This is a genomic window from Bacillus sp. FSL R5-0603 (assembly GCF_038050295.1).
In the GTDB taxonomy this organism is placed as follows: Bacteria; Bacillota; Bacilli; order Bacillales; family Bacillaceae; genus Bacillus; species Bacillus subtilis.
Window position 1 is genome coordinate 2,854,464 of record NZ_JBBOYP010000001.1, and the last position, 57,671, is coordinate 2,912,134.

The window sequence follows — 57,671 nt, forward strand, 5'->3', positions numbered from 1 at the left end:
AATAGCCTCCTGATGCTGCCATCGAACCCATTGACACGTAAATCGGTTTTTTCGTTTCTTTCTTGATTTCTTCCAGTTTCTTATGTATTTCAGCACTTTCATACACTCCGCCGCCCGGAGAATTCACCTTCAGAACGATACCTTTGACCGTCTTGTCATCTTTTGCGCGCTCAAGGTTTTTTAAGAACGTTCTGTGGTTATATCCGTCTGCACCAAGCAGACTGCTTGAGTCCCCATTATCCTGAATGGTGCCGCTGACCTCTAATACGGCAATTTTGCTTGAGAGGCTGCCGTTTTCCAGCGTCTTTTCCTGCGATTCATCCGTCAGTGATGTGAGATCCGTTTGAGCGCCTTTGACGCTTTCAAAGAAACTCATAGAGATGCTGACGATAATAGACACGCCGAAAATCCCCAGAGCAATCACTAATGCAACCCATCTTTTTGCATTCATTTTTTCTCCTCCTTTTTCCTAAACTCTCTCATTATACGATTCAATATGAAAAATGTTTCACTTCATGAGAAAGCTCCGGCTTAACGGGCTGCCGGCAAACGTGGTACACTTATGGCCAAAGGTATTTTATCACAAATACTGGATGGCAGAAAAACTTAAATATGACAGCAAAGGGGAAATGGGATATGACCGATCAACGCCGTAATGTTTACTTTTTTCACAAACAGGATCAGGAAACGAACGAACAAGCCCACTCGTTAACACAATTGGCGGAAGAGCATGGATTTACCGTTGTGAACCAGCACTCAGACGCCAATATTATCGCTAGCATTGGCGGGGACGGCACATTTTTGCAGGCAGTCAGAAAGACGAATTTTCGTGACGACTGCTTGTACGTCGGCATTACCAAAAAGGGGAAAGCTCATTTATATTGCGACTTTCATAGTGATGAGCGAGAAAAAATGGTCGATGCAATGACGTTTGAACAAATTGAAGTGAGAAAATACCCGCTGATTGAAGTGACAGTGGATCAAGCCAGTCCTTTTCACTGCTTAAACGAGGTATCCATCCGCTCAAGCATCATCAAAACCTTTGTGATGGACGTGCTGATTGACGATCTGCACTTTGAAACGTTTAGAGGTGACGGAATGATTATCTCAACGCCTACAGGGAGCACCGCCTATAACAAGTCTGTTGCAGGAGCGGTTGTTGATCCATTGCTTCCATGCATGCAGGTATCAGAGCTTGCATCCCTTAACAATAATACCTACCGGACACTCGGCTCGCCATTTGTCCTCAGCTCTGATCGAAAGCTGACCCTTCGTGTGGTGCAGGACGGCAACGAACACCCAATCATCGGCTTGGACAATGAAGCACTCAGCACGAGAAATGTGAAAACGATCGAAATCAAACTGTCTAATAAGAAAATCAAAACAGTCAAACTAAAGGACAATTCATTTTGGGAAAAAGTGAAGCGTACTTTTTTATAGAAAATAAAAGGACAGGCTGCTGCCTGTCCTTTTATGATTTCTCATATACAATCTGGCCGTTAATCACGGTTTTTTTAATATCTAAAAGATGAAGCTGTGCGGGGTCAATGGCAAACGGATCACCACTGAGAACTGTAAAATCCGCGTCATAGCCTTCCGCAATTTTTCCGCGTGACTTCTCTTTATAAATGATACCGGCGCTACCTTCTGTATAAAGCTTTATCGCTTCATATACAGGTAAACATTCACTTTCATTATAGCTTGGCCCGTTTTGCTCATGACTGCTTTTCCTGAGGACCGCGGACTGGATCCCTAGAAGCGGATCAACAGGCTCAATCGGGGCGTCTGAACCGCCCGCGCATAAAATGCCTTTAGATATGAGTGTTTTCCAGGCAAATGCAGTCTTCATCCGGTCTTTTCCGAGACGGTCAATGACCCACGGAAAGTCGCTTGCAACGAAGTGCGGCTGAAGGTCAAGTGCGATCGGCATGCGTGCTGCTCTCTCGATTAATTCGTTATCAAGCACTTGGGCATGAATAAGCCGATCATGCCGGCCGTTTTGGGGCGGATGCTTTTCTATTGCGTTCAGCACTTTTTCAAAAGCAAGATCACCGATTGCATGAACAGCAACCTCCATCCCTTTTTCTCTCGCTTTGCGAATGAGCCGGCCAAGGGTTTCGTCATCGTGAACCTGAACACCATTTGTTGATGAATCATCCTGATATGGTTCTTTCAATAAAGCCGTTCTCCCGCCAAGCGCCCCGTCCGCAAAGATTTTCATCGCACCGAACTCCACATACGGGCCGGACGGCTTATCCAGCTGCTCCCATCGATCGACCGCTTCATGATGAACGAGCAAATGGCAGCGGAACGGATACTTTCCGCTAGCGGCAGCTTTCTCATAAGCTGTTATCGGCACCGAAACATCACCATAATAGGACAAGTCTTCCGAATGACCGCCCGTCAGGCCTTTTGTCCAGCAATCCTTTATTGCAGCCGTTAATGCCTTATCAACATAGTGCTGGGAGACTGGCGGGACAGCCTTCAGAATCAAATCCTGCGCCTTATCAAAAAGGAGGCCCGTCGGCTCGCCATATGCATCTTTTACGATGACGCCGCCGTCAGGATCAGGAGTATTTCTTGAAATTCCCGCCGCTTGAAGAGCCGCAGAATTAACGGCTATTGCATGCCGGCATACTCGCTTGAGCAAGACGGGCCTGTCTGGAAACAGGCGGTCTAGATCATGCTTATTCAAATAGTCCGGTGTCTCAAACTGATTTTCATTCCAGCCCTCTCCAATGAGCCACTCATCTTTAGGAAGCTGCCGCTCTCTTTCCTTTGCAGCCTGTACAATCGCTTCTTTAGATGTCAGTGCGGACAGATCAAGCTGAAGCTGTTTTTCGCCGTGGCCGATCAAATGTAAATGGCTGTCGACAAACCCGGGAAACATCACTGCTCCGTTCAGGCTGATTTCTTCTGTTTCCGGCGACCCGTACTTTTCCTTCAAACGTTCATAGCTGCCGGTGCCTTTTATGACACCATCCTCAACATAAACTGCCTCAGTCCGATCGCCTTCTTTGAGCATCGTATAAATGAAACCGCCGTGCCATATCGCCTTCATTCACGTTCACTCTCTTTCTTTACGCCTTTTTATTGGCTTTGAGCTGTTCTTCACGTTTTCTTAATTCCACTCGTCTGATTTTTGCAGAAGCCGTTTTCGGCAGGCTTTCCACAAATTCAATTTCTCTAGGATATTTGTATGGAGCGGTAATCGTCTTCACATGGTTTTGCAGCATTTTGACAAGCTCATCACTGCGTTTTTCATGATTTTGCAGGACAACATATGCCTTTACGATGGAGCCTCTGATTTCATCAGGGCTCGCGACAACAGCACATTCTTTTACTTCTGGGTGCTTAACAAGCGCGTCTTCCACCTCGAAAGGCCCGATCGTATAGCCGGAGCTGATAATAATATCGTCATTTCGGCTTTCAAACCAGAAGTAACCTTCCTCATCTTTTCTTGCTCTGTCTCCCGTTAGGAAATAATCGCCGCGAATTTGTGTTTTCATTCTTTCCGGATCTTTAAAATACTCTTTAAAGAGCGCAGGCGTACTAAGGTGAACAGCGATATCGCCAACCTCACCAGATTTGCAGATTTCACCGTCTTCATTTATGATCTCCACCTGATTTCCCGGTGTCGGTTTTCCCATGCTTCCCGGTTTAATAGGCGTATCTTTCAAAACACCAACCAAAAGTGTGCTTTCTGTTTGGCCATATCCGTCCCGTACCTTAATGCCAAAGTGCTTTTGGAAAACATCAATGACTTCACGGTTGAGCGGCTCACCTGCGGAAACAGCACTGTGCAGGGCAGAAAGATCAAAGCGGTCCAGGCCCTCGACCTTCGCCATTAAGCGGTATTCTGTCGGCGTACAGCAGAAAACATTGATTTTGTAGCGATTTAAAAGCTCTAGATATTTTTCTGCTTTGAATCTGCCGTGGTACACAAAACCGGTTGCTCCGCTGCCAAGCACCGCTAAAAACGGACTCCATACCCACTTTTGCCAGCCAGGGGCAGCAGTTGCCCAGACGATATCCTTTTCAGAAATATCAAGCCAAGCGCCGGCAGAAGTTTTTAAATGAGCAAATGCCCATCCATGTGTATGTACAACACCTTTCGGCTGACCTGTTGTCCCGGATGTATAAGATAAGAAAGCCATATCATCTCTTGTTGTGTCAGCTGTTTTAAATTGGCTTCCGTCCGCTTCAATTGATAAGAGGTTTTTCCAGCCGGCATCATTTTCACCAATAGACAGTGTAATCAGTTTGTCAGCCGTACTGACATCCCGGAAAGCGCCAATAAATTCTGAGTAGACGATGGCGCCTTTTACCTCTGCATGTTCAATCCGGTATTCAAGATCTTTCGCGCGAAGCATTTCGGAGCACGGAATGACAACCATTCCTGATTTCAGGATAGCCAAATAAACAGCATAGGCTTCAAGCACCCGCGGTACCATTACTATCAGCTTGTCTCCCTTTTTAAATCCAAGATCAGCTAAGGCCGCTCCGATTTTATTTGTTTCTTCCATCAGCTTTTCATACGACCAAGATTCTTGCTTGCCCGACTCGTCCTCCCAAAGAAGAGCGGTTTTTTGTCCAGCAGCACTGAACTTTTCCATTTCATTCACTAAATTATATTGCACAGGGGCAATTAAATCTTCACGTTTTAACACGAACAACTCCTCACTTTCTCCACCCATTATACATAAATACAGGCTCTTTCCGTAAGGATATGCCTAAAAGCAACCTCTGTAAACATAGATTTTATAGGCCGCTGGTCCTTTTTTATATGTAAAAAATGAAAAAGAGTGGGGATACCCCCACTCCTAAGCCATTATGTGAAATTGTAAATTAGAATTGTCCTCCGCCCATGTTTTGTTGAGCAAAAGATACAAGACGTTTTGTGATCTCTCCTCCAACAGAACCGTTAGCGCGAGAAGTTGTGTCTGCTCCAAGGTTTACACCGAATTCAGAAGCGATTTCTAATTTCATTTGGTCGATCGCTTGAGCAGCTCCTGGTACTAAAAGGTTGTTGCTGTTACCTGAGTTATTGTTAGCCATGTGTCTCACCTCCTTGTGAGTATAGAATGTGTCAAAACACATGGCTTCATTCAGAAAAACTTTGGTAATTGTATACAGGAGCTGAAAATTGATTTAAAAGAGTTCAGCGAATTTATCGTTAGCTTCTTGTTCGCTATACAGGGTCATTGTCTCAATGTTATCTACCGCTTCTTGAATATACGGCTCGAAATCAACAAAGCTTTCAAAGTGTTCAATTTTCTCTTTTTTAGGGCGTGTTTTCGGGCTTGGCGGTGTAAAGATCGTGCAACAGTCTTCAAACGGCTGAATGCTTGTCTCATATGTGCCAATTTCCCGTGATTTTTCGATGATTTCTGTTTTGTCCATGGCGATTAGCGGACGCAAAATCGGTGTTGACGTCACCGCATTAATTGCATACATGCTTTCAAGCGTTTGGCTCGCTACCTGACCGAGGCTTTCTCCCGTAATAATGGCAAGCCCGTTTCTCTTTTCTCTGATTCTGTCGGCTATCTGAAGCATGAGGCGGCGGGTTGCCGTCATTGTGTAATTTTCAGGAATTTGTTTTTGGATGAGCTCTTGCGTTTTTGTAAATGGAACGATATGAAGTGTCATGCTTCCCCCAAAACGGGACAGACATTTCGCCAGATCCATTACCTTTTGCTTTGCGCGCTCACTAGTGTATGGCGGGCTGAAGAAATGAACAGCTTCTACCGACAGTCCCCGTTTCATCGCATAAAAACCGGCCACAGGGCTGTCAAAACCGCCGGAAAGCATCAACATCGCTTTTCCTGCTGAACCAACTGGCAGCCCGCCTGCACCTTTTTCATCACGAATTGTCAAAAATGTTGCTTCTTCCCTGATTTCGATTCTGAGCGGGATATCTGGGTTGCGAACATCGACCGTCAATCCTTCTGTATTTCGCAAAATATGACCGCCGATTTCAGCGTTCATCTGGTTTGTATCTAATTCAAATTGCTTATACGCTCTCTTTGTCGCGACTTTAAACGTATCACCTGGTTTATAATGATCTTTGATAGCCTTTAGTGCGGTTGCCTTAATATCATCAAGGCGGCTGTCACATTTAATTGCCAGGCTGAAGCTTTGAATCCCAAACACTTGCTTTAAATGAGGAAAAAGAGCCTCAGGATCCTCTCCATTTAATGTAATCGTCATACGATCCCTGTTGGAAAAGTATTTTAAATTCGGATAGTCTTTCAAAACGAGTCTGATGTTTTGTTTTAAGCGCTCAATAAAGCTTTTTCTGTTTTTGCCTTTGGTCGAAATTTCCCCAAAACGAATTAATATATGATCGTAATTCATGTTCTACCTCATCATTTTCCTTAATTTTTTGATGCCAGGACGAAGCGCGTTCATAAACGGTTCTGCCACATCGCTTGTCTGGCTGTAATTTAAACTGATTCTGATGCTGCTTCCGGCAATCTGCTCTCCTTTGCCCATCTCTAAGAGAACCTTGCTGGGCTTATGTTCTTTTGCCGAGCAAGCCGATGTTGTGGAGACGAAAATATCCTGTTCCTCAAGCATGTGTAAAAGCACTTCCGCTTTAATCCCCGGTACAGAGAAATTAATAATGTGCGGCGCGCTATTCATTTGAGGCGTGTTGATAACGACGCCCTCAATTTCACTCAGCCTTTTCATAAACAATTCCTTTGCGGCAGTCATCGTGTCAAGCCGTGTGTCAAAATCAGCAGAGGCAAGATTAATGGCCTTGGCAAGCGAAACCGCACCAGCAGTATGTTCTGTTCCGGCCCGTATGCCTTTTTGCTGAGAGCCTCCCGTTATGAGCGGAATAAGGCGTGTTCCTTCTTTTACAATAAGTGCGCCTGTCCCCTTCAGCCCGTGAAATTTATGCCCGGAAATTGAACACAGATCAATGCCGGCCTTTTCAATTGCCAAGGGCACTTTATAGATGCCCTGCACATAATCGACGTGGAACAAAATGTTCGGGTGCTTCTTCAGCACTTCCCCTGCCGCTTCAATCGGCTGCACGGAACCGACTTCATTGTTCACATGCATCATGCTGACAAGCACGGTATCGGGACGGATGGCTGCTTTTAGATCTTCAATAGAAACAAATCCGTCTTCATTCACAGAAAGATAAGTGATATCAAACCCGAACAACTCTTTCAGCTGTTCTAACGATTCCGTAACGGATGGATGTTCAATAGAAGTGGAAATGATATGTTTGCCTGTTTTTATCTTTGACAATGCCGCTCCTTTTAAAGCCGCATTATTGGCTTCTGTGGCGCCTGACGTAAATACAATATCATATTTTTTTAGGCCTAAGGACCTTTTGATTTGATTTTTGGCTGCTTGAAGCAGCTGTTCCGTTTCGGCTCCATATCGGTGCAAAGATGAAGGATTGCCAAAGTATCGGCTGCTTGTCTGTTCATACACGTTCAAGACTTCATCGTAAGGCTTCGTCGTTGAACTATTATCTAAATATATCATCTTTTTTACTCCTTTATGAAAGCGGTACAAGGTATGATATTTATGTTACCATAACAAAATTTAATAGAAAATTACGAAAAACTAGTATTGACTTCTAATTTTTTTACCATATAATAAGATTTGTTCGTTTCGTCATATTATCTGACAATTAATTGACAGAATATTTTAACATAATTATTAGGAGGATTTTTTTCATGAAACACTCACTGCCTGTCAAAGATACCATTATTATTGGTTTCATGCTATTTGCGTTATTCTTTGGAGCAGGAAATATGATTTATCCGCCGGAACTTGGACAAGCAGCCGGACACAACGTCTGGAAGGCCATCGGCGGATTTTTACTGACAGGGGTAGGCCTGCCGCTTCTCGGCATTATCGCCATCGCATTAACCGGTAAGGACGCTAAAGGCCTTGCTGACAAAGCGCACCCTGTTTTCGGCACAATCTTTACTGTCGTGCTTTATTTATCAATCGGACCATTATTCGCCATCCCGAGAACAGGAACTGTTTCATATGAAATTGGCGCTGTTCCGTTTTTGACTGGCGTACCAGAAAGACTTTCTTTATTAATATTTACACTTATCTTTTTCGGCGTTACGTACTATTTAGCGTTAAACCCATCTAAGGTTGTGGATCGAGTCGGAAAAATTCTGACTCCCATCAAATTCACAATTATTTTAATCATTGTTCTCAAAGCCATCTTCACGCCGATGGGCGGATTGGGCGCCGTGACAGAAGCATATAAAGGAACACCGGTTTTTAAAGGATTTTTAGAAGGCTATAAAACAATGGACGCACTTGCTTCAATTGTATTTGGCGTTGTCGTTGTAAATGCTGTAAAAAGCAAAGGCGTTACACAGTCTAAAGCTCTTGCTGCAGCCTGCATTAAAGCAGGTGTGATTGCCGCTTTAGGCCTGACTTTCATTTATGTATCCCTTGCTTATTTAGGTGCAACAAGCACAAATGCCATCGGTCCTGTTGGTGAAGGAGCTAAAATTTTATCTGCGTCTTCCCATTATTTATTCGGTTCATTAGGCAACATCGTACTCGGAGCAGCGATTACAGTCGCATGTTTAACAACAAGCATCGGCCTTGTCACATCTTGCGGCCAATATTTTTCAAAACTTATTCCGGCATTATCATATAAAATTGTCGTTACGATTGTCACGTTATTCAGCTTGATCATTGCGAATTTCGGACTCGCGCAAATTATCGCGTTTTCTGTTCCTATTTTATCAGCTATCTATCCGCTTGCCATTGTCATTATCGTTCTTTCCTTCATCGATAAGATCTTTAAAGAAAGACGCGAAGTGTACATCGCATGCTTGATCGGTACAGGACTTTTCAGTATTTTAGACGGTATCAAAGCAGCCGGTTTTTCACTTGGATCTTTAGATGCGTTTCTAAATGCGAATCTTCCTCTTTACAGCCTCGGCATCGGCTGGGTGCTTCCAGGAATCGTCGGAGCGGTTATCGGCTATGTGCTGACCTTATTCATCGGACCATCCAAACAGCTTAATGAAATAAGTTAATGTCACAGAACGCCTGCGTTATTGCGCAGGCGTTTTGTAATGAAAAAAAGAGCCTGCTCATTACACTGCGGGCTCTTTTCATGGTCGTGATTATCTAAGCGGATATGTCAGCTTTGATTTTTTCAACTGCACCTGGCGCAGCCTTTTCTACAGCGGCAGCTGCAATTTCATAAGAGTCGTCATAATCAAAAGCATAAAAACGTCTTTCCGCTTCTTTCAGCTGTTCAGATAAAATATGATTCTGGCTTCTGAACCGGTTTCCGAACTGAATGATTTTTTCAATGAGGATGACCTGCTCGACAAGTTCCTCTGATTCCCAGCTTGCCCTGTTGACGATTTCTTCTGCTTGCTTCAAATGGGCTCCGGCTTCTTCCATATTTAATGGAAGTTCGTTTAGTTGATTGACTGTTTCTTGAATGTGATGATGCGCGTTCTCCAGCATTTCTTGAATATGGCTCGGGATGCCTGGAATGTTGCTAGTCTTCAGCAGTCTTGCTGTCTCAGAAATTGTTTTTTTCAAATTGCTGAGTGTCTCCCTCGCCTGAAGCTCTTCTTTTCTCAGCGCCTGCAGATTTTCACGATACTCGGCATGCTCTTTTTTCACTTCTTCAATTTGCTTCTCTATTGAAGCAACTTCTTCCACTAAAAGTGAGTAGGCGACATGCTCTGCATCAAGCTTATCTTTAACGGATGATAGCAGCTTCCCAATTTCATCAAGGCGCTTTTCAAAAGCCTGCTGTTTGCCGAGCTCACCGGCTGTCAGCCTGTAGCTTTCCTTCACCAGCTCAGTTTCCGCCTTCGTATGCTCTTTCTCTTCTTTAAGCTTGTCGTAAGCAATAATCAATTCAGGCATTTTGCTTAGTACGGATTGACCGGCTTCAACTTCGCCCTCCAGCTGCTGATAAACAGATTGAATATTTTCGTCAATGAGCTGCAGGATTGCGGACGCTTCGTCAATATCCAGCTCAGTCATCAGGACATGTTCCGCTCGTTTCAGCTGGTTTGACAGATTTTCTAATTCCTTATCAAGCTGGATATGCTCAAGCTTGTACCCTTTTTCTTTCATTTCGCCATAGCCATCCTTGAGCTTTGCAATCTGTCCGGGCACCGTCTGTTTACAGTCAGCTAACAGCTTCGGCACATCATCTATGTATGACTGAAGCCGTTCAAGATTGCGGTCCTGCTCAAGCAGTACTTTTCGTGCAGTAATATAGTTTCCGCCTTCTGTTTCTTCTTCAAATTGTTTGATGCCGCTCCAAATTTCGTCCAGATCCTTTTCAAGGCTGTCATAAAGCTCCCCGTAAAGGTGGCTGTAAGCCAGCAGGTTTTTTCGAGATTTCGAATAGCGCTCCCTCACCTGTTCAATCTCTTCACGGCTCTTTTCCTCACTTGTGACAAGATCGCTGATTTCCCGAAGAATCTTTTCAATGCTCGATTCAGCCGCTGTCAGCAGGTCGTCGATATGAACGAGCACTTGATTGGCCTTTTTAAACCGGTATTTGTCTGCATTTTCCTCGGCATCATAAAGGAGCTCTTCAACTTTCGGCATGTGGGCTGTGACAATCTCGTCCCATTCTTCACGCCACTTCTCAAAGAACTCTTCTGTCTGACCCGTCATTTTTAAATGTTTTATTTTAGACATTTCTTCCACGATCGACCGATTCAGAATTTCAATCTTCCACGATTCCAGCCGGTCGATTTCGGCGTAGATTTTTTTCCTGAAAAAGTAGCCTGCCGCAAACAGCGCAAGCAGTACAATTAATAATCCAATGACAAACTCCATAATGAGCCCCCTTGCTGTTTACCTTAATCTGTCAGGGTGTTTTATTTATTCAGAAAGATTTCAGGATATGTATTGAGAAAAACTGTCGTTTTCATTGTTATTATGATACCATGTAACAAACATTTTTTGACCAGAAATCAAAAACTTTTTGTGCAAAATCGGCAGGATTTGACTATTTTTTCATGGGGTGACATCAATGCAAAAGCGAGACGGACATATTCACACACCATTTTGCCCTCACGGCTCCAATGACACACTCAGACAATATGCAGAAGAAGCCTTAAAAAAAGGGTTCGAATCGATTACTTTTACCGAACACGCCCCATTGCCGCCCTCTTTTACCGATCCCACGCCGCTGAAAGACAGCGCGATGGCGCAAGGTTCTTTGGAACGCTATATTCATGAAATTTCCGGATTAAAAAAAGAATATCGCGGACAGCTTAGCATACGGACAGGGCTTGAAGTCGATTATATCGCTGAATTTGAAGGCGAAATTACATTATTCCTGGACACATACGGGCCATATTTAGATGACAGCATCTTATCCGTTCATTTTTTGCGCACAGACTCTTCCTATCTATGCCTTGATTATGACGAGCATACCTTCAAAGAGCTCATTTCAGCCTGCGGAAGCATTGAAGCTGTATACGAACAATATTACCGGAGTATCTATTCTTCCATTGTAGCATCTCTCGGCGTTTATAAGCCAAAAAGAGTCGGTCACATCACACTCGTCCAAAAATTCATCAAGCTGTTTCCATACAGCATGTCTGAGCATATTCGCGGCCTCGTTTCCCTGTGCCTGAATGCCATTGAAGAAAACGGAATGGAGCTCGACTTCAATACTTCCGGCTTAAGAAAAACTTACGCTGGCGGTATTTATATCGAGGATTGGATGTTGAATGAAGCGAAGCAAAAGAAGATCCCGCTTGTGTTTGGGTCTGATGCCCATCAAGCGGGAGATGTCGGATATGCGTATGAGGCGTTTTTGGAACGGTGCTAATTGGTGAGCGCCACGTCTCCTGTCCGGAAGACGCTTCTGATCCAAATCTTGATTTCTTCAAAATACATTTTATAAAAATACGGCTCGTGCGGCTGCATGTAGAGTACTTCTGAAATATATTGAGGCTGGAGATAGGGCATCATCAAGAGAGATTTTAATTGGAGAATAAAATGAGGCAGCGGCAGCGTTAAATATTCACGCTGTTTTTCTCCTTCCTCAATGATCAGCTGGAAGATATACTTTTCCTTCATTAGATATGTCGACATAATTTCCCTGATTAATGTGGAGTCAATTGTGACTTCCCGGTAGACAAAACGAGTTAATTGACGATGATTATGCTGATAGGATAAAATATCGAAAACCAATTGAAGAAGATGTTCCTGCGTGCTTTGAGAAGAGATATTGCTTGCCGCTGTTTCAAGCGTTTTGCTGTAGCCTTCGTAAAACTCTGAAACTAAGTGTTCCATCAAGCCTCCTTTGCCTTTAAAATAGTAGGAGATGTGCGCAACATTTACATCAGCTGACTTTGCGATTTCACGGACAGACGTGCCAGAAAATCCTTTTTGGTTAAAAAGCATGACAGCAGATTCAATAATTTTGTCTTTGGTGCTTACTTTCATACGGCTCACTCCTTCCTCTTGATACTATTCAAGCAGAAAGCCGCTGTTCCTGTAAGAACTTATCGACAAATGCCGGCAGAAAAGCCGGAACTTTGTTTTATATTATAGAAAAAGTGAGGGTTTTCCATGTTCCATGTCGAAAAACAATCTGGAGATAAAGAAAAAGACTATCAGCTTCTGCTAAAACAGCTCGAAGCCATGACCGAAGACGAAACAGACCAAATAGCAAACTATGCAAATGCCTCAGCACTGCTGTATCATTCGCTGCCTGAAGTCAACTGGGCGGGTTTCTATTTTGCCAAAGAAGAGGATGGACAGCTTGTGTTAGGTCCGTTCCAAGGCCTGCCGGCATGTGTTCGGATTCCTTTCGGCAGAGGGGTTTGCGGCACAGCGTACGCAAACGGAAAAGTGGAACGTGTTGAGGATGTAAACGCGTTTCCCGGACATATCGCCTGCGATGCAGCGTCTCAATCAGAAATTGTGCTTCCGATTCGTGTAGACGGAAAAATTGTCGGCGTCTTGGACATCGACAGCCCAGTGAAAAACCGTTTCGACGAAATTGATGAAAAATACTTAACTCAATTTGCCGAAACGCTAGAAAAAGCGTTAGCGCAGTAATATAAAAGCCCAAAACTGATATCGTTTTGGGCTTTTTTTATTTTATTGAGTCATGAATCATCAAGCGGTTTTTCCCGCTCCGTTTCGCGCTGTAGAGCGCTTCATCTGCCTCATGCACAAGCTCTTTCAGCGACTTTTTTGTTTCTGTCGTCCAGCAGGATATACCGCAGGAAATGGTTACCTCGGGTTTCGTATTTTTTCTGACCGCATAAACCAGTCGCTCGGTAATCCGTTTCCCCACTGCAACCGGCACATTTGGCAAATAAACCGCCAGCTCCTCGCCTCCCCAGCGGGCACCGACATCATGCTTTCGGATGTTGCTTTTAATCACTGAAGCGACTTGAATTAAAATCTCGTCCCCAGTCTGATGGCCGTACGTATCATTTACATTTTTAAAATTATCAATATCAACAAGAATAAAAACACCCTTTTGGTGGATTTTCATGCTGTATTGAATTTTTTCATCTAAATACGCTCGTGAATACAGTTCAGTCAGCTGATCTGTTTTCACGAGATGCTCAAGGCGGTCGCGAAGCATTGAATTGGTTACAGCCAGTGTCGCGTGATGAATCAGCGCCTGAAACAGCTTGTACATTTCAAATGTAAAAGCGTACAGCTCCTGTTTCAATAAAACCGCAAAACCTAGAAGCCGGTCGTTTTGAATCATCGGAGCAGCCATCAGCGAGCCGTACCCCGCCTTCCCAAAAACAGACTGGCCATTCCCGATGAAAACCCCTTTTTCACCTTCATACAGCTTTTCTTTCAGCTCATTATAAAAATCTGACGGCTTCGCTTCTTTAAAAAATGCTGTGCTGCCTGGAAGCAATGTTAGGTTTTCAAAATGGTCTATATGAAAAAATCCCACTTCTTCTGCCTGAAACGATTCTGCCATTCTCACAGCCAGATCATTCATTGTATCAGTCAGTGTCAGCCGCTGATTCAGGCGGCGTGATGTTTCATTAATCAATTCCAAATTTGCGATGCTTGCTTTGGATTGTTCGTAGAGCTGGGCATTTTCAAACGCTTTTCCCGCCGCGTTTGCTAACAGCGACATTTCATCAAGGCAGGCATCAGTAAGAAAGCTGTCACCCGTTCCCTCAGCCTTCAACACCCCGTATGTGCCCTGCTGTCCTTTGATCGGAATATAGGCGGCAGATTCATTTTTCCGCAAAATGTCTCCGGACAAATACACTTTGAGCGCAAAGGAATCGGATTTTTCCCCTTCCATATACAGCTCTTTTGCAGGTATCCCTAAACATTGGTCTTGATCGTGCGATATAAATAAAGAAAACTCAAAAAGAGAAAATGTGCTGGTCAAGCTTTCTAAAAGCTGCTTCAGCACATCTGTCTGATCAAGCAGTGAATGGAACAGCTCTGTCATTTTGTATATCTTTTTTTGGTAGATCGTTTTGTTATAGAGTCTTTCCTGTTTCATCGACTGGTTTAAAAATGAAGCAACCACGTCCGGAAGCCCCTCAGGAATCTCTTCATCCTGCCTGCACGCAAGATGGAAACGCCTGCCGGAGCCGTCCTCAATCAGATAACATGAAGTGTTTATTTTTGAAGCGGAAAAACGCGCTTCACCATCTGCCAGTTTTGTCACAAAGTCTGATGATGACGGTGTAAGCGAAACACAAAGGGTTGAAAAATAGGTTTGAATAGCCGAAGTCAGCCATATGAAAGAGTCGGTGAATGTGACTTTTTCAGATTTGGTTAATAAAAAATCGAGCATATGATAATGAAAGGCGGATAATTGATCTTTAGTTTGTTCTACCATGTTTTTATCACCTAAAAGTTTACCACTAATTTTTGTTTATTATATCATAAACGGTGAAGCAATAATGGAGGAATGGTTGACTTCAAAACAAATAAATTATATAATGACCTTTGTGTGAAATATTGCAGCCTTTTTGTTCAGCTTCTATGTTTTCATTTTGTTCCTTATCAATAAGGTGTATCGTGTAACTCTCTGCTGCTGGAGCGAGGATACATGAAAACAAAATGTGCATGGTCGAATAGAGCAGACGGTTTTTATTTTCCACAAAAATAAAACCAAAGGAGGAGTCACATTATGGCTCGCTATACAGGTCCATCTTGGAAACTGTCCCGCCGTCTAGGAATCTCTCTTAGCGGTACAGGAAAAGAATTAGAAAAACGCCCTTACGCTCCAGGTCCACACGGCCCAGGACAACGTAAAAAATTATCAGAATACGGTTTGCAATTGCAAGAAAAGCAAAAGCTTCGTCACATGTACGGTGTAAACGAACGTCAATTCCGCACTTTGTTTGACAAAGCTGGCAAACTAGCTGGTAAACACGGTGAAAACTTCATGATTCTTTTAGATTCTCGTCTTGATAACGTTGTGTACAAGCTAGGTTTAGCACGTACTCGCCGTCAAGCTCGCCAATTGGTTAACCACGGTCACATTCTTGTAGACGGAAGCCGCGTTGACATCCCGTCTTACCTAGTAAAACCTGGTCAAACAATCGGTGTTCGCGAAAAATCAAGAAACCTTTCTATCATCAAAGAATCTGTTGAAGTGAACAACTTCGTTCCTGAATACCTTACTTTCGACGCTGAAAAGCTTGAAGGTACTTTCACTCGTCTTCCTGAGCGTTCTGAACTTGCTCCGGAAATTAACGAAGCGCTTATCGTTGAGTTCTACTCTCGTTAATCGTTTTAAAAACCCCTGCCGCTATGCGGTCGGGGTTTTTTTATCGTCTGTTTCGTCATTCGCCTCTTGCTGGCCAACACTATCTTGCGCCTGCCGCTCCCAATAATCCCGCTGCAGCCGTTCTTTTGCAATCGTACACATGAGATTCACGCTTTAGCGCTCCTTTCATTTAAAAGGTGTTGATTGGTCGTGTTTGCCCTATCTAATATACTCTTTTCCTTTCATTCCTATGCGGTAAACAAAAAGATCCTTTGCCTTCAGTGGCAAAGGATCTTTTTCTTATTTATACGTCACAAGGAAGTATTTTTTCTTCCCGCGGCGCAGAACAGTAAATTGATTTTCGATACGGTCTTCTGCTGATAGGGTATAATTTATTTCCGTCTGGCGTTCGCCGTTAATGTAAACAGCTCCGTTTTGGATGTCTTCACGCGCTTGGCGTTTAGAAGGAGATAATTTAGATTGCACCAACACATCTACAAGTGAAAGCTCTTGGGTGCTGTCAACTTCCATAGAAGGAACATCTTTAAAGCCTACCTTTACATCTTGAGCGGAAAGCTCTTTAATATTGCCGCTGAACAGCGCTTGGGAGATGTTGATGGCTTGCTCCAGCGCCTCGCGTCCGTGAACAAGTGATGTCACTTCTTCTGCCAGGCGTTTTTGTGCTTCACGTTTTTCTGGCGCCGTTTCTGTTTTTTCAGCGTATGCTTCAATTTCCTCTTTTGAAAGGAATGTAAAGTATTTCAAGTATTTGACAACGTCACGGTCGTCTGTGTTGATCCAGAATTGATAGAATTCATATGGCGATGTTTTTTCTTTATCAAGCCAGATCGCACCGCCTTCCGTTTTTCCGAACTTCGTGCCGTCTGCTTTTGTGACAAGCGGAATCGTTAGGCCGAACGCTTTTGCTCCTTCTTCTTCTGATTTTCTGATCAGTTCAAGACCCGCTGTGATATTGCCCCACTGATCACTTCCGCCGATTTGCAGTTTACAGTTTTTGTCTCTGTAAAGATTTAAGAAATCATAAGATTGAAGAATCATGTAGCTGAATTCCGTGTACGAGATGCCGGATTCAATTCTTGAACTGACCGTATCTTTTGCCAGCATGTAATTGATGCCGAAATTTTTACCAACGTCACGAAGGAAATCGATCACATTCATTTTGCCGATCCAGTCAAAGTTGTTCGCGATGACAGCTGGGTTTTCTGCTGCTTCAAAATCTAGAAATCTGGACAGCTGGTTTTTGATTTTTTGGGACCATTCGGATACGATGTCAGCAGTGTTTAATGTACGCTCTGCTTTTTTTCCGCTTGGATCACCGATGAGGCCCGTCGCGCCGCCCACAAGCGCAATCGGATGATGCCCTGCAAGCTGAAAACGGCGAAGTGTTAAAATAGGCAGCAGGTGTCCGATATGCAAGCTGTCTGCTGTAGGGTCAAAGCCTGAGTACAAGCGGATTTTTTCTTCATTCAGCTGTTTATTTAACCCTTCTTCATCTGTCATTTGCTGAATCAATCCGCGGAAGGATAAGTCTTCAAGTAAGTTAGTCATAAGATAAAGCTCCTTTTTGATTAAAATAAAAAACGCCCCTTCGTTTACACGAAGGGACGATTGATTATCGCGGTACCACCCTACTAATAAGAGAATGCAAACATTCGTCTTATCACTTTGCCTGATAACGGATCAGGTCCGTTCTTTCACTACTGAAAGCCTGGCCGGCTTTGTTTGCAAAAGCGGTTCATGAGTGTATTCGATATATCCGTCTGTGCTGATTTTCACCGGCCATCAGCTCTCTGGAACGTAAGGATATTCTACTTGTCTCAATCTTTACCTTTTCATATGAAGCTATATCATTTTTAACATAAATAAAATCCTGTGTCAACGCCGCCTTTTAATCCTCCATTGTTGACAGATCTCCAGCCGGCAGATTAAGCTCCCATGCCTTCAGCACGCGCCTCATGATCTTTCCGCTTCGGGTTTTCGGAAGCTTATCTTTAAATTCGATCTCACGCGGAGCCGCATGGGCTGCAAGACCCTGCTTTACAAATAGGCGGATCTCTTCTTTCAGTTTATCAGACGGCTCAAATCCTTCCCTGAGTGCAATAAAGGCTTTAATGATTTCTCCACGCACCGGGTCAGGCTTTCCGATTACGCCTGCTTCTGCAATAGCCGGATGTTCGACAAGCTTGCTTTCCACTTCAAATGGGCCGACGCGCTCACCGGAGGTCATGATGACGTCATCAACTCTGCCTTGGAACCAAAAGTATCCCTCTTCATCCATGTAAGCAGAATCCCCAGACACATACCAGCCGCCCGGCATGAAATACGATTCATACTTTTCAGGGTTATTCCAAATGGTATGCATCATGGAAGGCCAGCCCTTTTTGATGGCGAGATTGCCCATTCGGTACGGCGGAAGCTCGTTGCCTTGATTGTCAACGATCGCTGCCTCCACTCCTGGAATCGGCTTACCCATTGAACCCGGTTTAATATCCATGCAAGGATAGTTGCAGATAAGCTGACTGCCCGTTTCTGTCATCCACCATGTATCATGAATTCGTTTGTTAAAAACTTTATGTCCCCATCTGATGACTTCCGGATTTAGCGGCTCACCGACACTGAGCACATGCCGTAGTGAAGTTAGATCATATTTCGCAGCCATTTCATCTCCCGCTCCCATCAGCATCCGAAAAGCGGTCGGCGCGCTGTACCAGACATTGACGCCAAGCTGTTCAATCGTACCATACCAGCTTTCCGGGCTGAAACGTCCGCCGACGATGACATTTGTCGCTCCGTTCAGCCACGGTGCAAAAATGCCGTATACCGTACCTGTCACCCAGCCTGGATCAGCCGTGCACCAATAAATGTCTTCTTCCTTTAAATCAAGGACCCACTTTCCTGTTTGATATTGCTGAATCATCGCTTCATGGACATGCAGCACGCCCTTTGGCGTACCAGTGGAACCTGATGTATAGTGAAGCAGAAAGCCGTCTTTTTTATCCATCCATTCGATATCCAGTCTTGTGCTTTCCTGTTTCGCTGCTTCATCATAATTGATGATATTCGTGCCGCTCTCAGCCTCTCCCCCGACTACGAAGACATGCTGCAAGTGAGGCAGTTTGTCTACCGGTATTCTCTCCAGCAGCTCAGGTGTTGTGACAACAACCTTTGCCTCACTGTTTTCAAGCCGATCTTTCACCGCTCCCTCCATAAATGCTTCGAACAGCGGCCCGGCGATGGCGCCAATTTTGATTGCGCCAAGCATAATAAAATAAAGCTCGGGTGATCTCGGCATAAAAATAAAAACGCGGTCCCCTTTTTCCACATTTCCATACCGTCTCAGCACATTCCCGGCTCTGTTTGATTCTTCCTTCATTTCTTTAAATGTGTATTTTTCATCCCGTTTTGCGTCTTTATAATAAAGCGCTACTTTGTTTTTTCGAAACGATTCGGCATGGCGGTCAATCGCTTCATACGCCGCATTCAGTTTCCCTGTCTCATGCCAAGAGAAATGTTTCTCTGCCTCGGCCCAATCAAAATGCCGGTACGTTTCTTCATAGTTTTTTAAGTTATGATCCCCCTCTATTGCTGGTAACGCTTTCAAATTCATGCCCAAACATCCCCCTTTGCTGAAGTTGTCACAATTATTATAGTATATATTCATATTCTTCTCAATTTTTAAAATATAAACCAGGTTGAAAACGCTTTATAATTTGGTATTCTTAAAGAAGGCATGTATTTTTGATAAGAATTGATGGGACGGTGAATTAGTGGAACATCATAAAACATACCATTCAGCAAACATCAAAACAGCAACCGGCTCTTTACTGATAGAAGGGCCTGTCTCTCCAGAGGATTTGGCAGGTTATGAGTTTCATAAAGATTTAACCGCATTTCGCCCGCCTCGCGAGCAGCATGAAGCGCTAGTCGACATTGCAGGCCTTCCCGAAGGGCGCATTATTATTGCCAGAGACGGCCGAACCATTGTCGGCTATGTCACGTATTTATATCCTGACCCGCTCGAAAGATGGTCTGAAGGAAATATGGAGGATTTGATTGAGCTCGGAGCCATCGAAGTAGCGCCGGACTATCGGGGATGCGCTGTCGGAAAGACGCTCCTGACCGTCAGCATGATGGATGAACAAATGGAAAACTACATTGTGATGACGACAGAATATTACTGGCATTGGGATTTAAAAGGGATGAAAAAAGATGTGTGGGAATACAGAAAGATCATGGAAAAGATGATGAATGCAGGCGGATTGGTCTGGTTTGCAACGGATGAGCCGGAGATCAGCTCCCACCCTGCAAACTGTCTGATGGCCCGCATTGGAAAAAACGTCAGCCAAGAATCAATTGAGCAATTTGACAGGCTCCGTTTTTATCATCGTTATATGTATTAACTGACACTGACAAAGGGGAAAAAATAATGATTGTTGAGCAAATCATGAAAAGAGATGTCATTACATTAACGAAGACGGATACGCTTGAAACAGCAATATGCAAACTGAAGGAATTCCATATCAGGCATCTGCCTGTTGTAGATGAAGAACGACACGTGATCGGCATGATTACAGACAGGGACATGAAACAGGCCAGCCCGAGTATTTTTGAAGAAAACAAACGAAGCCTATTTCTCACACGAAGCGTAGATTCAATTATGAAAAAGGATGTTGTCTGCGCCCATCCGTTAGATTTTGTCGAAGAAATATCAGCCGTGTTCTACGAGCATGGCATCGGCTGCCTTCCAGTGGTACACCATCAAAAATTAATAGGCATTTTAACAAAAACCGATTTGCTGCGGACGTTTGTCAAATTGACAGGCGCTGACCAGCCGGGCTCGCAAATTGAGATAAAAGTAAACGACATCACCAAAAGCCTCGCTGAGATCAGCAGTCTTTGCCAAGACCTTCAAGTCAAAATATTAAGCGTGCTTGTTTATCCGCATGACGATCCCGGTGTAAAAGTCCTTGTCTTCCGTGTAAAAACGATGAATCCGCTGCCGTTTTTGCAGGCATTACAAAGAAATGGACACCACGTCGTATGGCCGTCAGAGCAAAGGGATCTGCTATGAGAGACAGTGTATTTATCTATTCTCCATCCTACCAAACCTATATGTTTCATCAGGAGCATCCCTTTAATCAGCAGCGGGTTCTGTTAACATATGATTTGCTTAAGACGATCAATGCCTTTGATGATGGAGACATTGTCACCCCCAGACTCGCTTCAGAAGAGGAGCTTTCCCTTGTCCACACGGACGATTACATTCAGGCCGTAAAGCTTGCGGGCGCCGGAAAGCTTCCCGCTGAAGAAGGAGAAAGCTACGGGCTCGGCACTGAAGACACACCCGTCTTTGCCGGCATGCACGAAGCGGCATCACTCTTGGTCGGCGGCACTTTAACGGCCGCAGACTGGGTCATGTCAGGACAAGCCCTGCATGCGGCAAACCTTGGCGGAGGGCTTCATCACGGCTTTCGCGGGAGAGCATCAGGATTCTGCATATACAACGACAGCGCTGTGGCTATTCAATATATCCAGAAAAAATATAGCGCCAGAGTGCTTTATATTGATACGGACGCCCACCACGGGGACGGTGTGCAATTTACATTTTACGATAATCCTGACGTATGCACGCTGTCCATTCATGAAACAGGAAGGTATTTATTCCCTGGAACCGGCCAGATCCAAGAAAAAGGCAGCGGAAAAGGATATGGCTATTCCTTTAATATTCCGCTTGACGCTTTTACAGAGGACGATTCTTTTCTTGAGGCTTACCGGACAGCAGCTTCAGAAGTCGCCGCGTATTTCGAGCCCGATGTCATTATCAGCCAAAACGGCGCCGATGCCCATTACTACGACCCGCTGACGCATTTATCAGCAACAATCAATATATACGAAGAAATCCCCCGTCTTGCACATACTTTGGCTCATCAATATTGCGGAGGGAAATGGATTGCAGTCGGAGGCGGCGGATATGATATTTGGCGTGTCGTGCCCCGCGCCTGGGCCAGAATATGGCTTGAAATGAAGGGAATTGACCCGGGTCACGAGATCCCGCCGGAATGGATTGCTAAATGGCAAAAACAATGCCCCGTGGCCCTTCCGTCGAGCTGGAGCGATCCGGCTGATTTATATCCTCCGATTCCCCGCAAGCCTGAAATTACAGAAAAAAATGCCCAAACTGTCAGCAAAGCATTATATGCGATACGTTCTGAACAGCAAAGAACAAAGTAAAAAACGACCTTTACGAAGAGGTCGTTTTTGATTTTTTAATCACTATTTCCACACGCCGATTTTCCTTCATGTGTTCATTTGTCTTGTTATCCTTTACTGGCTTTGTATCCGCATAACCGACAGCAATAAAGCGCTTGGAGGGAAGCTTCTCTTTTGACGTGAAGTATTGAATCACTCCACTTGCCCGTGCTGCTGATAGCTCCCAATTCGACGGGTATCGGTATGTCGAAATGTTTCGGCTGTCTGTATGCCCCTCCACCTGAATGTCATTTGGAATGGTTTGAAGAAGAACGGCAATTTGGTGAAGAAGTGTTTCGGCATTTTTCAGCACCTTTGCCTCACCTGTATCAAACAGCACAGCCTCCTGAAGAACGAGCACGACACCGCGTTCATCCCGTTTGGCTGTCATTTGGGCCTTCAAATGATTGTCTTTTATATATGTATTTACTTTCTTGAGAAGCTGATCCTGCTGATCCTCTTGCTTCTTCGTATCAGATGGGGATGTACTCTTTTTTTCTATGGATGTTTGGTCCGGCTGAAGCCCGTTGCCTTCCTTCTGGATCGAGTCCACTGCCGCTTTGAATTTTTGCAGATCGATTTGGGACATCGAAAAGAGTAAAATAAAGAACACAAGGATCAAGGTGATCAGATCTGTAAAGGTTACCATCCAGCTGGACGAAGATTGACTGTTTTTTGCGCTTCCATTCCTTCTTTCAAAACGTTCTCTTCTAAGCTTCATGTACAGATCCCTTTTTTGTTTTTACTTGTTTTGGCTGCTTCTGCCATTCTTCCCGTGAGCTGAAAACGACCAGCTGGCTTTCAAGGTTGCGCGGGTTTTTTCCGGATTGAACACCGATAATCCCTTCCACCATTACCTGCTTGATAAAAATTTCACTTTCTGTTTTCTCTTCAAGCTTAGCCGCGATCGGGTTGAAGACCATATTTGCCAGTAATGAACCATATAAAGTCGTCAGAAGCGCAATGGCCATGTTTGGTCCGAGCATATGCGGGTCGTTTAAGTTTTTGAGCATCAGCACAAGCCCGACGAGTGTTCCGATCATTCCCCACGCCGGAGCGAATTCTCCCGCTTTTTCAAAAACTCGCCGCCCTTTTCGGTGCCGTTCCTCCATTGCTGCGATTTCGGAATCCATGACGAGCCGAATCGTTTCTTCATCCCAGCCGTCAATCGCTAAAAGCAGCCCTTTTTTCAAGAATGGATCTTTGATTTCCCGAGCCTGATCATCCAATGATAAAAGCCCGTGTTTTCGCGCGTGATCGGAAAGGGAAACAAAGGTTTTCACAAGATCTTTCACATTGTCTTCCTGGCGGATGAATGCCTGCTTTAACACAGAGGGCGCTTTTTTCAGCTCTCTTGGCGGAAAACTGATAAAAACAGCGGCGCAAAGTCCCCCTGTTACGATGAAGAAAGAGGTTAGATCAAGAAAAGAGCGGAAACCGCTTACTCCCGATCCTGAAATAATCCCAATAACAATAATAATCGTTCCTAACACAAATCCAACAGGTGTAAGATAATCAAAACGTTTCATCATTTCTCCCCATGAAAAAAGCAAGAATTCACCATAAAGGTGAAGCTTGCTCTTTGTTTTTCTTATGACTTGGTTGACTTTCTAAGCTCTATACGGTGCGGCAGTTCGACGATATGCTCTTCAACCGGCTCTTTATTCATGAGCTTCGTCAGCAGTCTCATCGCAACGGCGCCGATATCATATGTCGGCTGAACAACTGTTGAAAGCTGAGGACGAACCATGAGGCTTAATCTTGTATTATCAAAACCGATAATGTCGAGATCCTCCGGAATGGATAAGCCCTGATCCTGAGCGGCATGGATAATGCCGAGTGCCATTTCATCAGTTGCAGAAAGAATGGCTGTCGGTTTTTTATCCAGGCTCATCAGATGCTGCAGTGCTTCGAGTCCGGAATCATATGTGTAATCCCCTTCAGCTACAAATTGTTCATTAAACGGAAGGTTCGCTTCTTCAAGCGCACGTTTGTAGCCTTGGAGTTTTTTCGAACGGTTGATCGGCTCTGTCATTGGTCCAGAAACGAACGCGATGTCTGTATGTCCTTTATCAACCAAAAGCTTCACGGCATCATAAATCGCCTGTTCGTAATCAATAGCGACTGACGGTGTTTCCTCCTGCTCTTCTACAGAAGCGGCAAGTACGATCGGCACTGGGGAACGCTTAAATTCCGCCACATGCTCGTCCGTAATGTTTCCGCCCATAAACACGATGCCGTCCACTTGTTTGCCGAGCATTGTGTTTAACAAGTGCAGCTCTTTCTCCATGTTTTGGTCAGAGTTGCTCAAAATAATATTGTATTTATACATTGTCGCGATATCTTCAATTCCGCGTGCAAGCTCTGAATAGAAAATGCTTGAAATATCGGGAATGATGACACCAACAGTTGTTGTTTTTTTACTTGCCAGTCCTCTTGCCACCGCGTTTGGACGGTAACCAAGACGTTCAATGGCTTCCAAGACTTTTTTCCGCGTTGTCGGTTTTACATTCGGGTTGCCGTTCACGACACGGGAAACGGTTGCCATGCTTACATTAGCTTCTCTCGCTACGTCGTAGATCGTAATATTGCTCATCCTAAAACCACTCCTTTTACTGGATACACTTATCCTTATCTATAGCATAAACACTTTATGTAGAGAAATGTCATAATGTCCGAATTTATGTCGTTTATGATTTGTAAGCGTAAGTCAGTAGTGTACATTATTTTTCATTATTCATCAAATTTAATTACTTCTCATGAAATTATACACGTTTTTATAGATGATGAAAACGTATACTTGGGTTTTATAACTAAATAAACGAGAAAGCATAAAAAAAGGCCGCAGGCGCGGCCTTTTGGATTGTTCAATTAAGCGTTGACTTTCACCATTGGCTTCAGTTCATTCAGCCATTTTTCGAATTCAGGAATCGCCATTTGCTGAGCAGAGTCAGAAAGTGCGACTGACGGATCAGGGTGAACCTCAGCCATTACGCCATCTGCACCGATCGCTAAAGCGGCTTTAGCTGTCGGAAGCAAGAGGTCACGGCGGCCTGTTGAATGCGTAACATCAACAAAGACTGGCAAATGCGTTTCTTGTTTCAAAATCGGCACAGCTGAAATATCCAGCGTGTTTCTCGTTGCTGTTTCGTATGTTCTGATACCGCGCTCACAAAGGATAATTTGGTCATTTCCTTGTGACATGATGTATTCAGCAGCATTGATGAATTCAGAGATCGTTGCAGCAAGACCGCGCTTCAGAAGCACTGGCTTTTTCACGGCGCCGGCCGCTTTCAGCAATTCGAAGTTTTGCATGTTGCGCGCTCCGATTTGAATGACATCAATGTAGTCCAGCGCTTCTTCGATATGAGCCGGAGTTACGATTTCACTGATAACCGCCAGATCAAATTCATCCGCTACACGTTTTAAAATTTGAAGGCCTTCAACACCAAGCCCTTGGAAATCGTATGGGCTCGTACGAGGCTTAAAGGCTCCACCGCGCAAAATTTTAATCCCTTGTTTTTTCGCAGCTGCAGCGACTTCAGCTACCTGCTCATAGCTCTCTACCGCACATGGGCCGACAATGAATCTTTGCTGACCGTCTCCGATTTTTTCGCCTTTGATATCAACAATTGTATCTTCAGGTTTTTTCTTGCGGGAGACAAGCAGCGCTTTGCTGTGATCTTCTTCCTGAAGCTCTAAACCGGCTTTGAATATCTCTTTAAAAATGTGCTGGATGGTTGAATTTTCGAACGGCCCGTCATTGTTTTCAATGATATTGTTTAACATCGTGCGTTCTCTGACAGGGTCAAATCGGTTCACACCCTGTGCTTCCTTCGCTTTACCGATCTCTTTTACAACATTGCCGCGTTCGTTGATTAATTTTAAAATTTGTAGGTTTAATTCGTCTGCTTTCTGCCTTAAAAGCTCTAACTCTGTGTTGCTCATTTTTTTCATCCTTTCCCTGCACATTCATTTTTTATTTTGTAGTTATCATGCATCTTACTATAAGTAATTCCAAATGGAAATACTGAAATACAAAAAATTTTATAAAAACTCTACTTTATTACCCAAACGCTTTTAAGTGATAAAGTAATCTATGAAGCTATCCTACATGATGTGAGGGCAATGTTCAAGGGTTTTTTACAAAAAAAAGCGCCAGATGATATCTGGACGCTTTTTTCTATGACAAATGCTGCTCAATAGCGGCTTCTGTAATTTGTGAATGTGAGGTATGCCATTTCACTTCACCGTTCTGGATGATGAATACCTGAGGGCTTTCATGCTTGACCCCATATGTTTCTGCAATGAAATTTGACAGCGGCCGTGCTTCTTGTACTTGAAGATAGTAAGCCGGCACATCCTCATGCTGATTTGCAAAGGCATCAAACTCATGAAATGCTGCCTGGCTGATCGGGCATGTGGTGCTGTGTTTAAAGAAGACGAAAGCGCCTTCCTGTTCTGCAATCCGTTTAAATTCTTCCTCAGATTGAATAAGCTGTTTAGCCATGACTCAAGCTCTTCCTTCCCTGCTCAGCGATTCAACTGCTCAGCCTGTTTTTGTGCATCTTTCAGTTCGTCTTTTACATCTTCTTTCGTCTGGAGGACTTGATCTTTTGTTTCATCGGCTGCCTGCATCGCTTCTTCCCTCATATCCTGCATTGCAGTCGATGAATCCGTTTTGTCAGATTTGGAACGGTCTCTTAAATCCTTTACCTTGTTCATGATCTGTCCAGACTGATCCGCTACAAGCTGTGTGATGTTGGAAGTTTTGTCTTTTGCGATGCTGACATATTGCGTGCCTTTTTCCTTCGCATCTGCCGTCATTTTATCAGTTTTGTCCCGTAAAGCAACAGCCTGGCTGCCGAGATCGTCGCGAAGTTCTTTGCCTGATTTAGGCGCTAGAAAAAGAGCTGTAGTGGCACCGATGATTCCCCCGATTAAAGTTCCGATTAAAAAATCTTTACTATTAATTCCATCTTTGCTCATCATTATTCCTCCTCTTAGTATTTTTTTCTCTTACAGGGCTGATTTTTTCTTTTGCTTCCATTTCTCCCAAATTTCCATTGCTGCTTGACTCCATGTGACAACTTGATTGATCTTATCTTGATTTTCTCTAACTGATGCCGATACAGACCCTGCCGCTTGTTTCATGGATGTATTGAACTGCTGTACAGAAGCTCCCACTCCTTGAACAGCATGAACGACCGTGTTCAGCTTTTCTGATTTTTCCTGAATATCTTCAGCCAGGCGGTTGGTCTTATGTAAAAGCTCGGCTGTTTCAGTTGTGATGCCCTTCATTTGTCCCTCCAGCCCTTCAAGAGTGGATGCGACGTTTTTTAGTGTCAGCTGCAGTGACTTCAATGTTTTAGACAAGTAGATCACTAATACGAGAAATGCAACTGCGATGAGTGCAACGCTCAAATAAAGAATAATAATCATCTCAAACCTCCTTGCTGCAGGATATACTGCTGTTTACCCGTTTTCTTCAATCATAAACATGTGTATTGGGCTGTATACATACTATTCTCCGTTATGTAAGAAAATCCTTTAATAAGCTTTCCCATCAGATAAATAAAAAGCAGTGAGATCACTGCTTTTTATTATGCCATGACGTTTTCGTAGGCTCTCATATATTTTTGGATATCTCCTGCTCCCATGAAGATGAGAACGGCTTTATCATGAGCTTTTAAAACAGATGTGTCATCTTCTTCAATCAGCTTGGCATTATGAATTTTTCCCTGGAGATCGCCGATCGTCAGCTTTCCGGCATTCTCACGGGCTGAGCCGAAAATATCGCATAAATACACACAGTCAGCGCCGCTCAGGCTTTCTGCAAATTCGTCAAGGAACTGCTGCGTCCGTGTAAATGTATGAGGCTGGAATACCGCGACAATTTCCCGATCAGGATACTTCTGTCTTGCCGCCTCGATTGTCACTTTTATTTCTGTCGGATGATGGGCATAGTCATCGATCAGCACTTGATCCCCAAGCTGCTTCTCATTGAATCTGCGTTTGACGCCCCCAAAGGATTTGAGAGCATGCTTAATGATGCTGGAATCAATTTCTTCATAATGGCATAACGCAATGACCGCCAATGAGTTTAATACATTGTGGTGGCCGTACGCAGGAATATAAAACGTATCATAGAACGTATTGCGGACAAAGACATCAAAAGTTGTCCCTTCCGTGCTTTTTACGATGTTTCTGGCTTGAAAATCATTTTCTTCCCCCGTGCCATAATACACAACCGGGACGTTCGCATGGATTTTCGGCAGATGCTCATCGTCTCCGCAGGCAATAATGCCTTTGTTGACTTGAAGAGCCATCTCTTGGAAAGCGTCAAATACATCGTCAATGCTTGAAAAGTAATCAGGGTGATCAAAATCAATATTCGTCATAATCGCATAATCTGGCTGATAGCTTAAGAAATGGCGGCGGTATTCGCACGCTTCAAACACAAAGTATTCGCTGTTTTCATTTCCCTGGCCTGTTCCGTCTCCGATTAAGAAAGACGTCGGTTTTGCGTTTTGGATCACGTGAGCCAGCAGACCCGTAGTCGACGTTTTGCCGTGTGCGCCCGTAACGGCAACACTCGTGAATTTTTTCATGTAGTCGCCTAAAAACTTATGATAACGTATCACCGGAATTCCCTCAGACATCGCTTTTTCTATTTCAGGATGCGTGTCTGGGAATGCGTTTCCGGCGATGACTGTCATGCCGGGTTTAATATTTTCCGCGCTAAAAGGAAGAATCGTAATATTTCTTTTTTCAAGCGCTGTTTGCGTAAAAATAAATTTTTCGATATCCGATCCTTGGACAGTATATCCATTATCATGAAGTATTTGGGCAAGCGGACTCATACCGGTCCCTTTTATTCCAACAAAATGATAAACAGTCATAATTGTACCTCCAACAAACGTCTATCTGTTCCCCAGTATATGACGCTCATTTCAATTTGCGACCGCGGCGGCTGAAAAGCCTCCCTTAGCGGCGTATTTTATATGTTTTGTTATGTTTAGTATCAGGTTATTTCTTTCCGATTAAACCCAGATATCAAGATTTGTCTATGCACAGCTGCTGTAAAGCGGCATAGCTGTTAAATGCTCTAAACACTATCATACCATGTTTGGTGTGAAAATGAACCCATATTATTCGTTTATTAAATCACTTGCTGTGATCAGCACCTCCCGAGGCTTGCTTCCTTTTGCCTCAGAGATCATGCCTTCCGCTTCCATCATGTCGATCAGCCTTGCCGCACGATTGTAACCGATTCTGAATCTTCTTTGCAGGCTTGAAGTGCTCGCACTGTTTTGCTCTACAACAAACTCACACGCTTCGTAAAACAGTTCGTCCTCTTCTTTCAGGGCTGATCCTTGTCTTACGAGCTCTTCTTGTTCAAATAAATAGGTCGGCGGCATTTGGCTTCTGACGTGGGAAACGACGCGGTCAATTTCCCGGTCTGACACAAAGTTACCTTGCAGACGGACCGGTTTTCCCGAGCCGTTTTCCAAAAAGAGCATATCCCCTTTTCCGAGAAGCTTTTCTGCACCGGCTATGTCAATAATTGTTCGGGAATCAACCTGGCTTGAAACAGAAAAGGCGATTCTCGTTGGGATATTCGCCTTTATCAGACCTGTAATGACATCGACTGACGGACGCTGAGTTGCGACGAGAAGATGGATACCGCACGCTCTGGCTTTTTGGGCGATCCGCGCAATGCTTTCTTCCACATCGTTTGGAGCCACCATCATCAAATCTGCAAGCTCATCAATAATGACAACTAAATATGGCAGCTTTTCACCCATTTGGTGTTCAGCGGTTAATTGATTAAAGCGGTCAATGTCGCGGACACCTGAATGGGCAAAAAGCTCATAGCGGCGCTCCATTTCCTCAACGACCCATTTCAAAGCAGCTGTAGCCGCTTTAGCATCAGTAATGACCGGGCTGACGAGGTGAGGAATTTTATTGTAAGGGGCCAGCTCTACCATTTTCGGATCAATCAGCAGCACCTTTACCTCACTCGGGTCAGCTTTATAAAGCAGGCTGACTAATATTGTATTGATACATACGCTTTTTCCGGAGCCTGTAGCGCCGGCAATCAAGCCATGCGGCATTTTCTTCAAGTCGATAACAACAGGATTTCCTGAAATATCTAATCCCAGCGCAGCTGTGAGCGGTGACTTGCTTGTCCTGAAAGCTGAGCTGCGAATCATTTGGCGCAAATCAACCACCTTGCTCGTGCGGTTCGGCACTTCAATTCCGATCGTGTTTTTCCCCGGAATCGGCGCTTCAATCCGAATATCTCTCGCTGAGAGACTGAGTTTAATATCATCGGACAAGTTGGTGATTTTATTCACCTTTACACCTGGTTCAGGATGCACTTCAAATCTCGTGACAGACGGACCCTGGGTTACATGGACCACATTGGCGCGGACATTGAAATTTTTCAAGGTCAAATCAAGAAGCTGACGCTGTTCTTCGATCCACGCAGTATCATCTTGAACCTGCGCTGGCGGGACATCAAGCAGTGCAACATTCGGAAATACATAGCTGCCGCGGCGCTCCTCTGCTTTTTGCTGTTTATGCGTATCTCTTTTCAGCATCATAACATTAAAAGGAACGGATGGCCCTTTTTGAGAAGATGCGCTTTGTTCGGCCCTTTTTTCCTGTACACCAGGCCTTTTTTTCGGCTCTTCTGAAGCTTCGCGAGGTTTGTCTGCGCGAATTTCCTGCCGGTTTTCAAGGGCTGCAGAAAACGATTTGGAACCCTGCTCCAAGCGTTCAGTTTTCTCAAGCCCTGTATGGCTATCTGGCTGAACATCTATCTTCGTTTTCTGAGCCTCTCCCAGGATGTCATAATGATTATTTATTATGCTGTCTGATGGCTCTTCTGATTCTTTTGCCACAGTTTCTGCTTGAGCCAGAGCCTCTGATGAATACTCATGATCAGTAAATAAAGGCTCTTCCTGACGAATGTCCATTTGTTCTTCTTTAACGAACGGGGACTCAGCACCTTCTTCCGCGTTTTCATGATGATTGTATACTGGGCTGTCTGACGGCTCTTTTGCTTTTTCATCCTCAGATACTGCCTCTGTCTGAGATTCAGGAGCTGTTTGCTCTTCATCAAGTTCAGAGGAGAAAACAGGCTCTTCAAATTTCTCTGACTGCTGCTCCCTTTGTTCTTCCTCAGCCGTTGCAGGCTCTTCGCGGCCTACTTCACTGTCTGAAAGCCCTTCAGCCGCCGTATCTGTGAGCATCTCAGGCGGTGTTTGCTCTTCGGCTTGTTCAGCTGGGAAGAAAGGCTCCTCTTTTTCCGGCTGTTGAACGCCTGACTCAAATGGCACTTTGTTACCTGACGGCTCGGCTGGCCGTTTCGCCAGCGCCTCATCATGCTCCGTATCCTTTCTGTTTAAAACGCCAGAAGGCTGTTTTTCAAATTGGGTATCCGGGAAGAAAGGACTTTCTTTTTTGGAATGCGCCTGTGTGTCTGAAGCAGGATAGCCGCGTTCACGTTCGATCTCTTCTGACAGCAGTGTTACCTTCTCTTTTACCGATTTATCCGGTTCGTTCAATGTTTCAGAAGGCTTTTTCGGCACATCCTTTTTAACAGATGGTTTTTGATTGAATCCATAGACAGGCGAAGGGATATTTGTCGGTTTAAACGGTTTCTTCGCCGGCTCTGATGCTTGATATGTATGCTGCTCTTCTTCATTTCTGGGACGCTCTCTGTAAGGTGCTGCACTTGGACGAGGCGCGGATTTCGGTTCGTCCGATGGTGTGCGGCGCTTTCTCAGGTCATGATTTTTGTATCCGTCTGGCACGACTGGAAAACGGAATTTGCCTTTTGGATATTCATAATATATTTTAGGATCTTCCAATCTTTTTAATTGTCCTTCAGGATGATGTACTTCTTGTTGCTGCGTAATTTGAGCGGGTTTTGTCTCCCGTTCAGCATCCTCTTCGCTTTCGCCTAAAAACAAATCAAAAAATTTATGAAGCCAACTCATAATTTATCTCTAACTCCCTTATAGTTTTCTGGGACGGTTTTTAGTATACCACTGCTGGTCGGCCCAGAAAAGATTAAGCTATCAGCAGAAACAAAGCCGCTAAACAAGGGCTTAGCGGCTTTTCACATGATTCGTTTTTTTTGGCGGATTTATGGGAGTCTAAAACTGAAATGCGTCTCCCGCCTCATAGTCTCCTTCTAACACAAGGATTCCTTTTTCAGCAGGGGCATCCGGCAAATCAAGCTCTTTCGCTGAGCAGATCATCCCGCTTGACGGAACGCCGCGAAGCTCTGCATCCTTAATGACAAGTCCGCTAGGCATCACAGCACCGACTTTGGCAACGACAACTTTTTGGCCTTGGTCAACGTTAGGCGCGCCGCAGACGATCTGAAGCGTTTCTTCTCCTACGTTGACTTTACATACGCTTAATTTATCCGCATTCGGATGTTTTTCTTTTGATTCAACATACCCCACAACAAACTTCGGAGATAAATCAACGACTAATGTTTCTTCAACGCCGTTTCTGTTTAAAATCTCATTCACATCTTGCACGAATGTTTCTGAGAGCGCAACAGGGCCGTTTTCATCAATGGTCAAGTAAGAAGACGCATTGAAAATGTTGAAGCCCGTTGTTTCTTTTGTTTCGTTATTGAAAATTTTGACGACGTCGCCGTGTTTTTCATAGCCTAATTGTTCGCGTGTCACATCTTGAAGAGAGATCAGGAGCGTGTCTCCCACACCTTCTTTATTATAAAAAGCGTTCATAAGTAAAAATCCTTTCTAATCCTTTTTCGGACGGCTTTTCGCCAGGATAAACACCGGTTCCAGCTTTCCTTCATTGTACAAAAATGATAGGGCGGTAATCGGGACGGTGCCGCCTGCAAAGAAGCTCATCGACATTTGTCCTAGAATATCATACCCCGATTCATTCCGGATGTCAGCAAGAATCAAAACGTCCTGATGAGGAACAGAGATCGCCAGCTCCCCTTCTGCATGCTGCTTATATTCATTTAAGATCGCTTCGTTCAAAATCCGGCTTGCGTCGTATCCGTCGTTTGCCCTGAAAAAATAAAAGTAATTGCCTGCAACCGTATCCTCTTTGACAACCGTCGGCAGGGAACGGAGATTAAATGCGGCCGTCTCTCTGATCCGCTCTTTTGTCCAGTTTTCTTTCTCAAGCATGCGCTGGTCAATTAAACGGTAGGTTTTCCCGAGATCTAGCGCGTAATAAATTCTTGTCTCTGCGGTATGATCGTCATAAATGAGCGGGATATCTTCGCTGGACTTGTCCGGGAAGGAAGTCGAGCGGATGACCGGATAAATGCGAGTTTCTTTCCCGGTCATTTCCTGAGCCTTCCCTTCCATTGCCGTCATCGCTTCGGAGACATAGTACACGATCTCATCAATGGCTTCGTCTTTTTTCAGTTCCCATTTTGCAATAATCGGCGGCAAATCGAGCGTAATCCCTTTTTTAGTCGTTTGATCCTCAACACGGAGGGTGTCTTTTTCTCTGTCAAACAGAAAGGAGCGATTCTCGTGCTGAAGGCGCTGTTTCAGTATATCTGACAGCTTCCTTGAGGTCATTTTCAAACCGATGTCCTCCTTTACGCTTTAGCGAGAGAGTCTGTTAAAAACTGTTCAATTTCTTCTTTTGTTTTGCGGTCTTTGCTGACAAAACGATTTACTTCTTTTCCTTCATTAAACACCACAAAGCTTGGGATCCCGTAAATTTCCCACTCTGCACATGTATCAATGAATTTGTCACGATCTACGTAGTAGTAGGTGAATTCAGGAAAATTCGCTTCCAGTTCAGGCAGGAAAGGCTCTACAAAACGGCAATCCGGGCACCAATCGGCAGAAAACATAAATACAGCCCAATCATCCTGTACCGCTTTTTCCAGCTCTTGAGTTGATTCAATTTTTTTCATTTCATATCCCTCCAGTTGTTTATGTTCTTACATGTTTTTTTATCGATACTCGTCCATTTGGATCATACCAAACTGCTTGAGGCAAAACCACTTATATGCAACGAATGAATATGTAAGATTGGCTTTCCCATTATCATTATCATATTTTATTTGCATTATCAAGCTCGTTTCGTTTAACATCGTGTACATGAGGGTAAAATTCACAGATTGACATACATAAGGAGGGATTTTTAATATGGAGTTTATCGTCTATTTAGCAGGAGAAATCCACAGCAATTGGCGCGAGGAAATTAAAGAAAAAACAAAATCATTGAAGCTGCCGATTACGTTTGTTGGCCCGATGGAGAATCATGACCGCTCAGACAATATTGGTGAAGAAATTATGGGCGTACAGCCAAATGCCGTTTTAAACGATGACAAAGCCTCTGACATCAACAACTTCAGAACCGCCGTCCTGATGAATAAAGCAGACTTTGTGATCGCCCTGTTTGGCGAAAAGTACAAACAGTGGAACACGGCAATGGATGCATCATATGCGATCGCAAAAGGAAAACCCCTGATTATCATCCGGCCGGAATCGCTTCACCATCCTTTAAAAGAGCTTTCCAATAAAGCGAATATAACGGTTGAAACCGTTAACCAAGCCATTAAGGCCCTTTCCTATCTATTTGAAACAGAATAAGAAAAAAGCTTGTCGATCCGGGCTTACTGCTCGTTCAACAAGCTTTTATGAAACCTACATATTTTCTTTAATCGCATCCACCGTCTGCTTATCGCAGGCTGTTACAAGTTTGATGAGCATTTCTTTAGCAGCAGCATAATCATCAATATGAATGATAGAAGCGTTTGTATGAATATAGCGGGAACATATTCCGATAACCGCTGACGGCACACCGCTGTTCGAAATATGAACCTTGCCTGCGTCTGTTCCCCCGCCGGATACAAAATATTGATATGGAATATCATGCGTTTCAGCCATATCAAGAACGAATTCCCTCATTCCGCGATGCATGACTGTCGTTCTGTCAAGAATGCGCAGCAAAAAGCCTTTTCCAAGCTGGCCGAATTCATTTTTGTCTCCGCTCATATCGTTTGCCGGGCTGGCGTCAAGGGCGAAAAACAAGTCCGGTTTAATCATATGAGAAGCCGTCTGCGCGCCCCTTAGCCCTACTTCTTCCTGAACCGTTGCACCAGCATAGAGTGTATTCGGAAGCTCTTTACCGTGTAATTCCTTCAGAAGTTCAATGCTTAAGCCGCATCCATATCTGTTATCCCATGCTTTTGATAAAATTTTCTTTTCATTCGCCATCGTCGTAAACGGACAAACAGGCACAATCTGCTGTCCCGGTTTAATGCCGATTTTGATGGCGTCTTCCTTATCATCCGCTCCAATGTCGATCATCATGTTTTTGATATCCATCGGACGGTTTCGCTGCGCATCTGTCAATAAATGCGGCGGTATGCTTGAAATCACACCCGGAACCGGCCCGTTATCTGTTTGAATTTCAACCCGCTGCGCAAGCAAAACCTGGCTCCACCAGCCGCCGAGCGTCTGGAATCTGAGCAGCCCGTTGTCTGTAATGGATGTCACCATGAAGCCGACTTCGTCCATGTGCCCGGCTACCATAATTCTCGGTGCGTCCTCTGCGCCTCGTCTGACTCCGAAAACACTTCCCAGTCTGTCCTGAACGATGTCATCGGCATATTTGGCTAGCTCCTGCTTCATAAAAGCACGAACCTGATGCTCATTGCCCGGCGCGCCGGGAAGCTGCGTCAGTGTTTGGAAAAGCGCTTTCGTTTCTTGATTCATGTTTTCCCCTCATTTCTATGTAGTCCTTTTATTTTATTAGAAACAATGAAGTTTTCCAAGCACCCTGACCCAATCTGCTCGATCAGCCGCGTATTGCTTAACAGGATTTGGCTGTTTCTGTATAATGAAAAGTACGATCAACCAGGAGGTGCTTTATTTTGAAATTGCGTCATCTTCTTTTAGGAGCAGGACTTGGAATTTGTACGGCTGTCGTTGTGAAACAATATGTGATGAAGCCTTATATTTCTTCAGAAAAAGCGCTTCGAATTGTAAAATCTGCTTTTAAGCAGCGGGGCCCGATTGACGGATCATGGATTTACACCCAGCCGGAGCCTTACAATATTAACGGAGAAACGGTACAGGTATACAAAACCGGCATTACACGATCAGCTTTCGGAGAATTAGAACAGTATGAAGTCATGGTGGATGCGAAAACGGGAGAAATTGTTGATGTCATTGATACAATCGCCTCTTAACACCGGACAAGCAAAAAATAGAAGCCGCTGCCTATGCAGCGGCTCTTTTTTATTATATCGCGCGAATCGGTTTGTATACCGGATACCACATCGCATCCTGCACTGCCTGTATAATGTCTTCAGGCTCTTCCGCAGCGACGCCTTCCTTCATTGCGGTTTTTGCAACTTCAACAGCAACGGTTGCCGAAACAGTGCGCAAATCTTCAACTTTTGGAAGCATCGGCGCGCCAGGCACCCCGACATTGACCATACCTGCGATTGCCCGGGCACATGCTTCAAACATGCCGTCGGTAATTAATTTTGATTTTGTAACAATCGTTCCAAGACCGAGACCAGGGAAGACAAGCGCGTTGTTTGCCTGCCCGATATGATACGTAACTCCGTTATATTCAACTGGCGGGAACGGGCTTCCTGTCGTGATCAGCGCACGGCCTTCTGTCCATTCGATTAAATCCTCCGGTTTTGCTTCAGAAAGGGTTGTCGGATTTGACATTGGCAAAATCGCCGGCCGTTTCACATGTGACGCCATTTCTTTTACAATTTCTTCAGTGAAAGCGCCGGAAACTGTAGATGTGCCGATCAGGATCGTTGGTTTCGCCTGCCGGACCACTTCAAGAAGATCAATGCCTCCGCCGTCTCCGTTCCGCTTATAATCCTTCACTTCATCAGCCGAACGGGCATACGGCTTTTGGAAATCAAGAAGCTGATCCATATCATCTGTTAACAGCCCGTTTCTGTCTATGCACCAGAAGCGCTTGTATGATTCTTCTTCACTCAGTCCCTCGCGCACCAATGCTTCCCGCAGCTGTTCGGCAATTCCGATTCCTGCCGTTCCCGCTCCGAATATAACAACTCTGTGATCCCTCAGCGGAACTTTAGACGCTTTTGCACAGGATAAGACTGCGGCCAAAGAAACAGCGCCAGTTCCTTGGATATCATCATTGAAGGTACACACTTTATCTTTATAGCGTTTCAAAATGCTTCGCGCATTTTTCGCCCCGAAATCCTCCCAATGCAGCAATGCATTCGGAAATGTTTCTCTCGCCAGCGCAACGTAGTCGTCAATAAATTGGTCATAACGTTCTCCGCGCACTCTAGAATGCTGGTTGCCGACATAAAGCGGATCGTTCAAGAGGCTCTCCTGATTTGTCCCCGCATCTAATACAACAGCCAGCACTCTGCTCGGATCAATGCCCGCAGCCGCTGTATAAACCGCCAGCTTGCCGATAGAAATCGCGATTCCTCCGACGCCCCAGTCACCGATTCCTAAAATTCCTTCCGCATCAGTTGCAACAATTAAATCGATCGTATCGCTTTGATCTTTATACTGTTTAAATGCTTCTTTCATACCGTCCGGGTCATCGATTGACAGATAGAGCCCTCGTGGTTTTCTGTATTCATGGCTGTATCTCTGGATTGCCGTTCCGACTGTCGGTGTGTAGACAATCGGGAGCATTTCCCCTAAATGGTCATTTAACAGGCGGTAAAACAGCGTTTCATTCCGATCGTGCAACGCCGTTAAATAGACATTTTTGCTTAAATCGTCAGGCTGTGCGGAATATTGTTCATACGCTCTTTTCGCCTGATCATCAATTGTTAATACCTTGGGCGGCAGAAAGCCTTTTAAACCAAGTTCTTTTCTTTCTTCCTCAGTAAAAGCAACACCTTTGTTCAAAAAAGGAACAGAGAGCACTTCAAGGCCTCTTAATGTTGTTTGAATGTCTCCTTCGTTTGTTACTCTGAATTGTTTCACCCTGCCTCTTCCTTTCTGAGCATAATTAGTACTAGGTTTGCATTATTAGCCGGAAAACATGCAGGGTAAACATAAAAATATGCTATTGCTTCATTCGCTTAACTGACTTTTTGATGCTTCCGTCCTCCTCCCATTGAAGCGCGCGATATTCGGCATCATGATAAAAAATAAACCAAGCGTCTTTTTCTGCTGCGAACGCCTGCCATTTCTGCTTTTGCGGGATAGAGGTCATCGGATAATCATCGTAAGCCAGCACCCATAGCGGATTGCGGTGGGCATGTGTCGGCATCAGATCTGCCATATGTACGGCAGTTTCACCCGCATCCTCGCATATCAGGACACTGTGTCCGTCGCTATGGCCTCCGGTGTGATGCATTGTAATACCCTCTGTGATCGTTAAGGTGTCTTCAAAGGTTTTGACTTGGCCAGCTACAGCCTCCCAATTTTCTTTCCAATACGTATTTTTCGACCTGATATTCGGATGGCGCATTTCGTCCCATTCAACAGCAGATGTATAAATCACTGCATTCGGAAAGACAGAGACGAGCCGTTCACCTTCATATTCCGTTAAACCGCATGCATGATCAAAATGAAGGTGTGTCATTGCGATCACATCTATATTGGCAACCGTTAATCCGAGTGCAGCTAATGAGGGTTTCACATTCGACTCTTGTGTCACGCCATAGTTTCGTTTTTGTTTATCAGTCAGCTTGCCGGACCCAATTCCGGCGTCAACGATGATATTGAGCCCATCCTTTTGAATCAAAATAGGGTCTGTTCTTAGTTCAATCTGGTTTTTTTCATTGACTGGATATTTTTTAGACCAAAGCGGCTTTGGCACAACGCCGAACATGGCGCCTCCGTCCATATGCGTCACGCCTCCGTCAAGCCAGGTCAACGTGATGTTTCCAATTTTCATTGTTTCCATTTTCATCCCCCCTGTCATCATGGTAGCAAACGGCCCATAAAAAAAACAGACTCCTGTCAGAGTCTGTCTTTACGTTCTCCATTCAACCTCAGCCCGATAGATCGGCTGGCCGAGTGCAGAGAATTTTTCTTCATATTCTGTCATAATATTGCCTTCCAGATTGCTGTTATGCAAATCGAGACTGACGTATGTCAGCAGGAGGCCGTACTCAGAGAAGCTCTTCAAAGAGTACTCAAACAAACCTCGGTTGTCCGTTTTAAAATGAATCGCTCCGCCTTTGCCCATTACATCTTCATATTTTTTCAGGAAGTGGGAATATGTCAGGCGGCGTTTTTCATGCCGTTTCTTCGGCCAAGGATCAGAAAAGTTCAAGTAGACCCGTTTCACTTCCCCCGGCTCAAACACATCCGTCAGCGTGTCCGCATCTATATTCAGAAGCTTTACATTCTGCGCTTCGCTGTCTTTTACTTTTTGGACGGCTGTCACGATGACGCTTTTAAATAACTCAATACCAATATAATTGATGTCGGGATTTTGTTTGGCCATACCAGAAATAAATTGGCCTTTTCCTGTACCAACCTCGATATGGATCGGATTGTCGTTGCCAAACACTGTGTTCCATTTCCCTTTATAATCAGCAGGATTGCTGATGGCAATATCTGCGTTTTCAGCCAAAAAGTCATCAGCCCAAGGCTTGTGGCGCATTCTCATATGATTGACACCTCTATCTATTATTTCGACTAACAACATACCATGAATTAAAAAGACCCGCAAGCTCGTTTTTCCAGTGTATCTCTCTTAAGGCCGAGCGCATAAAAAAAGAGGGTCCCGTCTGCTGGAACACTCCTTTCACATGTATAAAAACGCTCTGTTTTGAACAATTTAACCCGTATGATACTGAAGGGATGTGTACCGTTATGGGTTTACATTATGAGCATCAAGTTCATTTATTGAAGGATATATTGACTGACCATCAATTGGACTGCTGCGGAACAGTCGCAGAGTACGAGCAGCTTGAGCGTGTGATTAAATCACTGATGGCAAACACCGAGCTTGATTCAAATTTCAAAAACGTGCTTGAAGATGTTTACCGCTACAGCCAATCAGGAATATCGTCCAAATCCATCGACTCACACATACAAGAGCATCAGAACAGCCTGTCTCAATGGGTAGAGCAAATGGATTCGTATTCCTGATTAATCAACAATTCGTTTCATGAGGATATGCAGCTCTTCCATTGCATCATGAAATTCTTTATCATTGCCTTTTGCTTTATGCCAGGCAATGAAAGTAATTGTTTCAGATAACACATACCAAGCCATTCGCAACCGAAGGCTTTCTGTCAGCTCTATGCCGTACATGCTCAGCCAGCTCTCCCAAGCTGGCTTTTCGACGTAGTGGTACAGCAAAGGCCCGAGGTCCATCGCCGGATCAGCGATCATGGCGCCGTCCCAGTCAATTAAATACAGCTGGTTGTCTTCAGACAATAGCCAGTTATTATGATTGACATCACAATGGCAAACGACTTTCTCACCGAAATGCACTTCATGCAGGTGTTCTTCCAAATACTTGATCCCTTCTTGAATCAGCGGCGAAGATTGCTGCACAGCAAATACAGCCTGCTTCAGCTGAGACAAAAGAGCCCCCGGGTTCAGCGGTTCTTTTCCAAGTCTCTTCAGCATGTCCAGCAAGGCTTTTGATGTGTGTATTTTACGAAGCAATTCAGCAACGGGCCGTCCGCTCATGTCTTTAGGCTTCAGCTCTCTGCCGGTCATCCAGTGCTGGGCCGTAATGACGTCCCCATTTTCCATCCGTTTTGTCCAAACCAGCTTCGGAACAATGCCTTCGGCGGATAAAACAGCTAAAAAAGGTGAGCTATTACGTTTTAAAAAAAGCTGCTGCCCGTTATGTTTCGCATAATATGCATCTCCTGTAGCTCCTCCGGCGGGGAAGATCTCCCAATCGCTACCTAGTAATTGTCCCAACCAGTTCATATCAATGTTCAACCCATCATTTCTTAAAATATTTTAGAATTAAGGCTAATCGTTTCTAGTCTATCCAGCGAATGCCTTTTTCGTACGAATCGTATAAAAATAAAAAAGACAGCTATTGAGAGTCTCATATGCTAATCAATAGCCGTCCTTTAAATTTTAGCGCTATAGCACAAACTTCGTCAAGCAAAACTCTTAAGATCTGATGCTAAATATAAGATAACCGTTCCGATGCCGTTTACTGCAACCGTTTTCTTGATTTCTGCCGGGTCTTCCTGAAATCCTGATGGATCACATAAAAGCCGATAAGGTATGTCGTTTGGCAGCCTCCACTCGACGGAGTCTGGACTCGCGTGATGGATAACAATGATATCTTTCCATTCGTCAACCTCGTCAAGATCATAAAGCCTGTATGCGATAAGGTGTTCTTTTAGCGTCAAACATTCAAGATGGCGCTGGATGTCTGCAGCGGACCTGAGACGAAATGCAGGATGCGCTTTTCTCAGCGAGATCAGCCTGCGGATATAGTCAACATCTTCTTTGAACGTTTCACGGCGATCCCAGTCCAGCTCGTTAATGCTGTCACTGGATTGATAGCTGTTTTCCACTCCCTGCTTCGTCCGGAAAAATTCCTGGCCGCTATGAATAAACGGCACCCCTTGGGCAAGCAAAATAATTGCGGCTGCAAGCCTTTGCCTGCTTCTCTTTCGGCTGTCATTTTCTTGAGGAAGCGCGAAGCTCATTTTATCCCAAAAGGTGTGATTGTCATGTGATTCAACATAATTGATGGACTGGCTTGGTTCCGGAACAATCGGTGCGAATGCCTTCCATCCGGAAGAACCGGCAATCCCGTGCATAACAGCTTGCGCTGATTCACCGCTGCCGAGTGCAAACCCTGCTGCCATGAGGTGAAAGGTGTTCCCTTTTACAGCGTCACGAAACATATCATTAAAAAAACCAATACCGGGCATTCTTGGTGCGTTTGCCAAAGCAGCTTTCTGTTCATGCGGCAGCGGTGTAGCCAGATCCCATCCTTCTCCAAAAAGCAGGATCCCGGGCTTTGCCTTAGTTGCTTTCTCTTTCATATAAAGCACGGTGTCAATATCTAAAATGCCGAGCAGATCAAAGCGGAAGCCGTCGGCATTGTATTCTTCAAGCCAATAGACCACGCAATCCGCAATGAACTTTCTCGCCATCCTTCTTTCTGATGCAATATCATTGCCAACGCCAGTGCCGTTTGACGGCATCCCACATTCGTCATGCCGGAAAAAATAACCGGGCACTGTTTTTTCAAAGGGTGAATTCTCGCGCTGATACACATGGTTAAAAACAACATCCAGAATGACTCGCAGACCGTGCTGATGCAGGGTATTGATCATTTGTTTCAGCTCTGTTTTTCTCGTTTGAGGATCATAAGGGTTTGAGGCATAGCTTCCCTCCGGGGCAAAAAAATGAAGCGGGTTATATCCCCAATTATAAGCATCAAGCGGCTTCTCTTCATCAACTCCGGCAAAATCGTTCACCGGCAGCAGCTCGACGTGTGTAACACCGAGCTCTTTTATATACGCCAGTCCAGAAGAACTGCCATTTGCGGTTTGTGTATCCGTTTCCGTCAGCGCTAAGTATTGTCCCTTGTTTATCATGCCGCTGTTTTCATGGATGGAGAAGTCGCGAAGGTGCGTCTCATAGATGACGGCATCCACAGGGTTTGAGAATGGCTTAAGCGGAGCAGTCCATTTCATTTGATCCGGGCGCAAGACGACGCCCTTCTCTCCATTTACTGTCACGGCCTTTGCATACGGGTCAACGGTTTCCGCCCACTCTGAATTGTTGCAGATGCAGAACACATACTCGTACCCGTGGAGGTCACCCATGACCGTAACAGCATAGACGCCCTTTTCCAAGCGAGTCATTTGGAATGTGCGCCCGCCTTTATTGGGGTGTGAAAGCTTGACAGCAGCTGAGGTTGCAGCAGGCGCCCATACTTTAAATACGGTATGATCCGCAGTATAAACGGCGCCCAGCTCTCCGTCATAATAAAATTCGTCATCAAATGCAGCCGTCCGGATGACCGCGCCAATTAGGAGATCCGTTTTGTGGCCGCTGGATGCTCTGACGCAATGGATTTTTCCAAATGTCACAGGATGGTCGGATACGCAGACGTACTTGTATTTTGCTTCAAGGGAGTATTCCTCCCTGACAGCCAGAGGAAAAACTGTTGTTTCTGTCTCAAGCCGAAACGGCGGTGTCATGATTTCCTTTTGTTCAGCAGGAATCAGAACAGTAATGATATTCATGTCATCGACATACGCTTCGAAGCTGCGGCGGATGCTGACCATCGGAAGCTCTCTCCTTCAAACACGTTTATGTTTTGATCCTTAGGGGTGAAGGACTAGATGCCAGACGAAACGGGGTAGTGCCCATGATTTCTCCGTCAGCATGGAACGGGATTTTGTCCTTCGTGTAAAATGTAATGTCCTTCGCTTTAAACATCGTAACGCCATCCACTTTTGTATGTTTTCCAAATGCCATGAGACATAAAAGCCAATATTTTTTCAAAAACGGCTGGTTTTCAACGATTACGATATCAAATGTCTTCTCGCGCGGATTTGCTAGGGGCGCCGCCTTCATGCCTCCCCCGTAAAACGGATGGTTGGATACAACGGCAAACCAGACATCATGAAATTCGCGCGTCTCGTCTTCCGTCGTACAAGCTAACGTAAACGGCTTAAAGGTTGCCGAAGCGTGCAAATGAGAAAGCGGATACACAAGAAATCGAAGGCGGAGAAAAAGAAAAACCCGTCTCAACGGAAATTCCATCGACTTTTTATTGACATATGCGTCAAACCCGATCCCGATATGATTCATAAAATAAAGAATCTGTGATTTATCCTGAAGGAAATTGACGCTTCCTAAATGAAAGGTTCTTGTTAACGGGCGCTTTACCTTCTTGATTTCCTGTATCAGATCGATTTTTTTAATAGAGAATCCTCGCGAAAAATCATTATACGCGCCCGCCGGCACAAAGCTCAGCTCAATATCGTCAACATCTTTCAGCCCGTTGACAACTTCATGCATGGTTCCGTCTCCGCCAATGACGATCAGGCGCTTCAGCTTATATTCTTGTATCGTTGAAATCTGTCTGGCGAGCACCTCGGCGTGTCCCGGATGTTCAGTTAAAAATGAACGGTGCTCAACCTTTCGTTTGATCAATTCTTTTTGAATGGACTTCCAAACACGCAGGCCGTTTCGATGTCCTGCTGTCGGATTAATAATAAAAAACCAATGGCTCATCTTTCTCACCTGCTTATGTTATGAGAAAACCGCTCAAATCGTTCTCTTTTACTCCAGCCACTCCTGTCTGCGATAGGAGTCAGACATGCAGTAAGACAAGAGAGCCTTTGCAGCCTTTACCTGATGATGTTTGATCGGAGCAGTGTTTTTCTTCTGCCGCTCAATCCATTCTTCCGCGCTCCGCTTATCCGCTATTTCTAAGCCGTATGGCGGCTCCGGATAATCGATGTACGACGTTCTGCTCAGAAGCAATTTTCGAACCGGAATCTCAGCCTGTTTTTCCTTTACGATCTTTGACACAACCGAGTCCGTACGAAACAGGCTAAGCCCTGGATTTAACACTGATGCAGTCTGAGAGGCTGTTTTCTTGTCCCAAAAACGATTTTTAGACCCTATGTAGACACTGTCTTCCTCAGCCTCTAAAAAAGAAACGCAATAAATTTCCAGAGGAGAAATAATCACAATACTTAATTCAACCGCCGCCTGCTGAATTTTCAGCACAGGCTTATACATAATAAAATAAGAATCAGGCAGCTGCTGGGTCAGATAACGCAAAATGCGGTCCTGCTTCACCTGGTTTGAGAGTTGAGATATTTCTGAAAGAGTAGAGCTTGCCCATTTGAGCTGAAAATCATATAAATGTCTTTTATAAAAAGAAGCAAGCGCCACCCTGCTCTTCGGGAGCCTTACATGAATATCTTCTTCGTCCTCAAACCATCGGTGTCTCTCTTCTTGTATATCGGCTTTTTTCTCTTCTTTTCTTCTTTTCAATGAAAATTTTTTTCGTTTCTGCACCGGTTCCGGTTCTTCAGCTCTGGCTTGCCTTTCTTCATGCTGGCGCTCCGCTGCTTCTACTAGTGAAAGCCAGCGCTCTTTTTTCAGACGTACAAACTGGTTGATATAATGGTACGGATCAAGCTCATACCTCGATATATAATCATGAATTTTGATGATTTGTGCCATGTTTGTTTCTCCACTCCGCAATGAATTAAGATAATTGAAATTTGAATATTTCCTCGTATTTTGGTGATTGGTTCAAGTGTATTTGAAAGAGCGAAAATCGTTCAGCCATCATCGAAACCTCGCCGCTTTCAAACGGAACATGAGCCGGAAATCCTTCTTCTCCTGTCCATTTTCTTGCCAGTGTCATATGAGGATGATACGGTCTTTTTTCCACTTGAAAGCCGGCCTGAAGTACAGCCTGCTTCGTATGTTCCCGCAGTCTATCAAGCGTTTTGTTTTTCTTTGGCTCCAGATGTAAAACGCGCGGCCTTCTGCGGTCGCCGAATACATCTATCTTGTCAAACTTAATTGAAAATGGGTCAATTTCTGAAGCAATCTCTGTTAGCGAACCTTCAAGCTTCTTTATTTGTGTCTCATCCGCCGCTCCGAGAAAAATTAACGTGATATGATAGTCAAGCGGGTGCACCCATTTTTGAAACGTCAATACCGGTTCGTTTTTCGCAGCCTGGTAGATCGGATTTGCAATTCCCTCAGGTATGGGAACGCCGATGAAATAATGAGGCCGTATATCTGGCATCCGTCTGACACTCCCTTCTTTGACAGCTATTATTTTATCAATAAAGAGGCTGTGCGGATAGAGGAACAGTGTATGAAAACACTCTCGCACAAACGTTTATCATGTTAGGATATTATATGACACTTGTTTTATTCAGAAAGGAATGACAATGTTGAAAATCGTTGCAAACACAGCTGATCTGATAGGAGATACACCGCTAGTGAGATTGAATCGGCTTCAGCCGGAAAATGCGGCACAAGTCTATTTAAAGCTTGAATTTTTCAATCCGAGCGGCAGTGTGAAAGACAGAGCCGCTTATCAAATGATCATAGAAGCTGAACAAAACGGTTTACTCAAGCCGGGATCAGTTATTATAGAGCCGACAAGCGGAAATACCGGAATCGGGCTCGCCATGAATGCGGCAGCACGCGGATATAAAGCAATCTTAGTGATGCCTGATACGATGACGAAGGAACGGATCAACCTACTTAAAGCTTACGGTGCAGAGGTTGTATTAACTCCCGGAGAGGAAAGAATGCCGGGTAGCATCAAAAAAGCGAAGGAGCTTGCCGAACAAATTCCGAACAGCTATATTCCAATGCAGTTCGATAACACTGCTAATCCTGATGCGCACCGGAAAACAACAGCGCCTGAAATTGCTCGGGCGTTAGAGGAAATCGGAAAACCGCTCGGCGCTTTTGTATCCTCCTCCGGAACGGGCGGAACCATTACCGGAACAGGTGAGGCGCTCAAAGAGCTTTTTCCGGATATCACGGTTCATGTTGTTGAGCCAGCGGGTTCGCCTGTATTATCCGGCGGAAAACCTGGCGCACATAAACTTGTAGGAACGAGCCCAGGCTTTATACCGCCGATTTTAAATGAAGACGTGTATGATGAAATTATCAAAATCTCTGATGAAGACGCGTATACGACAACAAGACGGCTTGCTGCTGAAGAAGGAATTCTTGTCGGCCCTTCATCAGGCGCAGCCTGCTTCGCGGCAATCGAAACAGCGAAACGCCTCTCTCCTGACAAAGTTGTGGTCTGCATGACAGCTGATACAGGAGAACGGTACTTATCAACTGATTTATGGTCATTTATTTAAAAAAAGGACTGGCTTCAAAGCCGGTCCTTTTATTTTGCAAGCTCGTAAATGGCCTGCGCATATAACGCTGTCGATCTCAGCAGGTCATCAATTTCGATATATTCATCCTTTTGATGTGCGCTGTCAGGACGTCCGGGGAACAGCGGGCCGAAGGCGACACCGGCTTTTAGAGATCTGGCATACGTCCCTCCGCCGATGGAGATTAAGTCAGCTTTTTTACCCAGCTGGCCTTCATAAACCTTTTGCAGGGTTTTGACTAACGGATGATCTGCGGACACGTGATGCGGCTTGCTGTCTTTGAATTCTCCCAGCTCAAATTCTGATGCACTTTCGAATGCATCGCGGATCACTTTGCTTTCCGCTGTCACAGGATAGCGGATATTGATCCCGAGCTCGCCTCCTTGCCCTTCTTTATAGCGCAGTGTTCCGACATTTAATGTCAGCTCACCGCTGATTTCATCCTCACAGTCGATGTTTAGTTTCTTTCCTCTTGTATCACCTGAGAACTTGTCTGTCACAACTTGCACAAACCGCTTTCCTGCATCGTCAAGCTCAGTTTGCTGGAGAAATTCGCACAATAAAATGCCGGCATTGATCCCATTGTTCGGTTCCATCGCATGGCAGGAAAGCCCGTACATACGCAAAATGAGCTGTCCGTTCTCTATTTCAGCTTCTCCTTTTTGATCCGTCGTGCGGAGCATGTCTTTAAATGAAGACAGAATCTCTTCTTTTTTCGGCCCTTCAATGACAGCTTCCGCAGCGTCAGGCACCATGTTCAAGCGAAGGCCTGATTGTAACGAGACAAGCACTGCCTTTGGTTCTGCTTGATTTGGGCGGTGCGGAATAAGTAAAGAAGCATCGATGATCCCTTTTTCCGCATTAATGATTGGAAAATCGGCGTCAGGCGCAAAGCCCATTGTTGGCATTTCTTCATGCTTGAAATAATGCTCTACGCATCTCCAATCACTTTCTTCATCTGTTCCGATAATCATTCTGACTCGCTTGGACAGGGGCAGATTCATGTCTTTCACGATTTTCAGCGCGTAGAATGCCGCCATTGTCGGGCCTTTGTCATCAATGGCGCCTCTTGCATAAATCCGTCCGTTGCGGATTTCAGCTGAAAATGGATCACTCGTCCACCCATCTCCCGGCGGCACGACGTCAACATGGCAAAGTACGCCGATAATGTCATCGCCCTCCCCCCATTCAATATGACCTGCGAAGCCGTCAAGATTTTTTGTTGTAAAGCCTTCTTTTTCTCCAAGCTCCAGCAATGAAGTCAGGCTGGCGTTTACCCCTTCTCCAAACGGTTTACCGGGTCCGGCGGTTGTTTCGTCCATGACACTGTTGATTCTCAAAAATTCCTGCGTATCACGAATTAAATCCTCTTTTTTTCTGATCACTTCAACTTCCCAGTTCATAATGATCCCCTTTCCGCAAGAAATGACTTGCAAAAACCAAATAAAACGAATAATATTAATGGTGTTTTGTTAAAACGTTCGTAATTGGAGGATACTATGTTTCATCTAAAAGAGCAGCAAACATCCATAAAGCAAGAAATCATAGCAGGGCTGACGACCTTTTTCACAATGGTCTATATCGTCGTGGTCAATCCGGTCATTCTGGCTAACGCCGGGGTTCCTTTCGACCAGGTGTTCACCGCAACGATTATTGCCTCCATTGTCGGAACGCTGTGGATGGCCCTGGCAGCAAATTATCCGATTGCTATTGCGCCCGGCATGGGCTTGAACGCTTATTTAGCCTTTCATGTCGTAAGCGCAAGCGATGGCGGCATTACGTACGCAACAGCTTTCAGCGCAGTATTTACAGCAGGGGTTCTCTTCATTATTCTATCGTTAACACCTTTAAGAAAACAACTTATAGAAGCGATTCCAAACAATTTAAAATACGGGATCACAACTGGGATCGGGCTGTTTATTGCTTTTATCGGTTTGCGTCAAGCGGGCATTGTGGCAGCTGATGAGTCAAACCTGGTCACTCTCGGCAATCTGCATTCACCTGGTGTTATCTTAACGCTGGTTGGCCTTTTGATCAGCGTGGTCCTGATGGTGCTGAATGTAAGCGGCGCTTTATTTATCGGAATGGCAGCTACCGCTTTGATCGCCTTTTTCACCGGTCAGCTCCATTTTTCAAAGGGATTTATGTCGCTTCCTCATTTGCCGGAAGGATTGATGATCTCAAATCCATTTACTGCTTTTGGCGATGTCATTCATCACGGCCTGTACGCTGTCGTCTTTTCTTTTCTATTAGTCACAATATTTGATACGACAGGCACGATGATCGGAGTTGCCGAGCAAGCCGGGCTGATGAAGAACAACAAGCTGCCGAACGTGCGAAAAGCGCTGCTTGCTGATTCAACCGCGACGACAGTAGGAGCTGTTTTCGGCACAAGTCCAACGACTGCATTTATCGAGTCTTCCGCCGGTGTCGCAGCCGGGGGAAGAACGGGGCTTACGGCTTTGACTGTCGCGGTGATGTTTGCGGCTTCAATGTTTTTCAGTCCGCTTGTCAGCGCCTTGTCCGGTATAGCCGCCATCACCTCGCCTGCTTTGATTATCGTCGGCAGCTTGATGATGGGCTCGGTTTCCAATATGAACTGGAAAGAGATGGACGAGGCATTTCCAGCGTTTCTCGTCATTCTGGCCATGCCTTTGACATCCAGCATTTCTACAGGAATTGCGCTTGGCTTTATTTCATATCCGATCGTAAAAGCGGCGCGGGGAAAATGGAGAGAGATTCATCCGCTCGTCATCGTTTTCGCCATTCTGTTTTTCATCCAGCTGTTTATTTTATAACATAGACCTAAAAACCCAAACGTCGCCGTTTGGGTTTTTTATGTAAACAATAAAGAGACAGCGGCCGCTAAAAAACAACAGGCGGCAAACGCATAGTGCAGGATGTTGATACAGTTTTTTCTGGCCCGATAATATTCATCACTTTCCTTATCGGTGCCAATTAAAAAAGGGGCATCCATGACCTTGTCAAAAATAAGCGTCAGGATATAACGGCAAACCCCTGTATATACCAGCAGCGCAATCACCTTCAGCCAAATTGGGGAAACAAATATGAGAACGGTGAAAGCTGACAATAGCATGTACATCTGCCTCGCATACTCGCCATTCCTCAGCATGACTTTAAAAAACAATTCCTTATAGCCTGTGCAGATCGTTCGTCTTTTAAATATCCTTTTTGAATTTCGGTATAATAACGGTTTTCTTCTCATCCTGTCTTTTACTTTTGGCATTCCCGCCTCCTGACTCATCATCATCACAAGTCCTGCAAGAGCAAGCCTGCTTTTTTTCTCTTCAGTCACCTCAGCTTCAAAAGCCTTGAACGAAGCCGTCTTTTTCAAACTGCGGATAACTGAGAAAAGCAAAAATAAAATGCCAAAAAGCGCAAGCAAGTGCCACTGAGTCAAAACAATCAGGATAGCAGAACCAGCAAAAAATATAGCTCTGACAAAAATATCGCCAATCCATCTCGAAATGGAGCGCGGCTTTCTGATCCTGTCTTGCTTTAAGGATAAAAAGAATATATGAAGGCCAAACAAATAACACAATAGAGCAGTGCTTTCTGCGAATGTGATGTGAACAGAATGACTGATCAAGGGAAGGACAATGAAAAAGAGAAGCAGCCACTTAGCCTTCGTGACGAGAAAAGAATACAAAAGCGCGTACCGTTTGAGCTGATAGATGATTTCCTTCTTTTGCAGCAAAAACACTTTGTCCGCTTCCATTAAAAATGTGCGAATCGAGCCTGTAAACATGATCAGCCCACACACAGCGTACAGCCATCTCCACTCCGCCACTTCAGACCACTCATAAAGAAGACCTCTTCCATTCATCAAATCAATATACTGATAGATGACAAAAGCAATCGCCGGCAAAACAATATAGAGAGCGACTGTCCAGTCAATGACCGCATGCAACACTTTAAACTGATACTTGTAATAGTCAAACAGCCTTCGAAAAAAGAGCGTACGCCCGTTCATGGCCGATCACCTTGAACTGCCTTATAAAAACAGTCAAGCAATGACTGCCCCTCTAATCCGGTCTTGTCCTGAATATCTTTTAACGTGCCTTGGAGAAATAATGAACCTTTCTCAATCATATAAAACCGGTCACAGATTTTTTCCGCGGTATCGAGTACATGCGTGCACATAAGAATTCCGGCTCCACGTTCTTTTTCAGCCTTAAGCATGTCCACAAAGCGTTTCGTCGATATCGGATCAAGGCCGATAAACGGTTCATCAATCACATACATATCCGGCTTAGAGAGAAAGGCCTGGATAAGCATTAGTTTTTGCTGCATGCCCTTCGAAAAGGTGACAGGCAGCTCATGTTTGACATGATCAAGCGAAAACGTCTGCAGCAGGCTTTGGGCCCGATGCGCAAATTCTCTCTCTTCAATGCCGTGGAGTGTGCTGATCAGATCCAAATGCTCCCACAGCGTCAGTTCTTCGTAAAAGGACGGATGCTCCGGAATATATGCAAATGAACAGTCGTTCCAGGCAATATGCCCTTTAAAATCTTCTGAAAGGCCGAGTATCGCCTTGATTGCGGTGCTTTTTCCGGCGCCGTTAGCTCCGATCAGTCCAACTAGTTCCCCTTTTCTGACTTCCAGAAAAACATCGGTGAGCACTTTTTTTCGGCTTGTATACCCGGCCTGTTCTATTGTAGCTTCAAGCAAATTTGTCAAAACTCACCCACCTCCAAAATTTACTACGAAACAGAATAAAAAAAGTTTCTTTAACCATAATAATATTGAGCCGAAATACATAGTAATCCAACAAGGATGGCTGCCCAACGCGAATTGGAAAAAATTAATAGGAGTTATCCCTAGATTCATCACTGCAATATCGTGTATAATGAGGGCGAATTATTTTAACAATTACAGATGTCTGCCTTTGTTGCTATTTCGTACGCAGTTGATAGTCGTGAGTTGTGGTTAGTCAAGTCCATCCGATCTTATGATAGGGAGTGGTTTTTTGAAACCTTCAACAAACCGTATGCTAACTCGAATCAAATCAGTTTACATGTTTATCCAAGAAAAAGGTCTTGTGACAACACAGGAACTGGTTGACGAATTCGGCATTACACCTAGAACGATTCAAAGAGACTTAAATGTGTTGGCATATAATGATCTTGTTCATAGTCCAAGCCGTGGCAAGTGGGAGACAACGAGAAAGAAAGTAAAGATTACCTCATAAATTGAAAAATTACATAGGGCCGCCTGAGAGCGGCCCGATAGATAACAGGGCGAAGAAACTACTGAGCCTTGTTTTTGTGCGCTTATAAATAAAACCCCGCATTCGGTATGCGGGGTTTTTGTCATGCTTGCGGCTCATTGAGCAAATGAAGCTCTTCCTCTGTCAGCTCACGGTATTCCCCGGGTGCCAGAGCGGGATCTAGGGAAACGCGTCCCATCGAAAGCCGCTTCAGATAAACCACTTCATTGCCGACTGCCTTTGCCATTTGCTTGACCTGATGGTATTTTCCTTCTGTAATTGTCAGGTATATAACGGTATTGCCACTGTCGTTTGTTTTGATTTCCGCTTTTGCCGGCTTTGTTTTATAGCCGCCCTCTATGTAGACACCCGTTTCCAAATCGGAGATGTCTTCCCGAGAAATCTGTGATTTTAAATGGACTTCATACGTTTTTGGAACATGCTTTTTAGGAGAAAGAAGCCGATGTGCGAGCTGCCCGTCATTTGTGAGCAGCAAAAAGCCCTCTGTATCTTTATCAAGCCTGCCGGCTGGAAATGGCTCAAATCTCATCTCCTCCGGCGTCAGCAGATCGACCACTGTTTGCTGCCGGCTGTCCTCAGTCGCCGACAGCACGCCCTGCGGTTTATTCATCATAAGATAAATGAACTCTCGATAATCAACCGGTTCCCCGTATACGGTCACCTCCTGCGTATCAGGATCAACGTGCGCCTTTACATCTTTGGCAGGTTTGCCGTCGATCATCACGGCTCCAGCCTTCACAACGGCTTTGACTTCTTTTCTGGAACCATACCCGCTGTTGGCAAGCAGCTTATCAAGTCTCATTCCCAATCTCTCCTTTATAAAAGAAAGCCCGCAGCATGCGAGCCCTCAGTTTCATCATATCTAGTTCATCAGCCTGCATGTCTGCCTTTCCTTAAGAAACCTGGCAAACGGCGGCCTAAAATTTTCTGTAAAAATCCTAATCGGTAGCCGCAATACAGGTAGACAGCTCCGCCAACAGCAGCCGCGATCACCACAACAATCGCAGCTTGCAGCTGGCCATCCTGATAGGAAATAAAGAAGCCTAATACCCACTGCACGATTTTCACGGCAATACCCATAATGGCTGATAAGACCAGCATCAAAACAGTTCGTTTAACAAGTATCTTATACGAATAGCCTGCATGGCGCTTAATCATGATAAACCCATATAAAAGGGAAGCGATATATCCAAGCGCCGTCGCTAAAATCGCTCCGTCAGCCTGCATCAGCTTGATCAGCGGAACATTCAGCACAAGCTTGATCACGACACCGATCACAAGGCTGACAACCGCAAATTTTTGCTTATTGATGCCCTGCAGAATGGCTGCGTTGACTGTAAACAAAGAGAACAAAATCGCGACTGGCGAATACCATAGCAAAATGTTTGCCCCCAGTTCAGGATGAAGGCTCTCTGACCCGTAAAAGAACGTATACGTCGGTCCTGACAATAGAGAGATCCCGACAACAGCCGGAATAATTAAAAACAGGATCGTCTGCATCGTTTGATTAATCTGCTGATTTAACAGCTTATAGTTTCCGCTTGTAAACGATTCAGTAATCGTTGGAATTAATGTCAGTCCGAAAGCAGTTGCTAGGGAAACCGGGATCATCACGAGCTTCTGAACATACAGGGTTAGAATCGCAAGCATGTCCTGGCTGATGGCTTGATGACCGGCTTCAATCATCGCTTTGTTAAACGTATTTGTATCAATATAGTTATACAAAGGGATGGCTAGTCCGACAAAAACGTACGGAGCAGCATAGCTGAACAGCTCGAAAAACATTTTCTTGTAGCTTAGGTTTGCTGTCGGACCCGTATTCGGCATCATCGCCAGCAGGCTGCCCTTCCGTTTGTTCCAATAAATATAAAGCACGACCAGCCCTCCGAAGGCACCGATCAGCGCTGCGAAGGTTGCATAGCCCACAGCGATGACAAGGCCGCCGTTGAAAACCTTCAAAATCAAGAATGTCGCACTCAATAGAAAGATGATGCGGACAATCTGTTCAACGACTTGGGATACAGCTGTCGGACCCATCATTTGGTGCCCTTGAAAGAATCCGCGGACAAGGCTCATAATCGGTACGACCAAAAGCGCTAAGCTGACCATGCGGATGACATAAACGACATGATCAATTGTCAGGCCGTTATTATCCTTGCCTCCCAGCGATATTTCCGCAAACATCGGAGCCGATAGATACAGAATGAAAAAGGCTATCATTCCTGTGACGAGCATAACCGACATGCCCGCCTTTAGCATTTTCCTGCTTGTCTCATAATCCCCTTTTGAATTATATTTGGAAACAAATTTAGAAACAGCGGCCGGAAAGCCCATCGTAGCAATATTCAAAAATAAAGTGTATTGGTTGTATCCGTATTGAAATAATGCACCGCCTGTCGCCCCGACCATAATGCTGAAGGGAATTAAATAGACCATCCCCAGAATCCGCGATATATATGTACCGAGCGTTAATACAAACGTGCCTCTTAACAGTTTGCTTGACATGTTTCTTCATCACCATTTTCTACGAAGATTCAACTTTTCTATTTTACCACAACTGGGCATTTAGACGGTAATAAATACAAAAGCAATCCTGTGAACATTCATGTCCGCGGCAAAAGACGTTTAAGGAGCGGCTTTCTTTCGCTATAATAGTACTGCGGATGGGGTGTCCGCACACGAAATGAAAAGAAAGTTGATGATAAAGATGAAACAATATGACGTAATCGTAATCGGCGGAGGCCCTTCAGGCTTGATGGCTGCGATTGCAGCAGGAGAACAGGGCGCTGGCGTGTTGCTGATAGATAAAGGAAATAAATTAGGACGGAAACTCGCGATTTCCGGGGGCGGCCGCTGTAATGTGACGAACCGCCTTCCTGTGGAAGAAATTATCAAGCACATCCCCGGCAACGGGCGTTTTTTATACAGCGCGTTTTCTGAATTTAATAATGAGGACATTATCAAGTTTTTTGAAAACCTCGGCATTCAATTGAAGGAAGAGGATCACGGCCGGATGTTCCCTGTGACCGACAAAGCCCAAAGTGTCGTTGACGCGCTGTTAAACAGGCTGAAGCAGCTCCGCGTAACAATCAGAACGAACGAGAAAATTAAATCTGTTTTATATGAAGATGGACAGGCAGCAGGGATTGTGACGAATAATGGCGAAATGATCCATAGCCAGGCAGTCATTATCGCTGTCGGCGGTAAAAGCGTGCCTCATACCGGAAGCACGGGAGACGGCTATGAATGGGCTGAAGCCGCGGGCCATACCATAACAGAGCTGTTTCCGACAGAGGTTCCCGTCACTTCTGGCGAACCGTTCATTAAGCAAAAAACACTTCAAGGCTTATCACTAAGAGATGTAGCCGTCAGTGTGTTAAATAAAAAAGGCAAACCGATTATCACACATAAAATGGACATGCTGTTTACCCATTTCGGCCTCTCAGGACCTGCCATTCTCAGATGCAGCCAATTTGTCGTAAAAGAGCTGAAAAAACAGCCTCAAGTGCCTATCAGAATCGACTTGTATCCGGATATCAATGAAGAAACGCTTTTCCAAAAGATGTATAAAGAACTGAAGGAAGCACCGAAAAAAACCATTAAAAACGTGCTGAAGCCTTGGATGCAGGAGCGCTATCTCCTATTCCTGCTCGAAAAAAACGGCATCTCTCCGAACGTATCGTTTTCTGAGCTGCCGAAGGATCCTTTCAGACAATTTGTAAAGGACTGCAAGCAGTTTACTGTACTTGCAAATGGCACACTGTCGCTTGATAAGGCATTTGTCACGGGAGGCGGGGTATCTGTAAAAGAAATTGACCCGAAAAAGATGGCTTCTAAAAAAATGGAGGGGCTTTATTTTTGCGGTGAAATTCTGGATATCCACGGCTACACAGGCGGATACAATATTACCTCCGCCCTTGTCACAGGCAGGCTTGCAGGGCTAAATGCCGGGCAATACGCCCGTTCTTAACCATTGCTTTTGAACACTTGCCACAAAGGCCGAATATTTGAACATTCCCCGCATTCATGTTAGGGTGAGACTTGTTTTGTTTCACCTGATTGCGGGGTAATTTTAAGAGAGGAATGAGCTGCCATCGTACGACCATACTAAGCCTGCGAGCAAGATATAGGCGTACACAAAAAATTAGAGGGTGAGAAATGTTGAAACATATATCTAGTGTATTTTGGATTGTGATTGCAATCACAGCTGCAGCTGTATTATGGGGTGTTATTTCTCCTGACAGCCTGCAAAATGTGTCTCAATCGGCACAAGCATTTATTACCGATTCATTTGGTTGGTATTATCTTTTAGTTGTCTCTTTGTTTGTCGGGTTTTGTCTCTTTTTGATTTTCAGCCCGATCGGAAAAATCAAACTCGGAAAGCCTGATGAAAAACCGGAATTCGGGTTATTATCATGGTTTGCCATGCTGTTCAGCGCAGGCATGGGAATCGGCTTAGTATTCTACGGTGCGGCTGAACCGATCAGCCATTACGCAATTAGCTCTCCATCAGGTGAAACAGAAACCCCCCAAGCCTTCAGAGATGCACTCCGCTATACGTTTTTCCACTGGGGTTTGCACGCTTGGGCCATTTATGCCATTGTGGCATTATGCATTGCCTATTTCCAATTCCGCAAAGGCGCACCCGGGTTAATCAGCAGCACACTGTCACCGATTCTCGGGGATAAAGTAAACGGACCGATCGGAAAGGCCATTGACTGTATTGCAGTTTTCGCCACTGTTGTCGGGGTGTCAACAAGTCTTGGTCTTGGCGCAACCCAAATTAACGGCGGTTTGAATTACCTGTTCGGCATTCCGAATGCGTTTATCGTCCAATTGGTTTTAATCATTATTGTGACAGTGCTCTTTTTACTTTCTGCGTGGAGCGGACTCGGAAAAGGAATTAAGTATTTAAGCAACACAAACATGGTATTGGCCGGATTGTTAATGTTGTTTATGCTCGTTGTCGGGCCTACAGTGCTGATCATGAACTCATTTACAGATTCTATCGGACAATACATTCAAAATATTGTTCAAATGAGCTTCAGACTGACACCGAATGACCCTGAAAAACGCGAATGGATTAACAGCTGGACGATTTTCTATTGGGCATGGTGGATTTCCTGGTCTCCATTTGTCGGCATTTTCATCGCCCGTGTATCCAGAGGCCGGACGATACGCGAATTTTTAATCGGCGTCTTGGTGACACCTTGTATTTTGACATTTCTATGGTTCTCCATTTTCGGCGTATCAGCCATGGATCTCCAGCAAAAAGGCACGTTCAATGTAGCAAAGCTGTCCACTGAAACGATGCTGTTCGGAACACTTGATCACTATCCGCTGACAATGGTGACATCGATCCTTGCATTGATTCTGATCGCAGTATTTTTTATCACGTCTGCAGATTCAGCTACATTCGTGCTGGGCATGCAGACGTCGTACGGTTCTTTAAATCCGGCGAATTCTGTGAAACTCAGCTGGGGCATCATTCAGTCTGCCATGGCGGCTGTGCTCCTATATTCCGGAGGGCTTGCCGCTTTGCAGAACACAGCGATTCTGGCAGCGCTGCCGTTTTCTATCGTTATCCTGCTGATGATTGCCTC

The 57,671-nt window shown here is 44.8% G+C and carries 55 protein-coding genes and 1 other annotated feature (2 of these 56 cut by a window edge); of the genes, 16 read left to right on the forward strand and 39 right to left on the reverse strand.

Annotation, left to right across the window (positions count from 1 at the left end):
• A protein-coding gene (gene sppA, locus NYE56_RS14760; protein WP_341284026.1) for a signal peptide peptidase SppA crosses the window boundary here: on the reverse strand, positions 1-451 show its start. Its footprint begins 557 nt before the window's first position; the window shows 451 of its 1,008 coding nt (coding positions 1-451); its start codon is at positions 449-451; its stop codon lies off the left edge, out of view.
• Positions 452-636: 185 nt separating this feature from the next.
• Between sppA and NYE56_RS14765 the strand changes: the two genes are divergently transcribed.
• The gene (locus NYE56_RS14765; RefSeq protein ID WP_046160737.1) at positions 637-1,440 is read left to right on the forward strand and encodes an NAD kinase; all 804 of its coding nucleotides are present in this window, start codon (positions 637-639) and stop codon (positions 1,438-1,440) included.
• Positions 1,441-1,471: 31 nt separating this feature from the next.
• On the opposite strand, the gene NYE56_RS14770 is transcribed toward NYE56_RS14765, so the two are convergent.
• The 5 genes from NYE56_RS14770 to NYE56_RS14790 form a co-directional block, all read right to left on the reverse strand.
• Positions 1,472-3,061, reverse strand: coding sequence for an amidohydrolase (locus NYE56_RS14770; RefSeq protein WP_341284027.1), 1,590 nt, complete (start codon positions 3,059-3,061; stop codon positions 1,472-1,474).
• 19 nt (positions 3,062-3,080) lie between these two features.
• On the reverse strand, positions 3,081-4,670 hold the full coding sequence (gene mbcS, locus NYE56_RS14775) for an acyl-CoA synthetase MbcS (protein WP_128474195.1): 1,590 nt from the start codon (positions 4,668-4,670) through the stop codon (positions 3,081-3,083).
• A 178-nt stretch (positions 4,671-4,848) separates the two neighbouring features.
• Positions 4,849-5,058 carry an alpha type acid-soluble spore protein SspA gene (gene sspA / locus NYE56_RS14780; RefSeq protein ID WP_003223491.1) on the reverse strand — a complete coding sequence of 70 codons (210 nt, stop codon included), beginning with the start codon at positions 5,056-5,058 and terminating at the stop codon, positions 4,849-4,851.
• 93 nt (positions 5,059-5,151) lie between these two features.
• The gene (gene thiI / locus NYE56_RS14785; protein ID WP_341284028.1) at positions 5,152-6,357 is read right to left on the reverse strand and encodes a tRNA uracil 4-sulfurtransferase ThiI; all 1,206 of its coding nucleotides are present in this window, start codon (positions 6,355-6,357) and stop codon (positions 5,152-5,154) included.
• 3 nt (positions 6,358-6,360) lie between these two features.
• Positions 6,361-7,506, reverse strand: coding sequence for a cysteine desulfurase family protein (locus NYE56_RS14790; protein WP_080529666.1), 1,146 nt, complete (start codon positions 7,504-7,506; stop codon positions 6,361-6,363).
• 194 nt (positions 7,507-7,700) lie between these two features.
• Between NYE56_RS14790 and brnQ the strand changes: the two genes are divergently transcribed.
• Positions 7,701-9,038: a branched-chain amino acid transport system II carrier protein gene (brnQ, locus tag NYE56_RS14795; RefSeq protein ID WP_017695726.1), complete on the forward strand. Its 1,338-nt coding sequence runs from the start codon at positions 7,701-7,703 to the stop codon at positions 9,036-9,038.
• A 94-nt stretch (positions 9,039-9,132) separates the two neighbouring features.
• Here brnQ and ezrA read toward each other — a convergent pair whose 3' ends face one another.
• Positions 9,133-10,821 carry a septation ring formation regulator EzrA gene (ezrA, locus tag NYE56_RS14800; protein ID WP_341284029.1) on the reverse strand — a complete coding sequence of 563 codons (1,689 nt, stop codon included), beginning with the start codon at positions 10,819-10,821 and terminating at the stop codon, positions 9,133-9,135.
• Between the two features lie 196 nt (positions 10,822-11,017).
• Here ezrA and hisJ point away from each other — a divergent pair, with 196 nt between their 5' ends.
• On the forward strand, positions 11,018-11,824 hold the full coding sequence (gene hisJ, locus NYE56_RS14805; RefSeq protein WP_335451091.1) for a histidinol-phosphatase HisJ: 807 nt from the start codon (positions 11,018-11,020) through the stop codon (positions 11,822-11,824).
• Here hisJ and refZ read toward each other — a convergent pair.
• Positions 11,821-12,444: a transcriptional regulator RefZ gene (refZ, locus tag NYE56_RS14810; RefSeq protein ID WP_015384381.1), complete on the reverse strand. Its 624-nt coding sequence runs from the start codon at positions 12,442-12,444 to the stop codon at positions 11,821-11,823. The genes hisJ and refZ overlap by 4 nt on opposite strands.
• A 126-nt stretch (positions 12,445-12,570) precedes the next feature.
• Here refZ and NYE56_RS14815 point away from each other — a divergent pair, with 126 nt between their 5' ends.
• Positions 12,571-13,062, forward strand: coding sequence for a GAF domain-containing protein (locus tag NYE56_RS14815; RefSeq protein WP_014477664.1), 492 nt, complete (start codon positions 12,571-12,573; stop codon positions 13,060-13,062).
• 37 nt (positions 13,063-13,099) lie between these two features.
• On the opposite strand, the gene NYE56_RS14820 is transcribed toward NYE56_RS14815, so the two are convergent.
• The gene (locus tag NYE56_RS14820) at positions 13,100-14,839 is read right to left on the reverse strand and encodes a diguanylate cyclase domain-containing protein (protein ID WP_341284030.1); all 1,740 of its coding nucleotides are present in this window, start codon (positions 14,837-14,839) and stop codon (positions 13,100-13,102) included.
• 294 nt (positions 14,840-15,133) lie between these two features.
• On the opposite strand from NYE56_RS14820, the gene rpsD reads away from it, so the two are divergent.
• On the forward strand, positions 15,134-15,736 hold the full coding sequence (rpsD, locus tag NYE56_RS14825) for a 30S ribosomal protein S4 (protein ID WP_003229304.1): 603 nt from the start codon (positions 15,134-15,136) through the stop codon (positions 15,734-15,736).
• A 21-nt stretch (positions 15,737-15,757) separates the two neighbouring features.
• Here rpsD and sr7p read toward each other — a convergent pair whose 3' ends face one another.
• The 3 genes from sr7p to acsA form a co-directional block, all read right to left on the reverse strand.
• Positions 15,758-15,886: a small protein SR7P gene (gene sr7p, locus NYE56_RS14830; protein ID WP_064911653.1), complete on the reverse strand. Its 129-nt coding sequence runs from the start codon at positions 15,884-15,886 to the stop codon at positions 15,758-15,760.
• Positions 15,887-16,015: 129 nt separating this feature from the next.
• Positions 16,016-17,284: a tyrosine--tRNA ligase gene (tyrS, locus tag NYE56_RS14835; RefSeq protein WP_014480566.1), complete on the reverse strand. Its 1,269-nt coding sequence runs from the start codon at positions 17,282-17,284 to the stop codon at positions 16,016-16,018.
• A 49-nt stretch (positions 17,285-17,333) separates the two neighbouring features.
• Positions 17,334-17,570 (reverse strand) — a binding site (T-box leader).
• Between the two features lie 54 nt (positions 17,571-17,624).
• Positions 17,625-19,343 (reverse strand): acetate--CoA ligase, encoded by a 1,719-nt coding sequence (gene acsA, locus NYE56_RS14840; RefSeq protein WP_004399030.1) that lies wholly within the window; start codon positions 19,341-19,343, stop codon positions 17,625-17,627.
• A gap of 160 nt (positions 19,344-19,503) precedes the next feature.
• On the opposite strand from acsA, the gene acuA reads away from it, so the two are divergent.
• The 3 genes from acuA to NYE56_RS14855 are packed head-to-tail and all read left to right on the forward strand — an operon-like array spanning position 19,504 to position 21,967.
• Complete coding sequence (gene acuA, locus NYE56_RS14845; RefSeq protein ID WP_003229296.1) at positions 19,504-20,136, forward strand: acetoin utilization protein acetyltransferase AcuA; 633 nt, start codon at positions 19,504-19,506, stop codon at positions 20,134-20,136.
• 26 nt (positions 20,137-20,162) lie between these two features.
• The gene (locus NYE56_RS14850; protein WP_003229294.1) at positions 20,163-20,807 is read left to right on the forward strand and encodes an acetoin utilization AcuB family protein; all 645 of its coding nucleotides are present in this window, start codon (positions 20,163-20,165) and stop codon (positions 20,805-20,807) included.
• Positions 20,804-21,967 (forward strand): acetoin utilization protein AcuC, encoded by a 1,164-nt coding sequence (locus tag NYE56_RS14855; protein ID WP_015251447.1) that lies wholly within the window; start codon positions 20,804-20,806, stop codon positions 21,965-21,967. The genes NYE56_RS14850 and NYE56_RS14855 overlap by 4 nt, the downstream gene beginning before the upstream one ends.
• 10 nt (positions 21,968-21,977) lie before the next feature.
• Here the strand turns inward: NYE56_RS14855 and motS are convergent, their stop codons facing one another.
• The 13 genes from motS to NYE56_RS14920 all read right to left on the reverse strand — a co-directional run bounded on the left by motS (position 21,978) and on the right by NYE56_RS14920 (position 34,079).
• A complete protein-coding gene (motS, locus tag NYE56_RS14860; RefSeq protein WP_341284031.1) occupies positions 21,978-22,706 on the reverse strand; it encodes a flagellar motor protein MotS in 729 nt (242 codons plus the stop codon).
• Positions 22,696-23,514, reverse strand: a complete 819-nt coding sequence (gene motP / locus NYE56_RS14865; protein ID WP_014477672.1) for a flagellar motor protein MotP — start codon at positions 23,512-23,514, stop codon at positions 22,696-22,698. Before motP ends, motS begins: the two co-directional genes overlap by 11 nt.
• Positions 23,515-23,576: 62 nt before the next feature.
• A complete protein-coding gene (gene ccpA / locus NYE56_RS14870; RefSeq protein ID WP_017695488.1) occupies positions 23,577-24,581 on the reverse strand; it encodes a catabolite control protein A in 1,005 nt (334 codons plus the stop codon).
• 275 nt (positions 24,582-24,856) lie between these two features.
• Positions 24,857-25,933 carry a bifunctional 3-deoxy-7-phosphoheptulonate synthase/chorismate mutase gene (locus NYE56_RS14875; RefSeq protein ID WP_003223454.1) on the reverse strand — a complete coding sequence of 359 codons (1,077 nt, stop codon included), beginning with the start codon at positions 25,931-25,933 and terminating at the stop codon, positions 24,857-24,859.
• 235 nt (positions 25,934-26,168) lie between these two features.
• On the reverse strand, positions 26,169-26,495 hold the full coding sequence (gene ytxJ / locus NYE56_RS14880) for a bacillithiol system redox-active protein YtxJ (RefSeq protein ID WP_014665009.1): 327 nt from the start codon (positions 26,493-26,495) through the stop codon (positions 26,169-26,171).
• Between the two features lie 23 nt (positions 26,496-26,518).
• Positions 26,519-26,974, reverse strand: a complete 456-nt coding sequence (locus NYE56_RS14885) for a YtxH domain-containing protein (RefSeq protein WP_004398549.1) — start codon at positions 26,972-26,974, stop codon at positions 26,519-26,521.
• Positions 26,975-27,004: 30 nt separating this feature from the next.
• Positions 27,005-27,427 carry a DUF948 domain-containing protein gene (locus NYE56_RS14890; protein WP_003229276.1) on the reverse strand — a complete coding sequence of 141 codons (423 nt, stop codon included), beginning with the start codon at positions 27,425-27,427 and terminating at the stop codon, positions 27,005-27,007.
• A gap of 161 nt (positions 27,428-27,588) precedes the next feature.
• Positions 27,589-28,887 (reverse strand): UDP-N-acetylmuramate--L-alanine ligase, encoded by a 1,299-nt coding sequence (gene murC, locus NYE56_RS14895; RefSeq protein ID WP_003229274.1) that lies wholly within the window; start codon positions 28,885-28,887, stop codon positions 27,589-27,591.
• Between the two features lie 249 nt (positions 28,888-29,136).
• Complete coding sequence (gene sftA, locus NYE56_RS14900; protein ID WP_341284032.1) at positions 29,137-31,995, reverse strand: DNA translocase SftA; 2,859 nt, start codon at positions 31,993-31,995, stop codon at positions 29,137-29,139.
• A 159-nt stretch (positions 31,996-32,154) separates the two neighbouring features.
• Complete coding sequence (gene ytpR, locus NYE56_RS14905; RefSeq protein WP_003229269.1) at positions 32,155-32,760, reverse strand: YtpR family tRNA-binding protein; 606 nt, start codon at positions 32,758-32,760, stop codon at positions 32,155-32,157.
• A gap of 15 nt (positions 32,761-32,775) precedes the next feature.
• Entirely contained in the window at positions 32,776-33,585 is an 810-nt protein-coding gene (locus NYE56_RS14910; protein WP_009967991.1) for a DUF1444 domain-containing protein, read from the reverse strand.
• A gap of 14 nt (positions 33,586-33,599) precedes the next feature.
• Positions 33,600-33,923 (reverse strand): thioredoxin family protein, encoded by a 324-nt coding sequence (locus NYE56_RS14915; RefSeq protein ID WP_024572891.1) that lies wholly within the window; start codon positions 33,921-33,923, stop codon positions 33,600-33,602.
• Positions 33,924-33,962: 39 nt separating this feature from the next.
• Positions 33,963-34,079, reverse strand: a complete 117-nt coding sequence (locus NYE56_RS14920; RefSeq protein ID WP_004399150.1) for a hypothetical protein — start codon at positions 34,077-34,079, stop codon at positions 33,963-33,965.
• Between the two features lie 79 nt (positions 34,080-34,158).
• On the opposite strand from NYE56_RS14920, the gene NYE56_RS14925 reads away from it, so the two are divergent.
• Positions 34,159-34,605, forward strand: coding sequence for a YtoQ family protein (locus NYE56_RS14925; RefSeq protein WP_327828216.1), 447 nt, complete (start codon positions 34,159-34,161; stop codon positions 34,603-34,605).
• A gap of 54 nt (positions 34,606-34,659) precedes the next feature.
• Here NYE56_RS14925 and NYE56_RS14930 read toward each other — a convergent pair whose 3' ends face one another.
• Positions 34,660-35,733 (reverse strand): M42 family metallopeptidase, encoded by a 1,074-nt coding sequence (locus NYE56_RS14930; protein ID WP_014480574.1) that lies wholly within the window; start codon positions 35,731-35,733, stop codon positions 34,660-34,662.
• Positions 35,734-35,891: 158 nt separating this feature from the next.
• On the opposite strand from NYE56_RS14930, the gene NYE56_RS14935 reads away from it, so the two are divergent.
• Positions 35,892-36,209, forward strand: a complete 318-nt coding sequence (locus tag NYE56_RS14935; RefSeq protein ID WP_014477682.1) for a PepSY domain-containing protein — start codon at positions 35,892-35,894, stop codon at positions 36,207-36,209.
• Positions 36,210-36,261: 52 nt separating this feature from the next.
• On the opposite strand, the gene NYE56_RS14940 is transcribed toward NYE56_RS14935, so the two are convergent.
• The 3 genes from NYE56_RS14940 to trmB form a co-directional block, all read right to left on the reverse strand.
• The gene (locus tag NYE56_RS14940; protein ID WP_341284033.1) at positions 36,262-37,962 is read right to left on the reverse strand and encodes an NAD-dependent malic enzyme; all 1,701 of its coding nucleotides are present in this window, start codon (positions 37,960-37,962) and stop codon (positions 36,262-36,264) included.
• An 82-nt stretch (positions 37,963-38,044) separates the two neighbouring features.
• Complete coding sequence (locus tag NYE56_RS14945; protein WP_268555655.1) at positions 38,045-38,890, reverse strand: YtnP family quorum-quenching lactonase; 846 nt, start codon at positions 38,888-38,890, stop codon at positions 38,045-38,047.
• A 69-nt stretch (positions 38,891-38,959) separates the two neighbouring features.
• A complete protein-coding gene (gene trmB, locus NYE56_RS14950; RefSeq protein WP_014477684.1) occupies positions 38,960-39,601 on the reverse strand; it encodes a tRNA (guanosine(46)-N7)-methyltransferase TrmB in 642 nt (213 codons plus the stop codon).
• A 206-nt stretch (positions 39,602-39,807) separates the two neighbouring features.
• On the opposite strand from trmB, the gene NYE56_RS14955 reads away from it, so the two are divergent.
• Positions 39,808-40,086 (forward strand): YtzH-like family protein, encoded by a 279-nt coding sequence (locus tag NYE56_RS14955; protein WP_003237926.1) that lies wholly within the window; start codon positions 39,808-39,810, stop codon positions 40,084-40,086.
• Here the strand turns inward: NYE56_RS14955 and NYE56_RS14960 are convergent, their stop codons facing one another.
• From NYE56_RS14960 to thpR, 5 genes are all read right to left on the reverse strand, one after another.
• A complete protein-coding gene (locus tag NYE56_RS14960; protein WP_009967993.1) occupies positions 40,087-40,884 on the reverse strand; it encodes a phosphotransferase family protein in 798 nt (265 codons plus the stop codon).
• A gap of 179 nt (positions 40,885-41,063) precedes the next feature.
• Entirely contained in the window at positions 41,064-43,220 is a 2,157-nt protein-coding gene (pulA, locus tag NYE56_RS14965; RefSeq protein WP_341284034.1) for a type I pullulanase, read from the reverse strand.
• Between the two features lie 25 nt (positions 43,221-43,245).
• Positions 43,246-44,175, reverse strand: coding sequence for a YegS/Rv2252/BmrU family lipid kinase (locus NYE56_RS14970; protein WP_341284035.1), 930 nt, complete (start codon positions 44,173-44,175; stop codon positions 43,246-43,248).
• Between the two features lie 48 nt (positions 44,176-44,223).
• A complete protein-coding gene (locus tag NYE56_RS14975) occupies positions 44,224-45,138 on the reverse strand; it encodes a hypothetical protein (RefSeq protein WP_268555652.1) in 915 nt (304 codons plus the stop codon).
• A gap of 25 nt (positions 45,139-45,163) precedes the next feature.
• The gene (thpR, locus tag NYE56_RS14980) at positions 45,164-45,715 is read right to left on the reverse strand and encodes an RNA 2',3'-cyclic phosphodiesterase (protein ID WP_268555651.1); all 552 of its coding nucleotides are present in this window, start codon (positions 45,713-45,715) and stop codon (positions 45,164-45,166) included.
• A 148-nt stretch (positions 45,716-45,863) separates the two neighbouring features.
• On the opposite strand from thpR, the gene cysK reads away from it, so the two are divergent.
• On the forward strand, positions 45,864-46,799 hold the full coding sequence (gene cysK / locus NYE56_RS14985) for a cysteine synthase A (RefSeq protein ID WP_268555650.1): 936 nt from the start codon (positions 45,864-45,866) through the stop codon (positions 46,797-46,799).
• A 29-nt stretch (positions 46,800-46,828) separates the two neighbouring features.
• On the opposite strand, the gene pepV is transcribed toward cysK, so the two are convergent.
• On the reverse strand, positions 46,829-48,220 hold the full coding sequence (pepV, locus tag NYE56_RS14990; RefSeq protein WP_268555649.1) for a dipeptidase PepV: 1,392 nt from the start codon (positions 48,218-48,220) through the stop codon (positions 46,829-46,831).
• A 96-nt stretch (positions 48,221-48,316) separates the two neighbouring features.
• On the opposite strand from pepV, the gene pbuO reads away from it, so the two are divergent.
• Positions 48,317-49,615 carry a hypoxanthine/guanine permease PbuO gene (pbuO, locus tag NYE56_RS14995; RefSeq protein ID WP_003229234.1) on the forward strand — a complete coding sequence of 433 codons (1,299 nt, stop codon included), beginning with the start codon at positions 48,317-48,319 and terminating at the stop codon, positions 49,613-49,615.
• A 38-nt stretch (positions 49,616-49,653) separates the two neighbouring features.
• Here pbuO and NYE56_RS15000 read toward each other — a convergent pair whose 3' ends face one another.
• On the reverse strand, positions 49,654-50,811 hold the full coding sequence (locus tag NYE56_RS15000; protein WP_268555647.1) for an ABC transporter permease: 1,158 nt from the start codon (positions 50,809-50,811) through the stop codon (positions 49,654-49,656).
• Complete coding sequence (locus NYE56_RS15005; RefSeq protein ID WP_268555646.1) at positions 50,808-51,518, reverse strand: ABC transporter ATP-binding protein; 711 nt, start codon at positions 51,516-51,518, stop codon at positions 50,808-50,810. Before NYE56_RS15005 ends, NYE56_RS15000 begins: the two co-directional genes overlap by 4 nt.
• Before the next feature lie 289 nt (positions 51,519-51,807).
• On the opposite strand from NYE56_RS15005, the gene NYE56_RS15010 reads away from it, so the two are divergent.
• Positions 51,808-52,029 carry a DeoR family transcriptional regulator gene (locus NYE56_RS15010; protein WP_003152337.1) on the forward strand — a complete coding sequence of 74 codons (222 nt, stop codon included), beginning with the start codon at positions 51,808-51,810 and terminating at the stop codon, positions 52,027-52,029.
• A gap of 121 nt (positions 52,030-52,150) precedes the next feature.
• Here the strand turns inward: NYE56_RS15010 and NYE56_RS15015 are convergent, their stop codons facing one another.
• Together NYE56_RS15015 and murJ are read right to left on the reverse strand one after the other, a co-directional pair.
• Positions 52,151-52,870 (reverse strand): pseudouridine synthase, encoded by a 720-nt coding sequence (locus tag NYE56_RS15015; RefSeq protein ID WP_017695479.1) that lies wholly within the window; start codon positions 52,868-52,870, stop codon positions 52,151-52,153.
• 68 nt (positions 52,871-52,938) lie between these two features.
• Positions 52,939-54,573 carry a lipid II flippase MurJ gene (murJ, locus tag NYE56_RS15020; protein WP_014480588.1) on the reverse strand — a complete coding sequence of 545 codons (1,635 nt, stop codon included), beginning with the start codon at positions 54,571-54,573 and terminating at the stop codon, positions 52,939-52,941.
• 202 nt (positions 54,574-54,775) lie between these two features.
• On the opposite strand from murJ, the gene NYE56_RS15025 reads away from it, so the two are divergent.
• Together NYE56_RS15025 and opuD are read left to right on the forward strand one after the other, a co-directional pair.
• Positions 54,776-56,038 carry a BaiN/RdsA family NAD(P)/FAD-dependent oxidoreductase gene (locus tag NYE56_RS15025; protein ID WP_341284401.1) on the forward strand — a complete coding sequence of 421 codons (1,263 nt, stop codon included), beginning with the start codon at positions 54,776-54,778 and terminating at the stop codon, positions 56,036-56,038.
• Between the two features lie 188 nt (positions 56,039-56,226).
• Positions 56,227-57,671, forward strand: partial view of a glycine betaine transporter OpuD gene (gene opuD, locus NYE56_RS15030; RefSeq protein WP_015384403.1) — the 5' portion only. 94 nt of this gene lie beyond the right edge of the window; the window shows 1,445 of its 1,539 coding nt (coding positions 1-1,445); it begins with the start codon at positions 56,227-56,229; its stop codon lies beyond the right edge, outside the window.

What these genes read in the sequence shown, in the direction of transcription:
- tyrS (WP_014480566.1), bottom strand. Translation starts at nt 17,284, where the DNA reads ATGACTAACTTACTTGAAGACTTATCCTTCCGCGGATTGATTCAGCAA.
- cysK (WP_268555650.1), top strand. Translation starts at nt 45,864, where the DNA reads ATGTTGAAAATCGTTGCAAACACAGCTGATCTGATAGGAGATACACCG.
- brnQ (WP_017695726.1), top strand. Translation starts at nt 7,701, where the DNA reads ATGAAACACTCACTGCCTGTCAAAGATACCATTATTATTGGTTTCATG.
- NYE56_RS14885 (WP_004398549.1), bottom strand. Translation starts at nt 26,974, where the DNA reads ATGAGCAAAGATGGAATTAATAGTAAAGATTTTTTAATCGGAACTTTA.
- NYE56_RS14945 (WP_268555655.1), bottom strand. Translation starts at nt 38,890, where the DNA reads ATGGAAACAATGAAAATTGGAAACATCACGTTGACCTGGCTTGACGGA.
- ccpA (WP_017695488.1), bottom strand. Translation starts at nt 24,581, where the DNA reads ATGAGCAATATTACGATCTACGACGTAGCGAGAGAAGCTAATGTAAGC.
- NYE56_RS15000 (WP_268555647.1), bottom strand. Translation starts at nt 50,811, where the DNA reads ATGAACGGGCGTACGCTCTTTTTTCGAAGGCTGTTTGACTATTACAAG.
- NYE56_RS14890 (WP_003229276.1), bottom strand. Translation starts at nt 27,427, where the DNA reads ATGATTATTATTCTTTATTTGAGCGTTGCACTCATCGCAGTTGCATTT.
- NYE56_RS14970 (WP_341284035.1), bottom strand. Translation starts at nt 44,175, where the DNA reads ATGAGCCATTGGTTTTTTATTATTAATCCGACAGCAGGACATCGAAAC.
- motS (WP_341284031.1), bottom strand. Translation starts at nt 22,706, where the DNA reads ATGAAGCTTAGAAGAGAACGTTTTGAAAGAAGGAATGGAAGCGCAAAA.
- NYE56_RS15025 (WP_341284401.1), top strand. Translation starts at nt 54,776, where the DNA reads ATGAAACAATATGACGTAATCGTAATCGGCGGAGGCCCTTCAGGCTTG.
- NYE56_RS14930 (WP_014480574.1), bottom strand. Translation starts at nt 35,733, where the DNA reads ATGAATCAAGAAACGAAAGCGCTTTTCCAAACACTGACGCAGCTTCCC.
- NYE56_RS14875 (WP_003223454.1), bottom strand. Translation starts at nt 25,933, where the DNA reads ATGAGCAACACAGAGTTAGAGCTTTTAAGGCAGAAAGCAGACGAATTA.
- pulA (WP_341284034.1), bottom strand. Translation starts at nt 43,220, where the DNA reads ATGGTCAGCATCCGCCGCAGCTTCGAAGCGTATGTCGATGACATGAAT.
- NYE56_RS14850 (WP_003229294.1), top strand. Translation starts at nt 20,163, where the DNA reads ATGATTGTTGAGCAAATCATGAAAAGAGATGTCATTACATTAACGAAG.
- NYE56_RS14975 (WP_268555652.1), bottom strand. Translation starts at nt 45,138, where the DNA reads ATGGCACAAATCATCAAAATTCATGATTATATATCGAGGTATGAGCTT.
- NYE56_RS14960 (WP_009967993.1), bottom strand. Translation starts at nt 40,884, where the DNA reads ATGAACTGGTTGGGACAATTACTAGGTAGCGATTGGGAGATCTTCCCC.
- NYE56_RS14915 (WP_024572891.1), bottom strand. Translation starts at nt 33,923, where the DNA reads ATGAAAAAAATTGAATCAACTCAAGAGCTGGAAAAAGCGGTACAGGAT.
- sftA (WP_341284032.1), bottom strand. Translation starts at nt 31,995, where the DNA reads ATGAGTTGGCTTCATAAATTTTTTGATTTGTTTTTAGGCGAAAGCGAA.
- refZ (WP_015384381.1), bottom strand. Translation starts at nt 12,444, where the DNA reads ATGAAAGTAAGCACCAAAGACAAAATTATTGAATCTGCTGTCATGCTT.
- NYE56_RS14790 (WP_080529666.1), bottom strand. Translation starts at nt 7,506, where the DNA reads ATGATATATTTAGATAATAGTTCAACGACGAAGCCTTACGATGAAGTC.
- NYE56_RS14820 (WP_341284030.1), bottom strand. Translation starts at nt 14,839, where the DNA reads ATGGTAGAACAAACTAAAGATCAATTATCCGCCTTTCATTATCATATG.
- NYE56_RS14855 (WP_015251447.1), top strand. Translation starts at nt 20,804, where the DNA reads ATGAGAGACAGTGTATTTATCTATTCTCCATCCTACCAAACCTATATG.
- ytxJ (WP_014665009.1), bottom strand. Translation starts at nt 26,495, where the DNA reads ATGGCTAAACAGCTTATTCAATCTGAGGAAGAATTTAAACGGATTGCA.
- NYE56_RS14770 (WP_341284027.1), bottom strand. Translation starts at nt 3,061, where the DNA reads ATGAAGGCGATATGGCACGGCGGTTTCATTTATACGATGCTCAAAGAA.
- pepV (WP_268555649.1), bottom strand. Translation starts at nt 48,220, where the DNA reads ATGAACTGGGAAGTTGAAGTGATCAGAAAAAAAGAGGATTTAATTCGT.
- murC (WP_003229274.1), bottom strand. Translation starts at nt 28,887, where the DNA reads ATGACTGTTTATCATTTTGTTGGAATAAAAGGGACCGGTATGAGTCCG.
- NYE56_RS14955 (WP_003237926.1), top strand. Translation starts at nt 39,808, where the DNA reads ATGGGTTTACATTATGAGCATCAAGTTCATTTATTGAAGGATATATTG.
- murJ (WP_014480588.1), bottom strand. Translation starts at nt 54,573, where the DNA reads ATGTCAAGCAAACTGTTAAGAGGCACGTTTGTATTAACGCTCGGTACA.
- pbuO (WP_003229234.1), top strand. Translation starts at nt 48,317, where the DNA reads ATGTTTCATCTAAAAGAGCAGCAAACATCCATAAAGCAAGAAATCATA.
- rpsD (WP_003229304.1), top strand. Translation starts at nt 15,134, where the DNA reads ATGGCTCGCTATACAGGTCCATCTTGGAAACTGTCCCGCCGTCTAGGA.
- sspA (WP_003223491.1), bottom strand. Translation starts at nt 5,058, where the DNA reads ATGGCTAACAATAACTCAGGTAACAGCAACAACCTTTTAGTACCAGGA.
- trmB (WP_014477684.1), bottom strand. Translation starts at nt 39,601, where the DNA reads ATGAGAATGCGCCACAAGCCTTGGGCTGATGACTTTTTGGCTGAAAAC.
- NYE56_RS14925 (WP_327828216.1), top strand. Translation starts at nt 34,159, where the DNA reads ATGGAGTTTATCGTCTATTTAGCAGGAGAAATCCACAGCAATTGGCGC.
- thiI (WP_341284028.1), bottom strand. Translation starts at nt 6,357, where the DNA reads ATGAATTACGATCATATATTAATTCGTTTTGGGGAAATTTCGACCAAA.
- thpR (WP_268555651.1), bottom strand. Translation starts at nt 45,715, where the DNA reads ATGCCAGATATACGGCCTCATTATTTCATCGGCGTTCCCATACCTGAG.
- NYE56_RS14920 (WP_004399150.1), bottom strand. Translation starts at nt 34,079, where the DNA reads ATGCAAATAAAATATGATAATGATAATGGGAAAGCCAATCTTACATAT.
- acsA (WP_004399030.1), bottom strand. Translation starts at nt 19,343, where the DNA reads ATGAATTTGAAAGCGTTACCAGCAATAGAGGGGGATCATAACTTAAAA.
- NYE56_RS14815 (WP_014477664.1), top strand. Translation starts at nt 12,571, where the DNA reads ATGTTCCATGTCGAAAAACAATCTGGAGATAAAGAAAAAGACTATCAG.
- hisJ (WP_335451091.1), top strand. Translation starts at nt 11,018, where the DNA reads ATGCAAAAGCGAGACGGACATATTCACACACCATTTTGCCCTCACGGC.
- motP (WP_014477672.1), bottom strand. Translation starts at nt 23,514, where the DNA reads ATGAAACGTTTTGATTATCTTACACCTGTTGGATTTGTGTTAGGAACG.
- ezrA (WP_341284029.1), bottom strand. Translation starts at nt 10,821, where the DNA reads ATGGAGTTTGTCATTGGATTATTAATTGTACTGCTTGCGCTGTTTGCG.
- ytpR (WP_003229269.1), bottom strand. Translation starts at nt 32,760, where the DNA reads ATGAACGCTTTTTATAATAAAGAAGGTGTGGGAGACACGCTCCTGATC.
- NYE56_RS15015 (WP_017695479.1), bottom strand. Translation starts at nt 52,870, where the DNA reads ATGAGACTTGATAAGCTGCTTGCCAACAGCGGGTATGGTTCCAGAAAA.
- NYE56_RS14765 (WP_046160737.1), top strand. Translation starts at nt 637, where the DNA reads ATGACCGATCAACGCCGTAATGTTTACTTTTTTCACAAACAGGATCAG.